This window comes from Vibrio sp. 14G-20 (assembly GCF_026241515.1).
In the GTDB taxonomy this organism is placed as follows: domain Bacteria; phylum Pseudomonadota; class Gammaproteobacteria; order Enterobacterales; family Vibrionaceae; genus Vibrio.
The window spans coordinates 1-41,328 of sequence record NZ_JAPHPW010000034.1 but is presented as its reverse complement, the minus strand read 5'-3'; the positions used below and the strand labels follow the sequence as shown (position 1 = coordinate 41,328).

At 45.1% G+C, this 41,328-nt stretch carries 38 protein-coding genes; 24 read left to right on the top strand and 14 right to left on the bottom strand.

All coding sequences use genetic code 11. The features are described 5' to 3' along the window. The 7 genes from OQJ75_RS20805 to purF all read left to right on the top strand — a co-directional run. A partial coding sequence (locus OQJ75_RS20805) for a FimV/HubP family polar landmark protein (RefSeq protein ID WP_323054607.1) occupies nucleotides 1-1,963 on the top strand: 1,963 nt, incomplete at its 5' end. A gap of 194 nt (nucleotides 1,964-2,157) precedes the next feature. Beyond that, nucleotides 2,158-2,952 carry a tRNA pseudouridine(38-40) synthase TruA gene (gene truA / locus OQJ75_RS20800; RefSeq protein ID WP_004734161.1) on the top strand — a complete coding sequence of 265 codons (795 nt, stop codon included), beginning with the start codon at nucleotides 2,158-2,160 and terminating at the stop codon, nucleotides 2,950-2,952. A gap of 176 nt (nucleotides 2,953-3,128) precedes the next feature. Beyond that, a complete protein-coding gene (gene accD / locus OQJ75_RS20795) occupies nucleotides 3,129-4,055 on the top strand; it encodes an acetyl-CoA carboxylase, carboxyltransferase subunit beta (RefSeq protein WP_017062348.1) in 927 nt (308 codons plus the stop codon). Nucleotides 4,056-4,097: 42 nt separating this feature from the next. Beyond that, nucleotides 4,098-5,360, top strand: a complete 1,263-nt coding sequence (gene folC, locus OQJ75_RS20790; protein ID WP_265974388.1) for a bifunctional tetrahydrofolate synthase/dihydrofolate synthase — start codon at nucleotides 4,098-4,100, stop codon at nucleotides 5,358-5,360. After that, nucleotides 5,361-5,933, top strand: coding sequence for an SPOR domain-containing protein (locus OQJ75_RS20785; RefSeq protein ID WP_260809047.1), 573 nt, complete (start codon nucleotides 5,361-5,363; stop codon nucleotides 5,931-5,933). It begins immediately after the preceding gene. Nucleotides 5,934-5,994: 61 nt separating this feature from the next. Continuing rightward, on the top strand, nucleotides 5,995-6,486 hold the full coding sequence (locus OQJ75_RS20780) for a CvpA family protein (RefSeq protein ID WP_004734165.1): 492 nt from the start codon (nucleotides 5,995-5,997) through the stop codon (nucleotides 6,484-6,486). Nucleotides 6,487-6,520: 34 nt separating this feature from the next. Beyond that, nucleotides 6,521-8,035, top strand: a complete 1,515-nt coding sequence (gene purF / locus OQJ75_RS20775) for an amidophosphoribosyltransferase (RefSeq protein WP_265974387.1) — start codon at nucleotides 6,521-6,523, stop codon at nucleotides 8,033-8,035. 77 nt (nucleotides 8,036-8,112) lie between these two features. On the opposite strand, the gene OQJ75_RS20770 is transcribed toward purF, so the two are convergent. Further along, nucleotides 8,113-8,988: a LysR family transcriptional regulator gene (locus OQJ75_RS20770; RefSeq protein WP_017067604.1), complete on the bottom strand. Its 876-nt coding sequence runs from the start codon at nucleotides 8,986-8,988 to the stop codon at nucleotides 8,113-8,115. Between the two features lie 228 nt (nucleotides 8,989-9,216). On the opposite strand from OQJ75_RS20770, the gene OQJ75_RS20765 reads away from it, so the two are divergent. The 7 genes from OQJ75_RS20765 to recR all read left to right on the top strand — a co-directional run bounded on the left by OQJ75_RS20765 (nucleotide 9,217) and on the right by recR (nucleotide 15,180). Next, on the top strand, nucleotides 9,217-10,320 hold the full coding sequence (locus OQJ75_RS20765) for a response regulator (protein ID WP_265974386.1): 1,104 nt from the start codon (nucleotides 9,217-9,219) through the stop codon (nucleotides 10,318-10,320). A gap of 148 nt (nucleotides 10,321-10,468) precedes the next feature. Next, nucleotides 10,469-10,606 carry a hypothetical protein gene (locus tag OQJ75_RS20760; protein ID WP_017067606.1) on the top strand — a complete coding sequence of 46 codons (138 nt, stop codon included), beginning with the start codon at nucleotides 10,469-10,471 and terminating at the stop codon, nucleotides 10,604-10,606. A 74-nt stretch (nucleotides 10,607-10,680) separates the two neighbouring features. Next, complete coding sequence (locus tag OQJ75_RS20755) at nucleotides 10,681-11,052, top strand: YbaN family protein (RefSeq protein WP_029225617.1); 372 nt, start codon at nucleotides 10,681-10,683, stop codon at nucleotides 11,050-11,052. Nucleotides 11,053-11,213: 161 nt separating this feature from the next. Further along, entirely contained in the window at nucleotides 11,214-11,759 is a 546-nt protein-coding gene (gene apt / locus OQJ75_RS20750) for an adenine phosphoribosyltransferase (protein WP_265974385.1), read from the top strand. Nucleotides 11,760-11,777: 18 nt separating this feature from the next. Then, entirely contained in the window at nucleotides 11,778-14,021 is a 2,244-nt protein-coding gene (gene dnaX, locus OQJ75_RS20745; RefSeq protein WP_265974384.1) for a DNA polymerase III subunit gamma/tau, read from the top strand. Between the two features lie 152 nt (nucleotides 14,022-14,173). Next, on the top strand, nucleotides 14,174-14,503 hold the full coding sequence (locus OQJ75_RS20740; RefSeq protein WP_017062338.1) for a YbaB/EbfC family nucleoid-associated protein: 330 nt from the start codon (nucleotides 14,174-14,176) through the stop codon (nucleotides 14,501-14,503). A 77-nt stretch (nucleotides 14,504-14,580) separates the two neighbouring features. Continuing rightward, a complete protein-coding gene (gene recR / locus OQJ75_RS20735) occupies nucleotides 14,581-15,180 on the top strand; it encodes a recombination mediator RecR (protein WP_019823189.1) in 600 nt (199 codons plus the stop codon). Between the two features lie 67 nt (nucleotides 15,181-15,247). On the opposite strand, the gene aqpZ is transcribed toward recR, so the two are convergent. Together aqpZ and OQJ75_RS20725 are read right to left on the bottom strand one after the other, a co-directional pair. Then, nucleotides 15,248-15,937 (bottom strand): aquaporin Z, encoded by a 690-nt coding sequence (gene aqpZ / locus OQJ75_RS20730; RefSeq protein WP_248397420.1) that lies wholly within the window; start codon nucleotides 15,935-15,937, stop codon nucleotides 15,248-15,250. A 100-nt stretch (nucleotides 15,938-16,037) separates the two neighbouring features. Further along, entirely contained in the window at nucleotides 16,038-16,286 is a 249-nt protein-coding gene (locus OQJ75_RS20725; RefSeq protein WP_017059389.1) for a YkgJ family cysteine cluster protein, read from the bottom strand. A gap of 159 nt (nucleotides 16,287-16,445) precedes the next feature. Here OQJ75_RS20725 and OQJ75_RS20720 point away from each other — a divergent pair, with 159 nt between their 5' ends. Beyond that, on the top strand, nucleotides 16,446-16,883 hold the full coding sequence (locus tag OQJ75_RS20720; protein ID WP_017059388.1) for a YcgN family cysteine cluster protein: 438 nt from the start codon (nucleotides 16,446-16,448) through the stop codon (nucleotides 16,881-16,883). 105 nt (nucleotides 16,884-16,988) lie between these two features. Here the strand turns inward: OQJ75_RS20720 and OQJ75_RS20715 are convergent, their stop codons facing one another. The 4 genes from OQJ75_RS20715 to rlmA all read right to left on the bottom strand — a co-directional run bounded on the left by OQJ75_RS20715 (nucleotide 16,989) and on the right by rlmA (nucleotide 21,490). Next, the gene (locus OQJ75_RS20715; protein ID WP_239828828.1) at nucleotides 16,989-18,875 is read right to left on the bottom strand and encodes a BCCT family transporter; all 1,887 of its coding nucleotides are present in this window, start codon (nucleotides 18,873-18,875) and stop codon (nucleotides 16,989-16,991) included. Nucleotides 18,876-19,047: 172 nt separating this feature from the next. Continuing rightward, the gene (locus OQJ75_RS20710) at nucleotides 19,048-19,401 is read right to left on the bottom strand and encodes a hypothetical protein (protein ID WP_017630993.1); all 354 of its coding nucleotides are present in this window, start codon (nucleotides 19,399-19,401) and stop codon (nucleotides 19,048-19,050) included. Between the two features lie 238 nt (nucleotides 19,402-19,639). After that, nucleotides 19,640-20,599 (bottom strand): ChaN family lipoprotein, encoded by a 960-nt coding sequence (locus OQJ75_RS20705; protein ID WP_265974383.1) that lies wholly within the window; start codon nucleotides 20,597-20,599, stop codon nucleotides 19,640-19,642. Nucleotides 20,600-20,674: 75 nt separating this feature from the next. Further along, a complete protein-coding gene (gene rlmA / locus OQJ75_RS20700) occupies nucleotides 20,675-21,490 on the bottom strand; it encodes a 23S rRNA (guanine(745)-N(1))-methyltransferase (protein ID WP_265974382.1) in 816 nt (271 codons plus the stop codon). 205 nt (nucleotides 21,491-21,695) lie between these two features. On the opposite strand from rlmA, the gene OQJ75_RS20695 reads away from it, so the two are divergent. Then, a complete protein-coding gene (locus tag OQJ75_RS20695; protein ID WP_265974381.1) occupies nucleotides 21,696-22,664 on the top strand; it encodes a nucleoside hydrolase in 969 nt (322 codons plus the stop codon). 135 nt (nucleotides 22,665-22,799) lie between these two features. Here the strand turns inward: OQJ75_RS20695 and OQJ75_RS20690 are convergent, their stop codons facing one another. Continuing rightward, complete coding sequence (locus OQJ75_RS20690) at nucleotides 22,800-23,684, bottom strand: D-hexose-6-phosphate mutarotase (protein ID WP_265974380.1); 885 nt, start codon at nucleotides 23,682-23,684, stop codon at nucleotides 22,800-22,802. Nucleotides 23,685-23,926: 242 nt separating this feature from the next. Beyond that, the gene (gap, locus tag OQJ75_RS20685) at nucleotides 23,927-24,922 is read right to left on the bottom strand and encodes a type I glyceraldehyde-3-phosphate dehydrogenase (protein WP_017630988.1); all 996 of its coding nucleotides are present in this window, start codon (nucleotides 24,920-24,922) and stop codon (nucleotides 23,927-23,929) included. 319 nt (nucleotides 24,923-25,241) lie between these two features. On the opposite strand from gap, the gene msrB reads away from it, so the two are divergent. Together msrB and tnpA are read left to right on the top strand one after the other, a co-directional pair. Next, the gene (gene msrB / locus OQJ75_RS20680) at nucleotides 25,242-25,679 is read left to right on the top strand and encodes a peptide-methionine (R)-S-oxide reductase MsrB (protein WP_019823761.1); all 438 of its coding nucleotides are present in this window, start codon (nucleotides 25,242-25,244) and stop codon (nucleotides 25,677-25,679) included. Nucleotides 25,680-25,921: 242 nt separating this feature from the next. Continuing rightward, nucleotides 25,922-26,335: an IS200/IS605 family transposase gene (gene tnpA / locus OQJ75_RS20675; RefSeq protein WP_265974379.1), complete on the top strand. Its 414-nt coding sequence runs from the start codon at nucleotides 25,922-25,924 to the stop codon at nucleotides 26,333-26,335. Between the two features lie 133 nt (nucleotides 26,336-26,468). Here tnpA and OQJ75_RS20670 read toward each other — a convergent pair whose 3' ends face one another. Beyond that, entirely contained in the window at nucleotides 26,469-27,275 is an 807-nt protein-coding gene (locus tag OQJ75_RS20670) for a DUF2989 domain-containing protein (RefSeq protein ID WP_048615118.1), read from the bottom strand. Nucleotides 27,276-27,388: 113 nt separating this feature from the next. Here OQJ75_RS20670 and OQJ75_RS20665 point away from each other — a divergent pair, with 113 nt between their 5' ends. Beyond that, nucleotides 27,389-27,670: a YeaC family protein gene (locus OQJ75_RS20665; protein WP_010437067.1), complete on the top strand. Its 282-nt coding sequence runs from the start codon at nucleotides 27,389-27,391 to the stop codon at nucleotides 27,668-27,670. Between the two features lie 143 nt (nucleotides 27,671-27,813). Here OQJ75_RS20665 and ansA read toward each other — a convergent pair whose 3' ends face one another. Both ansA and sppA read right to left on the bottom strand, forming a co-directional pair. Then, entirely contained in the window at nucleotides 27,814-28,830 is a 1,017-nt protein-coding gene (gene ansA, locus OQJ75_RS20660; RefSeq protein WP_265974378.1) for an asparaginase, read from the bottom strand. A 118-nt stretch (nucleotides 28,831-28,948) separates the two neighbouring features. After that, complete coding sequence (gene sppA / locus OQJ75_RS20655; protein ID WP_265974377.1) at nucleotides 28,949-30,799, bottom strand: signal peptide peptidase SppA; 1,851 nt, start codon at nucleotides 30,797-30,799, stop codon at nucleotides 28,949-28,951. A gap of 279 nt (nucleotides 30,800-31,078) precedes the next feature. Here sppA and OQJ75_RS20650 point away from each other — a divergent pair, with 279 nt between their 5' ends. From OQJ75_RS20650 to OQJ75_RS20640, 3 genes are all read left to right on the top strand, one after another. Beyond that, nucleotides 31,079-33,088 (top strand): NADPH-dependent 2,4-dienoyl-CoA reductase, encoded by a 2,010-nt coding sequence (locus OQJ75_RS20650; protein WP_265974399.1) that lies wholly within the window; start codon nucleotides 31,079-31,081, stop codon nucleotides 33,086-33,088. A gap of 220 nt (nucleotides 33,089-33,308) precedes the next feature. Beyond that, a complete protein-coding gene (locus OQJ75_RS20645; RefSeq protein WP_265974376.1) occupies nucleotides 33,309-33,857 on the top strand; it encodes an NAD(P)H nitroreductase in 549 nt (182 codons plus the stop codon). Nucleotides 33,858-33,972: 115 nt separating this feature from the next. Beyond that, nucleotides 33,973-35,985 (top strand): DNA topoisomerase III, encoded by a 2,013-nt coding sequence (locus tag OQJ75_RS20640; RefSeq protein ID WP_265974375.1) that lies wholly within the window; start codon nucleotides 33,973-33,975, stop codon nucleotides 35,983-35,985. 18 nt (nucleotides 35,986-36,003) lie between these two features. Here the strand turns inward: OQJ75_RS20640 and OQJ75_RS20635 are convergent, their stop codons facing one another. Both OQJ75_RS20635 and OQJ75_RS20630 read right to left on the bottom strand, forming a co-directional pair. After that, nucleotides 36,004-37,005 carry a DUF3080 domain-containing protein gene (locus OQJ75_RS20635; RefSeq protein ID WP_265974374.1) on the bottom strand — a complete coding sequence of 334 codons (1,002 nt, stop codon included), beginning with the start codon at nucleotides 37,003-37,005 and terminating at the stop codon, nucleotides 36,004-36,006. Nucleotides 37,006-37,012: 7 nt separating this feature from the next. After that, nucleotides 37,013-37,699, bottom strand: coding sequence for an SDR family oxidoreductase (locus OQJ75_RS20630; protein ID WP_265974373.1), 687 nt, complete (start codon nucleotides 37,697-37,699; stop codon nucleotides 37,013-37,015). A gap of 262 nt (nucleotides 37,700-37,961) precedes the next feature. On the opposite strand from OQJ75_RS20630, the gene OQJ75_RS20625 reads away from it, so the two are divergent. After that, the gene (locus OQJ75_RS20625; protein ID WP_265974372.1) at nucleotides 37,962-38,882 is read left to right on the top strand and encodes a histone deacetylase; all 921 of its coding nucleotides are present in this window, start codon (nucleotides 37,962-37,964) and stop codon (nucleotides 38,880-38,882) included. A 193-nt stretch (nucleotides 38,883-39,075) separates the two neighbouring features. Beyond that, nucleotides 39,076-41,202 carry a methyl-accepting chemotaxis protein gene (locus tag OQJ75_RS20620; RefSeq protein WP_265974370.1) on the top strand — a complete coding sequence of 709 codons (2,127 nt, stop codon included), beginning with the start codon at nucleotides 39,076-39,078 and terminating at the stop codon, nucleotides 41,200-41,202. The last annotated feature ends 126 nt before the right edge of the window (nucleotides 41,203-41,328 follow it).

Below are 41,328 nucleotides of genomic sequence, written 5' to 3'. Positions count from 1 at the left end.
AGAGCCAGAGCCAGAGCCAGAGCCAGAGCCAGAGCCAGAGCCAGAGCCAGAGCCAGTTCGTGCAGCAAATATGCCGGAAATCATTCCAAATGAATTCGGCGTACCAGAAGACGACGATTGGCTGATTGAAGATGAGACGTCTGAACCAGAAGCATTAGCAGAGACTGATGCAACACCAGAGCCAGTAGCACCTGTTGTTGAACCTAAATTAGACGTTGAACCGCAAGTTGAAGCTACACCACAAGCGGAAGTAACAGAACAAGCTGAAGTTCTAGGACAAGAAGGCGAAGAAGAATTCTCGTTTGATGACTTCGAATTGCCAGAGTTTAGTGAAGAAGACGCACTGGCGGAAGCAGATGCTGAAGCAACACCTGAACCAATAATACCTGCTGTTGAGCCTCAATTAGATGTTGAACCTCAAGCTGAAGCTAAGGTTCAAGACGACGAAGAGTTTTCGTTTGATGATTTCGAGTTACCTGAGTTTGGCGAAGAAGACGCACTAGCGGAAGCTGATGCTGAATTAACACCAGAACCAGTAACGCCAGCTATTGATGCTCAACCAAGTGTTGAACCTCAAACTGAAGCCCAAGTTAAAGCTCAGGGGCAAGGCGACGAAGAGTTTTCGTTTGATGATTTCGAGTTACCAGAGTTTAGTGAAGAAGACGCACTAGCGGAAGCTGATGCTGAATCAACACCAGAGCCAGCAACGCCTGCTATAGACTCTCAATCAAGTGTTGAATCGCAACCTACCGCTGAGCCTCAACTAGATGCTGCACCACAGGCTGAAACTGCGAAACCAGAAAGCGAAGAAGAGTTCTCGTTTGATGATTTTGAGCTGCCTGAGTTCGGTGAAGAAGATGCACTAGCTGAAGTGGTGAGTGGGCCTGATGAAGCGCAGCTAGAGCAAGACTTAGCACCTGACACCGAGAAGTTCGAGTTCGATGACCTTGACCTTCCGGAGTACGATGAAGAAAGCGCCAAAGCGGACTCTGTTTTAGATGATATTGAGCAAAGCAATGCTGAGCCGGTGGCGGAAGATCAAGGCGTAGAGTTTGATGAGTTTGATTTACCGGAATACGGTGAAGACGAAGCGATCTCCGATGCATTTGCTGAGAAGCCAACACCGCTAACCTCTTTCAGCCCACAAGGCGAAGAGCAAGATGCGTTACACGATTTGTTCTCTAATCCGCAGAGCTTCAGTCATGCTGATGATTTATCGGATGCTGAAGACTCTGAACCGGCTGGTTTTACACAGCCAGAACAATCACTGAGCGCGGTTTCAGAGCCAAACTCAGCGCCTGCAGCGATTCAAGACGAGCCATTAGAAGGCTTTGATGACTTTGATGAGACAGCACTAGCTGAGTTACTTTCTGAAGATGTTCAAGACTCTGTCGACAACATGTTCGATAAGCCACTGGATGCAACATCGATTGATAGTGCAGGGCTAGATATTGATGCCATGCTTGAAGTTGGCGGTGAAGACTGGAAAGGCTTTAACCTAGCGCCAGAGCAACAATCGAGCATGCATAATGATGTGCCTGATGATCAACAAGAGATTTGGGCGTCGGCTGAACAGCAAGCTGAACCGAAGATCAAAGAAGAGAATTGGGGGCAGCAAGACAACCTAACCGAATCAGGCAACGGTCGTGACAAGCAATACATGACGATTGATGAACTGATGGCTCAAGTCGAGCAAGAAGGTGAAGAAGTCATTAATCCAGACGATGAAGAGCTTAAACTGGATGTTGGTCTAAACGAATTCCCTGATGTTATCGGTGATATTGGCAATTATGATGTCGACAGCAATGCAGAAGCTGCGGGTAAGCTTGATTTGGCCAAAATCTACATCGAGATGAGTGACTCGCAAGGGGCAATTAAGCTTCTAGAAGAGGCAATTGTTGACGGCAGCGATGATATTCGTCGAGAGGCAAAAAATCTTATCGATACGTTAAACGGTCGATAAATTTAAAAATCAGAAAGGGTAGCGTTGGCTACCCTTTTTTTTAAGGCAATACAGAGCGCTATCGTTTGATTTGGTTTTTCAACAGCATCGTCTCGGTCGATGCTGATTGTTTATTGAAGTTTTAGCCCCATCCTATTTGGGCTAGCACTGATTTCCGTATATACTTCTCGCCCATTTTCAAAGAGAACAAGAACATGAAAATTGCTTTAGGTATTGAATATAACGGTACCCACTACTTTGGTTGGCAGCGCCAACGAGACGTGAAAAGTGTCCAAGAAGAATTGGAAAAGGCTCTTTCAGTTGTCGCGAATCACCCTGTAGAAGTTATGTGCGCAGGTCGTACAGATGCCGGTGTTCACGGTACGGGACAAGTCGTTCACTTTGAAACTAATGTCGATCGTAAAATGGTGGCATGGACAATGGGCGCGAATGCCAACATGCCAAAAGATATTGCGGTTCGTTGGGCGACAGAAGTGAATGAAGATTTCCATGCTCGTTTCTCAGCGACTGCACGCCGTTACCGCTACATTATCTTTAACCATGCTCTACGCCCAGGTATTCTGAATTCAGGTGTGAGCCATTACCATGGTCATCTGGATGAGAAAAAAATGCATGAAGCGGGTCAGTACTTGTTAGGCGAGAACGACTTCACTTCATTCAGAGCAACACACTGTCAATCTCGTAGCCCATGGAGAAACATGATTCACTTGAACGTGACTCGTCATGGACACTACATTGTGATCGATATTAAAGCGAATGCGTTTGTTCACCACATGGTGAGGAATATTACTGGTAGCCTTATTGCCGTAGGTAAAGGTGAGCAGAAACCAGAGTGGATCCAGTGGCTTTTAGAAGCTAAAGATCGAAAAGTAGCCGGCGCAACTGCAAAAGCGGAAGGTTTGTATCTGGTGGATGTTGATTATCCTGAACATTTTGAGCTACCACGAGAGCCAATTGGTCCTCTATTTTTGCCGGATAATTTGAACTAAATGTGAGACTTAGGTTCAAAAATTATTACGGTTTAGTGCGTAAGATAGTCCCAGAAAATAGGTACAACCAGTTTTTTATCTACAGTCGCTGTTTTATGTGCTTTAATTCCCACGCATAATTCCCAAATTTATTTCTTTCGCAATCAAGCGGAAGAATCGAAACAAAAAGGTCTTCCATGAGTTGGCTTGAAAAGATTTTAGAAAAAAGCAACATCGTAACATCTCGTAAAGCGTCTATCCCTGAGGGTGTTTGGACTAAATGTACTTCTTGTGAGCAGGTTCTGTACCATGCTGAACTAGAGCGTAACCTAGAAGTATGTCCAAAATGTGACCATCACATGCGCATGAAAGCACGTCGTCGTCTGGATACATTCCTAGACAAAGGTGAGCGTGTTGAACTAGGTGCTGATCTTGAGCCACAAGACAAGCTGAAGTTTAAAGACTCTAAGCGTTACAAAGAACGTATCTCTGCTGCTCAAAAGAACAGTGGTGAAACTGACGCATTAGTTGCAATGAAAGGCGAACTATTGGGTTTACCTATCGTAGCGTGTGCTTTTGAATTCTCATTCATGGGCGGCTCAATGGGTTCTGTTGTTGGTGCTCGTTTCGTGAAAGCGGTAGATGCTGCTATCGAGAACAACTGTGGTTTAGTGTGTTTCTCTGCAAGTGGTGGTGCTCGTATGCAAGAGGCGTTGATGTCTCTAATGCAAATGGCGAAAACCAGTGCTGCGCTTGAGCGTTTATCTGCGAAAGGCCTACCGTTTGTTTCAGTCATGACTGATCCAACAATGGGTGGTGTTTCTGCAAGTTTGGCAATGCTTGGCGATATCAACATTGGTGAACCAAAAGCACTGATCGGTTTTGCTGGACGTCGTGTAATCGAACAAACGGTACGTGAAGACCTTCCTGAAGGTTTCCAACGCAGTGAGTTCCTACTAGACCACGGTGCTATCGACATGATCGTTGACCGTCGTGAGATGCGTCAGCGCGTTGCAAGCCTTGTTGCTAAAATGACCAACCAGCCTTCACCATTAGTAGTTTCTGTGAACGATTCACCGAATGAAGCTACTTATGAAGTACCAGAAGCGCCAGAAAAAGGGTAAAGTACCTTCTAACAAACCAACTTTATTATGGTTATGAGTTAGATGAGTCAACAACCTATTCCTCAAGCCACATCCTCTTTGGAGATGTGGCTTGATTATTTATCAAACATCCACACAAGCGCTATTGATCTTGGATTAGACCGAGTTCAGGCCGTCGCCTCTAAGGCAAACCTCACCAAACCTGCTCAACATGTTATTACTGTTGCCGGAACCAATGGCAAAGGCTCAACATGTGCACTGATGGAAGCGATTCTATTGGACGCTGGTTACTCAGTTGGTGTCTACAGCTCTCCTCACTTAATTCGCTATAACGAACGTGTTCGCATCAACAGCAAAGATCTATCTGATGAAAAGATGGTTCAGTCTTTCGATTTCATTGAGAAAGAGCGTGGCGAAGTCAGCCTGAGTTTTTTCGAATATGGCACTTTAGCGGCATTACGTGCATTTCAAACTGAAGCGGTTGATGTTGTGCTTTTAGAAGTGGGTTTGGGCGGGCGTTTAGACGCGACCAATATCGTTGAGCATGATGTTTCTGTAATTACGAGCTTGGCTGTCGACCATGTTGACTGGCTAGGTGATGACATCAATGTGATTGGCTTTGAGAAAGCGGGCATTTATCGTAGCGGTAAACCAGCTATCTGTGGTCAACCCAAGCCACCGGCTACGGTTGCAGCGCACGCTGATGACATTAAGGCTGAGTTCTACCAAGTCGGTATTCAATACACTTATGATGTTGACGGTGATACGTGGAACTGGCGCAGTGGTGCATTCCAACTAGAGTCGCTGCCTATTCCAAGCCTACCGCTACCAAACGCAGCAACTGCGTTGATGGCATTGGGCACTTCAGAACTTAGCATCAGTGATGTGAATGTCGTTAATGGTATGAAGAATGCGCAGCTTCCAGGACGTATGCAGCAAATTAGCGATCAACCTGTGATTGTTCTTGATGTGGCACACAACCCACATTCAGCCGAGTACTTTGCGCAGCAAGTAACGAAGCAATACGCAGGCAAAAATTTACACGTTGTAGTCGCTATGCTTCATGACAAAGATATTCCAGCGACATTGGAAGTATTAGCCCCTATCACAACACATTGGTATCCAGCTTCGTTGCAAGGCCCTCGCGCAGCAACAGCGGCTGAATTGTGTCAAAGCCTACCTCAAGGCGTAGAGCAGTATTCAAACCCTGTCGCAGCGTTTGAAGCGGCTTTGGCCTCTGTTCAAGGCGACGATGTTGTGTTGGTGGTCGGCTCTTTCCATACCGTAGGCGAAGTCTTGGAGCATTGGCAGAAAAAAGGAAACTAAATGGCAAGTAAATTCCAAAGCCGATTAGTCGGCACCATCATTTTAGTGGCCATTGGCGTGATTGTATTACCCGATGTGTTAGATGGTAAGAAGCTCCACTATAAAGAAGAGTTTGCAAGCATTCCGATTAAGCCTGAGCTTGATAGTAATGTTGAAGTGTTTGAAGTACTCGATCCCGTTGAAGATCAGATAGCGCTACCGGACTCTCCGGTTGAGCGAGTGGTCGAAAGCGGTGTTGATGATAATTCAGATACGCAAACGGCGTCGGTTTCTGAAAAAGAAGCAGACAAAGTGGCAGTGGTGGTTAAGCCGGTACCGGAAAAAAATGAATACCAAGACAGCGCTTGGATCATTCAATTGATGGCTTTAAAGAATGCTGACAACGCAAAAAACGTTGTTAAGGATTTACAGAAGCGTGGTTATCAAGCTCACACCAAGCAAGAAAAAACTTTTACGCGAGTAATTATTGGCCCGGATGTGTCTAAATCCAAACTTGAGCGACAAATTAAGGAATTAGAAAAAATTACGGGTTCAAAAGGCCAATTGCTCAAGTTTAAACCGTTAAATCCATAAGAAAACGTTTGCGTCAGCATTTTTTCTGTTAAAATGCGCGCCAACTTAAGATGAAGAATTCATGAATTGGTTAGATTTTGTCATTTTAGGCGTGATCGGCTTCTCTGCCGTGATCAGTTTAGTTCGTGGTTTCGCTAAAGAAGCCTTGTCACTCGTAATTTGGTTTGGAGCATTTTTCATTGCTAGCCAGTACTACGCTAAATTAGCGATGTACTTCACCAATATCGAAGATGAGATGTTTCGAAACGGAACTGCGATAGCAGCATTGTTTGTTGCAACGTTAGTTGTTGGTGCCTTAGTTAACTATGTCATCGGTCAACTAGTTCAGAAAACAGGCCTGTCAGGTACAGACAGAATCCTCGGTGTCGTCTTTGGCGGCTTACGTGGTGTTTTGATTGTTTCTGCAGTGTTGTTTTTCATGGATGCGTTTACTGCATTCCCAAGTTCTGAGTGGTGGGAGAATTCGCAGTTGGTTCCGGAGTTTAGCCGAATCATTGCGCCATTCTTCGAGCATTTACAAGCAACATCTAGTTTCTTATCTGGCGCGCTCTAGCGCCAGTTAATGTCGAAAAATCGAGGATTAGGACATGTGTGGTATTGTTGGAATCGTGGGTTCAACACCTGTAAACCAGTCTATTTATGACGCTTTAACGGTATTGCAGCATCGTGGCCAAGATGCCGCTGGTATTTGTACCATAGAAAGCAATCGTTTCCGTCTACGTAAGGCGAACGGTTTAGTAAAAGATGTTTTTGAAGCAAAACACATGCAACGCCTCCAAGGTAACGTTGGTATTGGCCATGTTCGTTACCCGACAGCAGGTAGCTCAAGCGCGTCGGAAGCTCAGCCTTTCTACGTAAACTCGCCTTTTGGCATCACATTGGCTCACAACGGCAACCTAACGAACGCAAACGAAGTTCGTGAGAAGTTGTTCGAAAAAGACCGTCGTCATGTAAACACAACGTCTGACTCTGAAGTTCTACTGAACGTATTGGCTCATGAGATCGATACCGTTAAAGGTAACGTGACTTCTGATGATGTTTTCCGTGCTGTATCTAATGTACACCGCACGATTCGTGGTGCTTACGCAGTAACGGCAATGATCATCGGCCACGGTATGATCGCATTCCGTGACCCGTATGGCATTCGTCCACTGTGTCTTGGTAAGCGTGAAGTTGAAGGTAAAACAGAGTACATGGTTGCGTCTGAGTCAGTAGCGTTAGACGCTGTTGGTTTTGATTTTATGCGCGATGTTGCTCCTGGTGAAGCTATCTACGCAACATTCGATGGTGAGCTTTTCACTAAACAATGTGCAGACAACCCACAACTAAACCCATGTATTTTTGAATTTGTTTATTTTGCTCGTCCTGATTCATTCATCGACAAAATCTCGGTTTACAGCGCTCGCGTTGAGATGGGTGAGATGCTAGGTAAGCGTATTAAAGAAGAGTACGCAGACCTAGACATTGACGTGGTTATTCCAATTCCTGAAACATCAAATGATATCGCGCTACGAATTGCTCAAGCGATCGATAAGCCATATCGTCAAGGTTTCGTGAAAAACCGCTACGTTGGTCGCACGTTTATTATGCCTGGTCAGCAACAACGTAAGAAGTCGGTTCGCCGTAAACTAAACGCGATTCGTTCTGAGTTTAAAGGTAAGAACGTTCTATTGGTTGATGACTCGATTGTTCGTGGTACAACATCAGAGCAGATCATTGAGATGGCTCGTGATTCTGGTGCAAACAAAGTCTTCATGGTTTCAGCTGCTCCAGAGGTTCGTTTCCCGAACGTTTACGGTATCGATATGCCAAGCGCTACTGAGCTTATTGCTCATGGCCGTGACAACGAAACGATTTGTAAACAGATTGGCGCAGATGCTTTGATCTTCCAAACGCTACCAGACTTAATCTCTGCTGTAGGTATGGGTAATCAAGACATCTCTCGTTTTGATACTTCAGTATTCAACGGCGAGTATGTAACGGGCGATATCGACCAAGCGTACCTAGATTTCCTAGATTCTTTACGTAATGACGATTCAAAGGTTGAGCGTGAGATTCAACAAGATCTTGCTAACCTAGAGTTACATAACGAAGGCGCTTAGCGTACTCATAAAAAATGAGTAATAAAAAACCAGAGCATCGGCTCTGGTTTTTTGTTTGCGGGGAAGGGGATTGAACCTTAGTGAATGTGGTATGCGATCACAAAATCGATAAACAATCTAACTTTCTCTGGCAGGTGGTCTTTGTGGTTATAAAGCATATAAATATCACGAGGGTTAGCACTCCAGTCTTCTAAGACTTGTACCAAGCTGCCATCTTCAATGTATTCACGGATCATCACATCAGGCATTAGGGTGATACCTAGGCCTTCTGAGCACGCTTGCCTCACGACATTAAGCGCATTGGCGTTAAAACGACCTTTCTCGCTATTTACCACAGTCTCTTCATTCGAATTACTCAGCTGCCACTTAATCAGCGGGTAGCCTTTGAGTAGTGAATGGTTTGCTAGTTCTTCAGCATGGCTTGGAGCTGGGTTCTTCGCTAAGTACTCAGGGCTCGCGATCAGAATATCTTTGACTTCACTGATTTTGCGAGCGATTAGGCTTGAATCACGTTGTGGACCGACTCTGAAAATGACGTCCCACTCAGTTGGATCCAGCTGATCCGCTTGGTTGTTCATCATCAGCTCAATATTGATATCAGGGTATTGAGTCATGAATTCACTGAACATTGGCATCATCATGCGCTTGGTCAGGTTTGAGGGTGCCGTAATACGAATCTTACCGGAAGCGCCTTTGCACACGTCAGTTAACTCTTCTGCAGTAGAAGAGAGACGTTGCAACAGCGGAGAGCATTCATTGAAGAAACGTTCGCCTGCCTCTGTTAAAGAAAGTTTACGCGCGTGTCTATTGAGAAGCCTAAGGTTCAAAGAATCTTCTAAGGCTTGGATGCGTCGTGTGATGGTCGCAACCGGAATCATAGTCTTGCGCGATGTTGCGGTGTAGCTCCCATTTTCAACGACGAGTCGAAAGAGGTTTAAATCATCTAATTTCATAAATCCAGACACATTTGTTTACAATCTCATCTAATTTATACGTAACAGTGAGATCAATGTTTGCGTTACGTCAACTCGTTGCACTATTTACCAGTATTCCAACCCTCGTCACGAATTACCAGTAAAGAGTGCAAATTTGTGTATTTAGCATTTTATTACTAAGTTTTATATTAGTTCTTAGAACAGATAACAATAATAATTCGACTTAGTTTTGTGAGGTTATAGATTATGTACAAAACTCACAGTCAGCCAGTAATGACCTCGGCTCAGGAAGTAATTAACCAAAAATGCGTGATGTTGGTTGATGATGATCCTATTTTTCGCCGTATAACCAGCGCGTATTTAGACAAGATTGGTTATAAAGTGGTTGAGGCTGAAAATGGACTGGACGCTCTGCAGAAGCTTAGAGACTCAGCGCCAGATTTAATTGTGTGTGACTTATCAATGCCGATACTTGATGGCATCGAGCTTGTGGAAGAGCTCAGTTTAGAGTACCCGTCACTGCCTATGATCGTTGTGTCTGGCACTGATGACATGTCTGATGTGGCGAAAGCCTTGCGATTTGGCATTAAAGACTTTTTAGCGAAACCGTTAGAGGATCATGGTCACCTAGGAAGTGCGATTGCAAATACATTGACAGATTCGTTCGATAACATTTCAGACCAACGAGATTTTTCGAGCCAGTGGTTCTGTGTGGATGATGGGGGAGAGATCCCTGAAGACCAAGAACTGCATTGGCACCTGAATTACCTTCAAGATAACCCAAGCGCAGCAAAAGACTTACTGCATGCGCTGCTTCCAGAGAAAGATACGCGACAAGGCTCATGGCGTTGCAGTTACCGTTTACTGCAATCAACAGAGATGATGCCACTTGTGTTTGACTATGCGTGGATGATGAATGGACAGTTTGCTTTTTACCTCGTCGATTCATCGTCTTCCGATAATGGCGGCTCTGCGACAACATTGTTGGTGAGAGCGCTGTTCCACGATTACATAAGAAACAGAAAAGATTTTAATGTTGATCTCAAAGATATTGCTGAGATCTTAGAGAAGGGGATTCGTTGCTCTAAATGTTCCACCCCAGTGAATGCCTTGTTTGGTGTTGCCGACCTTGCTGAGGGAACCATATCCATTTTGCCTGCGGGTTTAGATGGGCAATGGTCGAATGGTGAATTGAATCAACATATTGCAGCGGGTGAGCGCTTGGGCGAGAACTGTAAGAAGAACTTTATTACGCGGGACCTTCCGATCGAACAGGGCTGCCAACTTTCGTTAAGCTTACTTGGGTCGGCAAATTTTAGTTTAGACATACACCAAGGGTCTACTGATTAACCCTATATTTCCTCGGTTTTTGTGAATAATTGATTAAGGTATAGTTGCGCAAATGGTGTGGCTATGCCTTTTTTGTTAAATGTCGATTTAGCAAAGCGGGTTTGGTTCGCCAGATACTTACCTTTACTAACAAAAACAAGAAGCAATCATGGCAGATAACAAAGACTTTCAAGACCCGTTTAATGTATTCTACTTTTTAGGATTTTTAGCCGCATTTTTAATGATTCCATTGCTACCAGCAACACTTACGTTGATCCGTGTATTCAATGGTTACGCAACATTCTAGTTAAGCTGTCGTCGCCGACTGGTGATAGCTAACTCAAGGAGGCCACAATTAGCGTTCGAGTTTTAAGCCTCAATATTGCTGGTGGCCTCTGTATATTTCTCGCAGTTCTAGGGATAGTTTTGCCCGTTCTGCCAACCACTCCTTTTCTCCTTCTTGCCAGCGCATGCTTCATGCGAAGCAATCCGAAAGTTCATAAATGGATGCATGAGCACAAAACGCTGGGTCCTTTGCTGAATAATTGGTATCAACACGGTGCCGTCACCAAACAAGTTAAAACGCGTGGTGTATTCTTTATCTTGTTGAGTTTTGCGTTATCTATCTACTTTGCCCCTATCATTTGGGTCAAGGCTTTCCTAATTTGCGTACTTGTTATTCTTCTCACATGGTTTATGCGACTTCCAACCCATGAGTTGGTTGCTGACAGCAAAGAAAATCACTACCATTAAGCCAGTGTGCCTGCTTGTATAGCGGGCGTTTATTATTTCAGCAATCAGAGTTATGACTCTCGTTGCAATGAATACCAATCGTACCTTTCCTTAATTCCGAGCGTTGATGTTTGATTCGTTAACGAGAGTTTGGAAAGCGGCCTAATGAAGTGCATAAGATTATGAACACAGAAAAAATCTCTCTGATCAAAGCAAGCATCAAAAGCATTCCTGATTACCCTAAAGCGGGTATTTTGTTCCGTGACGTAACAAGCTTGATGGAAGATCCAGTAGCTTACAAAGCGACTATCGACCTGCTAGCGGAAACCTACAAGGACATGGGCTTTACTAAGATCGTTGGTACTGAAGCTCGTGGTTTCCTATTTGGTGCGCCTTTGGCACTAGAGCTAGGTGTTGGTTTTATCCCTGTTCGTAAACCGGGCAAGCTGCCTCGTGAAACTGTGGCACAATCTTATGAACTTGAGTACGGCACAGATACGCTAGAAATCCATACTGACGCTATCGTTGAAGGGGATAAAGTGTTGATGGTTGATGATTTGCTAGCAACGGGCGGTACGATTGAAGCAACAACAAAGTTGATTCGTCAGCTAGGTGGTGTGGTAGAACACGCTGCATTTGTTATTAACCTTCCAGAAATCGGTGGTGATAAGCGCTTACAAGGCTTAGGTCTAGAAGTGTTTAGCATCTGCGAATTCGACGGTCACTAATCCTTTTCGGAATTATTCATGAGCTATCTTGCGTTAGCGCGAAAATGGCGACCAACCAAATTTAAAGAAGTGGTTGGTCAAGCCCATGTTTTAACAGCATTAGAGAATGCCCTTAGTCAGAATAGGTTGCACCATGCATACCTGTTCAGCGGTACACGAGGTGTCGGTAAAACGACCATCGGCCGTTTGTTTGCTAAGGGACTCAACTGTGAAACAGGCATTACCTCAACCCCTTGTGGTGAATGTGCAACCTGTAAAGAGATCGATGAAGGTCGCTTTGTTGACCTGCTAGAGATCGATGCGGCATCACGTACAAAGGTAGAAGATACCCGCGAGCTTCTGGACAATGTTCAGTACAAGCCTGCACGTGGTCGCTTCAAGGTTTACCTTATCGATGAAGTACACATGCTTTCTAGGCACAGTTTCAACGCGCTTCTAAAGACGTTAGAAGAGCCGCCTGAGTATGTGAAATTCTTGCTCGCAACAACGGATCCACAGAAGCTTCCAGTGACTATCTTGTCGCGTTGTTTGCAGTTCCACCTTAAGCCGATCAGCGTTGATAATATTCACGAGCAGCTCGATCATATTCTTGATCAAGAAGATGTGACATCTGAGTCTCGTGCACTTGGAATGATTGCTCATGCTGCTGATGGCAGTATGCGTGATGCGCTAAGCCTTACTGACCAAGCGATCGCATTGGGTAATGGCAATGTCGTAACAGACACTGTTGCTCATATGCTCGGAACTCTGGATACCGACCAAGCTATCCACTTGCTTGAAGCGATTAGCAGTAAGCAGCCACAGCAAGCGATGGCTTGTATTCAAGCTCTTGCTGAAAATGGCGTTGAGTGGGATGGATTGCTGAGTCAACTTGCGACTCAATTACACCGTTTGGCGATGTATCAAGCTCTGCCGTCTACTTTAGACAAGGCCCAGCCTGATGCTGAAAGGTTGGAACTGCTGAGCAAAGCGTTAAGTCCTCAAGACATTCAGCTTTACTACCAAATCGTGTTGAAAGGTCGCGAAGACTTACCGTTGTCGCCAACCGCTCGTGTTGGTATTGAGATGGTAGTTTTACGCATGTTGGCATTCAGACCTGCGGAGCAAAACGTAGCAACGGCAATCTCGACTCAGTCGACAAGCCCAGCGCTAGCTCCTACAGCTCAGAATCAGGCTCAGAGCGTTGCTCAACCCGTGAGTCAACCTGCGCCAATGGCAGCTCCTAGACAGCCTCAGATGCAACAACAGGCGTCTCAACAGCAAGCTATGCAGCAGCAACCCGTACAACAGGCTCCGCAGCAGAATCCGACACAGTATTCAGATTCGCAAGGTTATGCTGAACACTCAGGCAACCAAGGTTATCCAGAACAGGATTACCCGCATAGCCAGTATGATGCACCACCTGCTTATGATGAGCGTCCAAGCTACGGTGCAGAGCAGCCTCAGCAGCAACAACCGAATTATCAGAACCAGAGTCCGGTTCAACAGCCAAGCGCTGCACCTTCTGCTCCTCCCGTTTCGCAAGAGCAGTCTGCGCGTGCAACTTCGCCTGTAAGTGGTTTACGCCACCAATTGCGCTCTCAACGCAGAGGCAGTGCGGCACCGGAAAACAAAGGGTCAGCGCCAAAAAAGGCTAAAGCGACACCAGCTAAAACTTCAGTTCTTGACCGAGTTGCTCAGCAACACGGTGGCTCTGAGCGGGTGTCGCCAGCTTCTTTATCTGCCTCTTCTGCAGAAAAGGTAACCAATGATAATGAACCTTATCGCTGGAAACCGTCTAAACCTGTAGTGAAAGAGGTGAGCAAAGAGCTTACACCTACTCAGATCAAGCGTGCGTTAGAGCATATTAAGACACCAGAAATGGTCGATAAATTGCTTCAAGAGTCGATTGCTCAAGATGACTGGTCCGCCACGATTCAAAAACTAGAGACAGCCAAGCTTGTTGAACAGTTAGCATTGAACTCAGTGTTTGCTAAAAACGATACGTCAATCACTTTAACGTTAAGAGCGAGCCAAGCTCACTTGAATACGGACCGCGCACAGAGTGAACTATTACAGTCGCTCAATACTGTGCTCGGAGAAGAGTGTCATTTGAGTGTTGAAATCGGTGATGGTGGAGAAACGCCACTAGAATTACGAGAAAGATTGTATCAAGGTAAGTTGAAAGACGCGTTTACCGCTTTAGAAAACGATGCCAACGTACAGTTCATTGAAAGACGTTTTGCCGCTGAACTCGACAGAGACAGCGTTCGTCCTATCTAGAACGTTTTCTCGTTTAGTGATCGGCATATCATCCCAGATAAGCAAATCTGAGAACTGAGCATCGAGGGGTTGAATCACACTGCTTTAACCCCCATTTAAGCTCGTATAGCTTAATTAATTTTAATAAACCAATTAGACCAGAGAGTATTAACATGTTTGGTAAAGGCGGTATGGGCAACATGATGAAGCAAGCCCAGCAAATGCAAGAGCGCATGCAAAAGCTTCAAGAAGAAATCGCAAATATGGAAGTTACAGGTGAGTCAGGTGCTGGCCTTGTAAAAGTAACGATCACTGGTAGCCACAGCGTTCGCCGTGTTGATATCGATGAAAGCCTAATGGAAGACGATAAAGAGATGCTTGAAGATCTTATCGCTGCTGCTTTCAACGATGCGGCTCGTCGCGTTGAAGAAACTCAAAAAGAGAAAATGGCTAGCGTAACTGGCGGAATGCAACTTCCACCAGGTATGAAGATGCCTTTCTAAGAAACTATTTCTAAAGGTTTATTCAAGCTGCGGTTTATCTTGAGTAGATCGTTACTTGAAAATTAGAACGGTTAAATATGCGTACCAGTCATATGCTGGAGCATTTGATGGAGGCCTTACGTTGTCTACCTGGGGTTGGCCCCAAGTCGGCGCAGCGTATGGCCTTTCATTTGTTACAGCGCGATAGAAAAGGCGGCCTACAGTTGGCTGAAGCTCTTAGCCAAGCAATGACCGAAATTGGTCACTGTAATGAGTGCCGTACTTTTACTGAAGAAGATACTTGCCACATTTGTACCAATCCTAAACGTCAGGAAAATGGTCAAATCTGTGTAGTAGAGAGCCCTGCAGACATTGCAGCTATCGAAGCAACTGGCCAATATTCTGGTCGTTACTTTGTTCTTATGGGTCACCTTTCACCACTTGATGGTATTGGTCCAAGTGATATCGGTCTCGATGTGCTGGACTACCGCTTACGACGTGGTGATATCTCTGAAGTAATCCTAGCGACCAACCCGACAGTTGAAGGGGAAGCAACAGCGCACTACATTGCTGAGCTATGTAATGCCCATGAAGTGAACGCAAGCCGTATTGCTCATGGTGTTCCCGTTGGTGGTGAGCTAGAGCTGGTGGATGGCACCACGCTTTCGCACTCATTACTCGGTCGTCATAAGATCTAAAAAAGCCGCTTGGTGATGATTCACCAAGCGGCTTTTTCTTTTATTGCTTTAGACGTTTTTTTCGAGCTTAATCTGACCCTCTCACTGCTTTGTATATCATCGCGCCAATCACGGCACCAATGATTGGAGCAACCCAGAATAGCCATAGTTGCGAAACAGCCCAATCACCGACAAATACAGCCACGCCGGTACTTCGAGCGGGGTTCACAGAAGTATTCGTTACAGGGATACTGATAAGGTGGATTAAGGTTAAACAAAGACCAATTGCGATAGGTGCAAACCCAGCAGGTGCTTTTGAATCAGTCGCGCCCATAATCACGAATAGGAACACCATGGTCATGACCACTTCACAAACGAGAGCCGCTGTGAGCGAGTAGCCGCCCGGTGAGTGTTCACCATAACCATTGGAAGCAAATCCTGACGCCGTAGCATCAAAGCCAGCTTGGCCTGAAGCAATCACAAATAACACGCCACCTGCGATAATACCGCCAATCACTTGGGCAATAATATAAGGTGCGACATCTTTGGCATCAAAGCGTCCGCCACTCCAAAGGCCGATAGTAACAGCAGGGTTGAGGTGACAACCGGATATATGACCGATAGCGAAAGCCATGGTCAGCACTGTTAAACCAAAGGCAAGAGAGACTCCGAGCAAGCCAATTCCCACATCGGGAAAAGCAGCGGCTAAGACGGCACTACCACAACCACCCAACACCAACCAAAACGTACCAAACATTTCTGCGATATACCTATTCATAACGATCCTTATTAATCTGTACCAGTATCAACAAGATAGTTTAGATTTCGCAACTTTGTGAAATCTTGGGCATATAGGAGGTAGAAAAGGGTAAATACGCTTAGGTAATTGCTTCTAATTCGATCAGGTTATCAAGAGCTTCTTGGTCGGTCTTACCACAAATGACAGGGCAGGCTTTGAACTGATGGCACACTTTCGGGCGTGAAGGTTGACCGAATAATTTACACAGATCTTGTTCATTTAATTGAATGCAGCGCACGCCTGCAGGCTTGCCATTAGGCATTCCAGGAATAGCAGATGTAATACTTGGAGCGATACAACAAGCTCCACAACCTAAACGACATTCCATCAAATTAAACTCACTAAATAACAGGGTGCGCGATAGTAGCAAAAAATAATGGGAGTGACAGCTATTGATTGGATCAAAGAATGAACAATTATTATCCTTGAACTTTTTATGGGCTAGCGGTATAACACGCACCCCAGTAAAAGAGTAAGAAGTAATCCTATGACGAATCCATTTTGGCAAGAAAAAACACTAGAGCAGATGACCGAGAATGAGTGGGAATCACTGTGTGACGGCTGTGGTAAGTGTTGCCTGCATAAGCTAATGGATGAAGATAGCGATGAAGTGTACTACACCAATGTCGCGTGTAGCTGGTTAAACGACAAAACATGTTCATGTAAAGATTACCCAAACCGCTTCACTTCAGGTGAAGAGTGTTTGAAGCTAACTCGTGACAAGATCGATGAGTTTCATTGGTTACCAGACACTTGTGCTTACCGTCTTCTATCAGAATCTAAGCCGATCCCAGAATGGCACCCATTGATCACTGGATCAAAAACAGAGATGCATGCAGCTGGTGAAAGCGTACGCAACAAAGTGGTATATGAAATTGATGTTGTCGATTGGGAGGACCACATCCTGAACCACCCGAACCGTTAGTTGCTGATTAGTAGCAAATGACCCGAATAAAAAAAGGCTCACATTTCTGTGAGCCTTTGTCGTATTTAGGAGGGTCCAAATCAATGGACTGCGTCATGGCTAATGTCAAGCAAGCGGTAAGTCTGCAACCACCTGATTGAACGTGATACGAGCATTCTGAGCTTGCTCAGATAACTCGATCTTTTTCGCTTGTGCGGCACTAAGATTACTCTCGGCCTGCTCAAGTGCTTGTTGTAGGTTCTCTGGTAACTCGTGAGTCTCCATTTGTGAACCTTGCTCTAACACATAAGCGCGAATTTCTTTCTTCACTGCGGCAAGTTCTGTATAAGCAACACGCTCAAGTTCTGCGGCTTCTTGCGCAGCGTCTCTTTCTTTCTCAAATTGAGCCAACGCCATACCTTCTGCAGACCATGGATCCATGTCTGGCAGTTCTTCGATGTTAATCGTTGGTTCGATGTATGCGTCTTGATGGCGTAGGTCGAGGTTAGTTGCACGAACTGCAGAGATCATCAGCATCACAGAGATAGCCAATAGCGGTAAACCACCAACAATTGCTGCGGTTTGTAGTGTACTTAGGCCACCCAAGAACATCAGAATCGTTGGTAAGAACGACAGAGTGAATGCCCAGAACATACGGTTCCAACGCATTGGTTCTTCAGTCACATTATTCTGAACTACAGACGCAAGGATGTATGAGATAGAGTCAAATGTCGTTGCTGTAAAGATGATACAAAGCAAAGTGAATACTGCGATAACTAGAGTGCTCATCGGCAACTGCGCTAGCATCGAGAAGATTGCTTTGGTTGCGCCTTCTGCATTCAGGATAGCAACCACATCTAGCTCACCAGAAAGCTGAAGTGATAAGCCGTAGTTACCTAGAATCATGAAGAACAAGAAACAACCCAGTGAACCAAAGAAGATAGAACCTGACACCATTTGTTTAATGGTTCTGCCGCGAGAAATACGCGCAACAAACAGACCCATACTCGGTGCAAATACTAGCCACCATGCCCAGTAGAAAATCGTCCAGTCTTGTGGGAAGTGGGTGTTTTCAAATGTACCGTAGCCACCAAATGGTTCCGCCCATGTCGCCATCACGAAGAAGTTAGACAGTAGACGACCAATTGAATCTAGGCCGGTTTCAAGCATGAAAATAGTTGGACCCGCAATCAGTACGAAAACCAACAGACCCATCGCACCCCAGAAGTTGATATTACTTAGAATCTTGATGCCTTTTTCCAATCCAGCATAAGAAGAGTAAGCAAAAATCGCAGTACAAACTAAAAGTACCATCACTTGCGTTAGGTTGTTTTTAGGTAGACCGAATAGGTGATTCAGACCTTCAGTAATAAGAGGAGCGGCTAAACCTAATGTTGTCGCTGCGCCGCCAAGTAGACCGAAAATGAATAGGATATCGACGATTTTTCCAGGTACGCCTTTACTGCGGTGCTCACCAAGAACCGGCATTAACGCGCTAGAGATCTTTAGAACAGGCTGTTTACGCACATAGAAAAAGTAAGCAATAGGAATTGCAGGGATTAGGTAGATAGACCAAGCAATTGGTCCCCAGTGGAACAAGCCGTAAGTTGCTGCCCAACGAACCGCTTCTTCACTGCCCGGCTCTAGTTGGAAAGGAGGTGATTGGTAGTAGTAAGCCCACTCAATACAGCCCCAGTACAGGATACTTGCCCCGATACCACCACAAAATAGCATTGCTGCCCATGATGCCGTTTTGAATTCAGGCTCTTCATCAGCTTCGCCCAGTTTAATCTGTCCCATATCACTGAACACAACGTAAACCATAAATGCACAAGCCGCGAGACCTAGCGCAAGATATAGAAATCCTAGTTGATCAGTCATGAATGTTTTCGCAACCGCAATCCAGTCTGCGCCCTGAGTTGGGAACAAAATGAGCGGGAAAACTATCGTGAGTAGGAGTGCAATAGCACCAAAGAAGGTTGGCTTATCAATAAGCTCAAAAGTGTTTTTCACGAGTATTATTCCATTAAAATGAGAGAGGAATTATGAAGTGAACTCGTTTTTTAGAACAAATCGGGTCTATTGTCGTGACGACAAATTGCTTTTGGCAAAAAGTAATAGGCAAGGCGTGAAGTGCCAATGCAAAAGAGGGCAGTGGAAGGGATAGTATAGAGCGAGCGGAATGTTATATCAGAGCGAGAAGAATGCCACCAACGGTTGCCGCTGCGGACAGGTATTGCCCTGCTGAATAAGAACCATCGTCTTCTTCTTCGATCTTGTCTGGGTGATCCATACCTAGAGCGCCATGAGCAAATGACTCAACCTTATCGGTCACGGTTTCGTTTTCTGCTTCGATTTTCTTCGCTTCTTTATCGATTTCTTTAAGAGCAGATAATAGGGCTTTGCCCTCATCAGAGAGCTTAACGGTATTTTGCTCAACCTTAAGAGGGGCGGGCTTTTCAGCTTCGGTACTCTTGGTTTGTGTGTTCATTTGCGAAGGTGAATACAGCTGAGTGTTACTCGTTCCTACTGGCGTCATATCGCTCTCCTTACCTATCCTTAAATATAGTATCGGCAGAGGTGTGAAAAACTTGTGCAATTAATCATCGATAGTGATGTTTTTTTATTCGCACATTATATTTTCTTCTGCTTAATCAAAACTGCTTGGTATTTAAGCAATTCCTATGCCGATATTTATATTTGTCTTGGAGCGTTTTTGAGCAAACTCTTAAGGTGTCAGACTTAAACTTAAATACGCTTAAGTCTGACTCGCGAGTTTAATCGCACTTAAGATCGGCGCCACGCTTAGATAGGTGCTTGTATGCTTTCATTCGATTCTCTTTCTGAACAAAGCGCGCCGGTGGAGAAAGTACTTTTAGTTGGTAATCCGTAGTATCCGGTGAGAACTCAGCAACCGGGCTGATAACTGCCACTTTTAGATCAGGGTTACGACGTAGAATCGAAGCCGCCGTGCCTAAACCACCTTCTGTGTGGAACTTACCCGCTACATGAATTACTTGCTTATCTGGGTTCGATGCCAGGTAATCAACGATTGATTCAGCCATGGTCTCGTCCCACGTAACCTGAGCGGCAAACTGCTTTTCTGTTTGCTCTGGCGTACCGTGATGCATGGAAGCCATGAACTTTTCTTTGTAAGGGCTATCGCCAATATTAACCTCAGTCGCAACCCACTCTCGCTGTTCTGAAGAAAGCTGCTCTAGGTAAGGCAATCCCTTACGGCCAATACACTGAACGAAAGGCTTTGGAGCGTTTGCTGCGATAACATCTAAATCATTCGCTTTTGCGAACTCAACTAATGCACGGTAATCACTTTCGTAATTTGGCCATGCAGCAGCTTGAGAGATAAGAACCTGTTCACCAATCTCATCATTTAGATATTGATTCAGGGTACCTTGATGTTCTCGAGTGAATTGTTCCATTGAAAGCGCAATGTTTGATGTTGCGTTGCGGCGAGCTTTTAAGAAGTCGGTTTGGAAACGGTGAATTGCCGAGTGAGTGTGCCATTCGCCAATAAGAACCACATCAGCGTCAATCAGCTGCTCGGGTAAAGCATTGAGAGAAAGCGTTTCACCTTGTGGAGAAGCAAACTGGTAATCATAGAATGTGGAAACGGTTTCCGCTTGCGTGTTAGCCACTTGTTGAGAAGTGCTGTTTGAAGGTTGATTAGCACAAGCTGTAAGCAGGGTAGCTAATCCGATAAGAATAATACGTTGCATGAAATGCCTCCTTGAAGAACACGCATATTAAAGGAGGCAAGATGACATTTCAATGCAAACGATAATCAATATCAGTTAAATCTGTTTGCGATACACTCTCAGCATAAAGTCCGCTTCACAGTTGAATTGCTCAGCTTCGGTGAGTTGTTGTTTAAACTCCTCTGTCGCTTTCCAAGCAAACGGCGTCATCTGTAGCAGGTCGAATGCATCTGACCCCGATAGTTCCATCATATAGTTTAGTTGCTCTTGGTGCTCAAGCGTAAAACCTTCGATCACTTCTGGATCTTCGTCATGCAAGCGAACGCCGTCATAAATAGCATCACGCAGTTGGTATAGGTGTCGACTGGCTGGTGTCACGGTGATCACGACGCCATTATCTTTGATGGTGCGTTGCAGCTCTTCAGCCTTACATGGCGCGTAAATGCGCAGAATGCCATCTAAGCTGCTTTCAGCAAAGGGTAGGCGATGGCTAGAGGCAACTGAGAAGTCGACAGCAGGGTAGCGCTTAGCGGCGTATTTGATAGCAATCTTAGAAATATCTAAGCCAAAAATCGCACCGTTATTATTTTGAAGATTCAACGCGATTTCGTTGGTGTAATACCCTTCGCCACAGCCAATATCCAACAGGCTAGGATCCGTGTCTGGCAGGTAGCTTGAGCATAAACCGACGACTGATTGGCGCATTGGATCGTAATGGTTACCTTCAAGGAAGCGACGACGTGCCTGCATCATCTCTTTGTTGTCACCAGGATCTTTTGAGCGTTTGTGGTGTGCTGGCATCAAATTGACATAGCCTTCTTTCGCTAGGTCGAACTGATGGTTCTTTTCACACTTAAACGTACGATCGTGTTGAGATAAAGGTTGGTGACACAAAGGGCATTGGTAAGTCATGACGATCTCAGAGGCATATAGTTGGGCGCAGATTCTATCAAAAAGGTCAGCATCAGGCTAAATAAAAAAGCCAAGAAGACCAGTCATTAGAGTGGTGATTTTACGGCTTATCATAATAAAAATCATAGCTTAGGTTTAGGTCACGTTTATCTCCGTTTTTTCTGGGTATCGTCTACCTTTCCCTACTGTTTAATTAGAAGCTGATATGACAAAGAAAATCATCCTAGATACAGATCCGGGCATCGATGATGCAATGGCCATCCTATTTGCAGAGGCTCACCCTGAGATTGAGCTAATGGGCATTACTACGGTTTATGGTAATGCGACGATAGACAACGGTACTCAGAATGCACTCTATTTGAAGCAGAAATTTGGTATGGAGGCACTTGTAGCAAAGGGTACTGATAAGCCCTTGGTTAGAGATCCCGTTGGAGCTACGGTTGTGGTGCATGGCGAAGCAGGGTTTGGTGATGTGAAAGCGCCAAGTTCGCTAGAGTTTACAGCGATTGAAAAGCCGGCTTATCAGTTCATTATCGACAGTGTTCGAGCTGAACCGGGAGAGATCACTCTTGTGGCTGTAGGCCCTCTTACTAACCTTGCGCTTGCTCTGGAAGCGGACCCTGAAATCGTCGACTTAGTAAAGGAAGTGGTCATTATGGGCGGTGCATTTGGTGAAAATGACCACAGAGGTAATGTGACTCCATTTGCTGAAGCTAATATTCACGATGACCCTCATGCTGCCGACAAGGTATTTACTGCCTCATGGCCTGTTGTAATTATCGGTCTTGATGTTACTGAGGAGAGCTTTTTTACTCGCCAATACCTTGATGATTTAAGGGATAATGCTGGAGAGGTCGGGCAGTTCGTCTGGGATGTTAGCCGTTACTATTTAAAGTTCTATTCCGAAAAAGTGGGAATGGAAGGGTGTCATGTTCATGATCCATCAGCGATTGCTTATGTTATCCAACCTTCTTTGTTTGAATGTCGAAGTGGTGCCGTTAGGGTTGTCACGGATGGCCCTGCGGAAGGTATGACGATTCAAAAAAGCGACCAACGTAGTTATATGAACGATGAATGGAGTTCGTTCCCTGCACAAAAAGTAGGTGTCAAAGTAGACGACACGGCGCTGTTGGCACTCTATAGAAAAACGTTAGTTCAATATTCACAGAGCTAAGCCTTGCCATTTAGTACTCGATAGTTCTAATCCTATGGTACTGGGTACTCAACAGCTATAAAAAAGGCCGGGGTTAACCGGCCTTTAATGTGTATTACTGTACTTAATTCGTTACTGAACTACTTACCAAACTGGTTACTGAGCAGCAATCACCGTAATCAACTGGTGGCTTTCGCCTGGCTGTAACGTTTTGCCTGCTTCTAGGCTTGGTGCGTGCAGTGTTGATTCAACACATAGCATGGTTAGGTAACCGTCGTCTTGCATGTCGCCCATACTGGTTGCGCCTTCCGCCCACGGGTTCCACAGTACTGCAGAGTTATGGCCGTGGTTTTCAACTGTTAGAGTGCGATCCAGCTTCTTGTCAGCAACAAAGATTTGCGCTTCTGGCTGAGTGTAAACACGGTCAATCGTATCCGTTAGCACAAGTTCAGAACCACCTTGGCAGATTTTGCCACCTTGTAGGCTATCAATGTACTCAGCGCCCATACCTGTGGTCGTTGTATTGTAGATATCGCCAACGTTTAGGTAAGTGTGCAGCGCACCAGAGAAAGTCCATGGTTGAGAATCTGTATTCTTCACATCTAATGTTACTTTTAGCTCATCGCCAATCTCAACATTTAAACGCGCATCGAACTGATGAGGCCATACTGCCAGCGTCTCTTCACTAGGCTTTAGGACTAAGCTTACAATCACACCAGCTTCGCTTTCGCGGTGCTCAACTAATTGCCATTCGCTTGAGCGAGCAAAGCCATGTGCAGGAGCTGCAATGCGGCCAAACCAAGGCCAACATACTGGAATACCACCGCGCAGTGCTGTTTTTCCATCGAATTTAGCTTGTTGGCTCATCCAAATCAGGTCTTCTTGGCCTTGTGGTTGGAACGACACAACATGGCCGCCAAACAGTGAAATCGCTGCGTTTGCTTTATCGTGGATAACACGAACCAGTTTTACACCTTCGTGTTCAACGATAGTGACGTTGTCAGAAAGTACAGCCAGTGCAGGTAGAGTTGATAAATCCATTACATGATCCTTCTAAGGAAATTGAATTCAAATGCTGACTAGAGCGGTGCTTGTACTCTCATGATTAACAAGCAAGAGTCAGTATTAGAATTGAATTTTGCGTTTGGCTATCTCGGTAAACTTAGATAGACGCGGTTTAAAAGATAGCAGGTATTAAAAAGGCGACACTAAGGTCGCCTTTTTCAAAGTCTGCTCAAAACAGTCTTCGCTAATGCTTATCTAAAGCTATTTCTAAAAAGAGATTACTTAGAGATGTGAGCGATTAGGTCTAGAACTTTGTTTGAGTAACCGATTTCGTTGTCGTACCAAGATACAACTTTAACGAATTTGTCAGTTAGAGCAACACCAGCTTTAGCATCGAATACTGAAGTTTGAGTTTCGCCGATGAAGTCTTGAGAAACAACTTGGTCTTCTGTGTAACCTAGAACGCCAGCCATTTCGCCTTCAGAAGCTTCTTTCATTGCAGCACAAATTTCTTCGTAAGATGCAGCTTCTTTTAGGTTAACTGTTAGGTCAACTACAGATACGTTAGCAGTTGGTACACGGAAAGCCATACCAGTTAGAAGGCCGTTTAGTTCTGGAAGAACAACGCCTACAGCTTTAGCAGCACCAGTTGAAGATGGGATGATGTTTTGAGAAGCACCACGGCCACCGCGCCAGTCTTTAGCAGAAGGGCCATCTACAGTTTTTTGAGTTGCTGTAGTAGCGTGAACTGTAGTCATAAGACCAGACTCAATGCCCCACTTATCGTTAAGTACTTTAGCGATAGGTGCAAGACAGTTAGTAGTACAAGAAGCGTTAGAAACGATGTCTTGACCAGCGTAAGATGCTTGGTTAACGCCCATTACGAACATTGGAGTTGCATCTTTAGAAGGACCAGTAAGAACAACTTTCTTAGCACCAGCAGTGATGTGCTTACGTGCAGTCTCGTCAGTTAGGAAAAGACCAGTAGCTTCAGCAACAACGTCTACGTTGATTGCGTCCCACTTAAGTTCTTCTGGGTTACGCTCAGCTGTAACACGTACAGTTTTACCGTTAACGATTAGGTTACCGCCTTCAACTTCAACAGTACCGTTGAAACGGCCGTGAGTTGAGTCGTACTTAAGCATGTATGCCATGTATTCAACGTCGATAAGGTCGTTGATACCAACAACTTCGATGTCATTGCGCTCTTGCGCTGCACGGAATACGAAACGACCGATACGGCCAAAACCATTAATACCTACTTTGATAGTCATTGTAGTTGCTCCACAACTTAATTTCTGATTAAAGATAACTGGTAGTAAAATTACAGAATCCAGTATACATCTGCAATAGATAATCCGACTTAACTTGTTTAATGTCAAAAAAAAGCGACGCTTTTCTTAACAATTGGGTGTAAGTGGTTGAAAATTGACCATTGCAAGTGGCTCTGTACCCTTCCAGTTGGGTAAAATACCCCTAAATGATGATTCACTTATGAGTGTATATGTACAATGTTTCCTGGTGAGAAAGTATGTGCTACAAAACGACTGATATGCAAGCCTTTATAGAAAAAAGTAAATATAATAACTGAGAATGTGGAGAGATATTAACGTGATTCAAAAGGGAGGAAATATGATAAAGCCTGATGAATACTGGCGTGAACGCTTAACAGACGACGAATTTGCAGTGTGTCGTGAACGTGGTACTGAAGCCCCATATAGCGGTAAGTTACTGCACAACCATAAGACTGGCGTCTATAGCTGCACATGCTGTGAAAGCCCTTTGTTTCTGTCGGATAACAAATATGACTCTGGGTGTGGTTGGCCAAGCTTTGATGCCCCAGTGAATGATGAAGCAGTACGCTATATAGAAGATCTAAGTCACGGAATGAAGCGTGTAGAGATCCGTTGTACCGCCTGTGATAGCCATTTAGGTCACGTTTTTCCTGATGGTCCGAAGACCACAGGTGAACGGTTCTGTGTTAATTCAGTGTCGTTAATTTTCAACAAAAATGACGAAAGTACGAAATAACTTGTAACTATTGTCTAATCCTTACAGGTCGCATTTGTCGATTTAGGAATGCTGAAACGCCCAAGATTTCAGATTTAACTCTAGTACAAATAAAAACAGCTACCAAAAAGGTAACTGTTTTTATTTTCAGCCCTAAACCACCTACTTCAGTAGGTGGTTATCATTCAGTTTGGCTTTGCCTGTAGTTCTACCCATGTTAAATGCTCCCTTGATTTTTAGCGAAGTCAAAGAGGACAAATAACATGAGCAGATATAATCAAGCTTCCCACGTATTTTGGAGATGTCAATATCACATAGTGTGGACACCAAAGTATCGATTTAGGATTTTGAAAAACAATGTAGGTAAAGAAGTTTATCGATGTATAAACGTTTACTGTAATCAACTTGGATGTGAAGTCGTTGAATTAAACGTTCAAGTTGACCACGTGCACTTGGTAGTAAAAGTTCCGCCTAAGTTATCGATATCCAAGTTGATGGGCGTATTGAAAGGCAAAATAGCTTTAAAACTCTTTAGTAAATTTCCATATTTAAGGAGAAACAAACTCTGGGGTAACCACTTTTGGCAAAGGGGCTATTTTGTCGATAGCGTAGGGGTTAATGAAGAAATCATTCGACGCTATGTAAGACATCAAGAGAAAAAAGAGCGCGTGGAGTAGCAGCAACTGGCGTTGGACTAAACAAAGGCCCCCTTTTAGGGGGCTCACACAAAGCCACCTTCTTTAGAAGGTGGTAATTTACTTGAAAGCAGGTGAATAAGAAGCTTAAGTAAGAACACTATAAATGAAGCGATCAGTAACTCGGGACGATTGAAGGGCTGTAAATTCCATCCTCAATCGCTTCGACGATGTTGTCTGCGTCTTTATTTAGCTTCTTATAGGTTGCCTTGTCGAAATGGTACAACACCGTGAGCTCGGCTTCAGAAGCAATCGGTACATCAAAGTCTTTGGCAACCATCGCCCAAACGTACGCTTTTTCCATATGCCCTAAGCTGTGGTTGATACTGGCCATTGACTTGAAGATTTCAGTGTTGGCTACCGAGCCATTAGAAAGCGTTAACGCATTATTGAGTAGCTTAAGTGTCTTTATATGATTGCGGGTAGTATAGAAGGTTGCCAAGGCATATTGCATCTCGGCTGTGTTTAACGCTTCAGTGCCTTCTAGTTGTAGGAAGCTGCGTCTGGCATTGGTGTCCCCAGTTTGCGACCACAAGAAGTAAAGCGTTTCCGGTGTATCAGATTTCGATAGCTCATCAACAATGCGCTCAGACTCTTCGATACTGTGCATTAAAGAGGTAAAGCGACGCTCTTGCAGCTTAGATTGATCGATCGTTTCGATCTGCGCCGCGAGTTCTAGGCACTTTTTGTAGGCAGTGACTAATTCGAATTCTTTGATTTTGTTGATTTCGGTGGGTTGCTTCTGAACTTCAAATCGATGCCAGATGAGGTCGGTACGTGCGACACGACATTGCCCATCGTTCATGTTCAATTGTTCACACTGAAGACCCGGATTGCTTTGGCACAGTTGATCGGTATTTTTGTTCCCTTCAAGACACCCAACCAGAGTGAAAGGCAATAGGCTAATCGCCAACCATTTCATAATTTTCATATTCCTTCACTTGTGATCAGATGCACTTATTATTGGTCAGGTTCTTGACTCAATTCTGTTACGGGTTATTTTCTGGTGAAAATTGTTAAAACTAAGGCTTTACCATGGATGCAGAACAACTTCTTAGCGCAATGACACCCGAGGTCTACGAACGTTTAACCTACGCAGTTGAAACGGGTAAATGGCCAGAAGGTACGGCGCTCTCAAAAGAACAGCGCGACTCGTGTATGCAAGCGGTTATGTTATACCAATCTAAACATAACTCTGAAGCTCAACATATGACAATTGCAGCTGGTGGTGAGATTAGCTTTAAATCTAAGTCTGAACTAAAGAAACAGTTTAAGTCAGATCAAGAAGACATTGTTAGGGTTAACCCGAATCATTAAGCTTAAATTACAACAAAGGGGTGGCAATGTGCCACCCCTTTTAGTTTAACTCGTTTATTTATAAGCAATAAAACGATTTAGTTCACGTTAAGCCGCCGTTATTATCATCGAATAACTGGGGTTAACGTGAAACCTTGAATGGGTTATAAGCTCATCTCACCGCGCAACACTTGTTGCATCTGAGCCTTCACTTCTTCGTAGCCTAGGTTTTGGCTTAACAGATAATGCAACTTCGCCAATGCCGCTTCTGGTGTCATATCGTAACCACTCACCACGCCCGCTTCTGCCAGTGCACAACCTGTCGCGTAACCACCCATGTTGACTTTACCTGCCAAACACTGAGTTAGGTTCACCACAATAACACCGCGCTCTGAGGCATCTTTCAGGTGCTGAAGCAGCTCTGGGTTTTGTGGTGCGTTACCCACACCAAAAGTAAGCAGAATCATCGCGTTAACAGGTTGTAATAGCGTGTTGCGGATCACTTCGTGTGAGATGCCTGGGTACATAGTGATTACGCCGATAGGTTGCGGAGTAATGTTATGAACCTTGAAAGCACCTTCAGGTTGTTCGTTTACCTTGACGTTATTGCTAAGTTGGATATTGATACCCGCTTCTAGCAATGGATTCAGGTTTGGAGACGTGAACGCATTGAAGCCATCTGCGTGTGATTTTGTGCTGCGGTTACCACGCATCAACTTGTTGTTGAAGAACAGTGTCACTTCGTTGATTGGGTAGTTTGCTGCAATGTGTAGCGCATTCAGCAGGTTTGCTTGTCCGTCTGAACGAAGCTCTGCTAATGGAATCTGAGAGCCCGTAACAATCACAGGTTTGTCGAGGTTTTCAAGCATGAAAGACAGTGCTGAGGCAGTGTAAGCCATAGTGTCTGTACCATGCAGGATAACGAAACCATCGTACTTATCGTAATTCGCGCGAATGTCATCAGCGATAGTCTGCCAATCAAGTGGCGTCATATCTGAAGAGTCCATTAATGGAGAGTATTCGTGAATGGTGTACTCAGGCATCTCTGGGCGATGGAATTCAGGCATGCCAGCTAGCTGCTTATCCATGAAACCTGCGACAGGAACATAGCCGTGGTCAATAGACTTCTGCATGCCAATTGTGCCGCCGGTGTACGCGATATAGATGTGTTTTCTTTCCATGGCGATTAATACTTAGTGTGATGTAGGGAACAGGGGGGCGATTATAGCGAATTATCATGCAATAAAAAGAGGCACCTCACACAGAGGCACCCCTTAGTTATTGAGTTATTGGCTCAACTTATTGAACTTGGCAATTTAAGCAGAAAGCGTATCGGCCTTGTGGGTCGTTAAAGTTGCCTAACAGCTGGCTATCTTGAGCTAACTGCTGAGTAACCGGCTGTAAACTGCTTGGTATCATCGATTGAATATCTAGGCCTATCGACATCTGAACTTGGTTCATAAATTCTTGAATAAATTGTTCAGTGGCCGAAAGTGGCTCTTCTACCCAGTAGATGTTGTAACTTTCAAGCTCTGCAAGTGAAGCTGCTGCTGCAACCGCATCATCGAAATCACCAATCTCATCGACTAAGCCTTTCTGAATCGCATCTTGACCTGTCCAAACTCGACCTTGAGCAATCTTGTCGACAGCATCGACTTCTAGGCCGCGATTTTCTCCAACTAGGCTGATGAATCGGCGGTATCCGTTTTCAATGCCCATTTGGAACGCGTCTTTCGCGCCATCGCTAAGCCCAGTCGTAATACCAAGACCAGAGAAAGGTGAGGTGCCAACGCCATCAGTGTAAACACCAATATCGTTCAACCCTTTTTCGAAGGTGGTGATAACACTGAAGATACCAATTGAACCCGTTAGTGTGGTTGGCTGAGCTAGGATCTTGTCCGCGCCCATCGAAATCCAGTAACCACCAGAAGCCGCAAGGCTAGACATCGACACAACAACCGGTTTACCCGCTTGCTTGATCGCTTCTATTTCATTACGGATAACTTCAGAAGCAAAGGCACTGCCACCTGGGCTATCGACACGAAGTACAACTGCTTTCACTTTATCGTCGTTACGTGCTTGGCGCAGTAGGGCTGCTGTGGTGTCTCCGCCAACGGTGCCACGCGGTTGCTTGCCATCCATAATTGCGCCGCTCGCTACAATCACGGCAACGTCGTGTGATTCACTGGTCATATCTGGAAGCATGGTTGTACGGTATTCGTAGTAACCAAACGCGTTGTAGCTGTCTTGGCCGTCACTGCCGAAAACATCGGCAAGCTCTAGTCGAACTTGCTGGCGTGTCGCTAGCTCATCCACTAAGCCAAGTTTCTCGGCCAGTTTTGCAATGTCACCGTCTACAGACTCAAGTTCTTTCAAGAAGGTGTCCATGCTTGGATTTAGTGTTTTAGCGTCGATCTGACGGTTGTGGCTGACGTCATCAACGTACGCACCCCATAGTTGGCTTAACCAACGAGAAGCGGACTCTTTCGCTGCGTCTGACATGTCATCACGAATGAAAGGCTCAATAGCTGACTTATAAGTACCCACACGGAACACGTGCGTGTTTACGTCTAGTTTCTCTAACAACGTTTTGTAGTAAAGCGAGTAAGCGCTATAGCCTTTAAGAAGAACCCCACCATCTGGTGATAGGAAGACCTTAGTTGCGTAGCTGGCTAGGTAGTATTGGCTTTGATTGTAAAAGTCACCCACCGCATAAATTGGTTTGCCTGTTGCTTTGAACTCATTCAATGCTTTAGCAATGTAGCGTAGCTTGGTCAGGTTGGTTTCTGGCAACTCTTTGAGTGCTAAAACGATACCTGTAACCTTGTCATCGTCTTTTGCGTAGCGAATCGTTTCAACGATATCAAACAGGATGTTCTCTTTTGGAAGGTCTTTGCCAAGCAGTGAACCTGTGACCGAATCCATCGGATTGATATAACGGCTTTGTTCCACAATAGGACCAGACAGGTTAAGCACCAGAGCTGAATCCTGTGGAACCGTCGGTTGAGCCGTATCTGAATGGAAGTACACAAAGTAGATGATGGCGATACTGAGTAAAAAGAATAGGTTAACCAGCGCAAGACGTACAAACGTAATGAGCTTCCAAATCCCTTTAAAGATCATGCCTATAAATTTGAATATTTTTTTCATTCTGTCTCCGCAGTGAGATCACGTCGCTTTAACAAGCCGTAGTACCATTAATCTCAATAATATGAACTGCTTAGTATCCTACGATAATTCCCAAGCTCAAACTACACCAAGAATTGTTAATCGATATATATTCTCATTAAGTGTAGACAGATTAAGGGTTTCTGAACGATTAATACCTTCAGCATTATGATCGGTGTTACAAAAATGTAAACGGTTGTTTGAACTTTTGGTGATTGAGTTATATTGTGGTCAGACCACAAGGATATAATAATAGAAGTGATGTCTGCCATGTACCCACATTTACTCGAACCACTCGATCTTGGATTTACTCAGTTACGTAACCGTGTATTGATGGGATCAATGCACACGGGTTTAGAAGAAAATAAAGAAGGCCTCCACAAGCTTGCCGCGTTTTATGAAGAGCGAGCAAAAGGAGGCGTTGGCCTTATTGTTACCGGTGGTTTCTCTCCTAATTTACGTGGCAGATTGACCCCATTTAGTGCTGAGTTCAGTAAAGTTAAGCACGCAAAAGCTCACCAAGTTGTTACCGAGGCCGTGCATAAGCATGGCGGTAAAATTGCCCTTCAGTTGCTGCATGCTGGCCGCTATGCAATGCACCCATTCGCGCAAAGTGCTTCGGGCATCAAAGCGCCAATCGCCAAGTTTGCACCGAGTGAAATGAGCCCTCGTCAAATTAAAAAGACCATAGGTGCTTTTGCCAACAGTGCAGAGCTAGCTCAGGTTGCTGGTTATGACGGCATTGAAATCATGGGCTCTGAAGGTTACTTGATTAACCAATTTATCTGTAAACGTACCAACATGCGTTATGACGAATGGGGCGGTTCTTATGAGAAGCGCATGCGTTTCCCATTAGAGATCGTTAAATCGATTCGCGAAGCGGTGGGTAAAGATTTCATCATTATTTTCCGCTTATCGATGCTGGATTTGGTTGAGCAAGGCAGCACGTTCGAAGATGTTGTACTTTTGGCTCAGAAGCTAGAAGAAGCGGGCGTGACCATTATCAATACTGGTATTGGTTGGCATGAAGCTCGTGTCCCGACTATTGCGACACAAGTTCCAAGAGGAGCATTCTCTTGGGTGACGGAAAAAGTTAAACCATACGTGTCGATCCCAGTGGTGACATGTAACCGTATCAACACGCCAGAAGAGGCCGAACGTATCCTCAGTTCAGGACAGGCCGACATGGTATCAATGGCTCGTCCATTCTTGGCTGACCCTGATTTCGTTAATAAAGCGGCTCAAGACCAAGCTCAGTTCATTAACACCTGTATCGGTTGTAACCAAGCTTGTCTTGATAACGTATTCAAAGGCAAAAGAGCGAGTTGTTTGGTTAACCCTCGAGCTTGTTACGAGACTGAAATTGTTGTGCAACCTGCCGAAGCGACCAAAACTATTGCCGTCGTCGGTGCTGGGCCAGCAGGTTTAGCTTGTGCAACAACGTTGGCACAGCGTGGGCATAAGGTTGATCTGATAGAGAAAAATGACCGTATCGGTGGACAATTTAGATTGGCAATGCAGATTCCGGGTAAAGAAGAGTTCAGAGAAACCATTCGTTACTTTGCTAACCAAATAGATGCATCAGGCGTGAACTTAAAACTGGATACTGAAGCGACGTTTGAGATGTTGTTGAAGTACGATGAAGTCGTAATGGCGGCCGGTGTTGAACCTCGAAAGCTTGATATTGAAGGGATAGATCAAGAAAACGTAGTCGACTATCAAACCTTGATTCGCGAAAAGACACCAGTAGGCGAAAAAGTCGCGATTGTTGGTGCGGGTGGTATTGGTATTGATGTGGCAACTATGCTGACAGAGCCGACTTCTCACAGCTTGGATGACTGGCTGCATGAATGGGGCATTGATAAGAATATGGAACACCCAGGGGGACTTTATCCTTACCCTGATTCGTTCAGTGATAAAACGGTTTGGGTGATGCAACGTAAAGTCGGGCGTGTCGGTAAAGGCCCAGGTAAAACCACAGGTTGGATTCATAAACGCACATTAGAAAAACGTGGTGTGAACTTACTTGGTGGCGTGAGCTACAACAAGATTGACGACCAAGGTCTGCATATCAGCGTTGGTAAGAAAGATCAGGTACTCGATGCCGATTCCGTTATCGTGTGCGCGGGTCAGGTTTCTGTTCGTCCATTCGAAGACATGTGGCAAGAGTTTGGTGGCAAACTACACGTGATAGGCGGCGCCGACTACGCGGGTGAACTGGATGCGGTACGTGCGATTCGCCAAGGTGTTGAGCTGGCGATTAAGTTATAGAATCAGCGATTAAACTGTAATTATATCGATAGACACGCTCGTTCAATCCGTTGAACTAGACTATTAAACAAGGCTCCTAAGTCATAGATTTAGGAGCCTTTATTGTTTCTAGTGTCGTTTCAAATATGGCTTCAAATGGACAGCTGTTGAGATTTATTATCGTTTGTGTTTTGTGCTACAGTTCAATTATACAAACAATAAAAATTAGTAAGGACTTCAAATGGATGCTTTGGATCTATTGCTCAACAGACGCTCAATCGCAAAACTCTCTGATCCAGCACCTGAAGGTGTGGCGTTAGAAAACATCATCAAAGCGGGCTTACGAGCTCCAGACCACGGCGCCCTAACACCATGGCGCTTTGTTATCGCGCAAGGTTCTGGTCTACAAAAGCTTTCAGATATCTTGGTTCGTGCCGCACAAGCTGACGAAAGTGAAGAAGCGGTTATCGAGAAAGTAAAAAAAGCTCCGTTCCGAGCTCCAATGGTGATTACCGTGATTGCAAAAGTGACCGAGCACGAAAAAGTGCCAGCGTTCGAACAACACCTGTCTGCGGGTTGTGCTGCGCAAGCAATGCAAATGGCAGCCGTCGCTCAAGGTTTCCAAGGTTTTTGGCGTTCAGGTAAGTGGATGTTCCACCCAGAAGTACACCAAGCATTTGGCCTAGAAGGCGACGATGAAATTGTTGGTTTCCTATACCTAGGCACTCCGGGCTGTACGCCAATGAAAGCGCCAGAACGTGACTTCTCAAAGTTCGTCGAGTTCTTATAAAGAAAGGCGAAGCTTGAATAGTGGAATGCTAACTGTATAAACAACCAGTTTTTCTTGATTTATTAGGGCCACATTAGATAATGTGGCCTTAATTGTTTGTAGCATCTGGAAAAACATGTCTCGCCTTATTATTGCTGAAAAACCAAGCCTCGGCCGCGCGATCGCCGCTGCACTACCGAATCCACAGAAGAAAGACCAAGGGTTTATCAAATGTGGCAATGGGGATGTGGTGACTTGGTGTATTGGACACTTATTGGAGCAGGTTGAGCCGGACGCTTATGATGACCGTTATAAGAAATGGAACTTAGCAGATCTTCCCATCGTGCCGGAGCAATGGCAGTTGAGGCCTCGTAAGACGTCAAGCAAACAGCTCACGGTGATCCGAAAGCTATTGAAGGACGCGACACAAATTGTCCATGCGGGTGACCCGGATAGAGAAGGGCAGTTGCTAGTTGACGAAGTGATTGATTACTGCAAGGTTTCCAAGGCCAAGAAAGAGTCGATGGACAGGCTGCTGATCAGCGACTTGAACTTACCAGCCGTGAAGCGTGCGCTCTCTCAAATGCGCAGCAATCGCGATTTTATCCCACTGTCTATTTCCGCTTTAGCACGCTCTAGAGCTGATTGGCTGTATGGTATGAACATGACTCGTGCTTACACCTTGCTTGGTCAAAAAGCCGGTTACCAAGGCGTGTTGTCAGTAGGGCGAGTGCAAACCCCTGTACTTGGTTTGGTGGTGAGACGTGATGAAGAAATCGAAAACTTCATTCCGAAAGATTACTTTACTCTGCATGCTTTGATCCCTTATCAAAATAACGGCCAGAGCTTTGATATTCGCGCACGTTGGAAACCAAGCGAAGCATGTAAACCATGGCAAGATGAAGAAGGCCGAGTGCTCAATCGAAAGCTGGTTGAGAACGTGGCTAACCGAATTGCGAATCAACCCGCGACGGTAACGGAATCAGAGCAAAAGCAAAGTAAACAAGCTGCGCCACTGCCTTACTCGCTGTCAGCTTTGCAGATTGATGCGTCTAAGCGTTTTGGTATGAGTGCTCAACAGGTACTCGACACTTGTCAGTCGTTGTACGAGAAGCACAAACTCATCACTTACCCACGTTCTGACAGCCGCTATCTACCTAAAGATCACTACTCACAAAGAGAGTCGGTCGTGGATGCTATCGCTAACAATGCGAAAGAGCTACAAAGTGGTGTTCAAGGTGCGGATCTTTCTCTTAAATCAAAAGCATGGAACGACAGCAAGGTTGATGCTCACCACGCGATAATCCCAACACCGAAGAAATCATCGGTGAATGGTTTGTCTGCCAACGAGATGAAAATCTATCAGCAAATCGCTCGTCAGTATTTGATGCAATTCTACCCACCTGCGGTTTTTGCTGATGCTAAGCTGGTCTTTGATATCGCTGGTGGTGTGTTCATCGCAAAAGGGCGTCAGCTTATCAACCCGGGCTGGAAAGTGTTGATGGGCAAAACAGACACCGAAGAGAAAGGTGATGGCACGGATACGGTTCCCCCGTTGGAGAAAGGAACCGTATTGACGTGTCGTGAAGGCGTGATTGGTGATAAGAAAACCGAACCACCAAAGCACTTCACGGAAGCGACGTTGCTCCAAGCGATGACAGGTATCGCACGTTTTGTTGCGAACAAAGATCTCAAAGCCATTTTGAAAGAGACCGATGGCCTTGGCACAGAAGCAACCCGCGCGGGTATTCTCGATACTCTATTCAAAAGGCAGCTGCTAACGCGCCAAGGTAAGAGTATTCACAGTAGCCCTGCGGGCAGAGGCTTGATTCATGCCTTACCTGAGGATTCTACCTTCCCAGACATGACGGCACATTGGGAGCACCAGCTGCAAGGCATGGCAGAACGAAATCAAGCTTATCAGCCTTTCATGCAAGCGTTAGAAAGCAAGATTGATGGTTTGATGGGCAAGGTAAAAACCGGAGAAGTTCCTGAATCACTCCGCCATCTTCCTAAAGTCGAAAGACCGGCTTTTAAACGCCGTAAAGGCGGTGGTGCGAAGAAGTCTTATGCCAAAAACGGTTCGTATGCTAAGAATGGTTCCTATGCTAAGAAAAGTACTTCCGCTAAGAAGGGCACTAAAAGCTAAGACTTATTGAGGTTGGGATTAACGTCCGACTTTGCGCCCACAACGTTTAAACAGTTGCTGCCAATAGTCGACATGGCGACGAGTTGATGCTCGAAAAACTTGATGTGCATCTTGGATGGGAAAGTAATAACTGTGCAGTTCAGGTTGCGCGTCAAACATTCCTAGTTGCGGGGCTAACTGTTGATAGTAGCCATCCAGCTGCGCCATGTAAGGCTGAACCTTGCCAATGTATTGTTGCTCAAACACATTGTTGAGATAACGAAACTTAGTGGTGTCTCGTTGTTTACCACAGATGATATTGTCATCAAAAGTTGTCAGCTGTTTGGTGATGGTATCAAGTTCGGCCGAAGCTCGCGTGAGCGAGTAGTATAAATCTCCGAGCGTAGAGCTCTTCTCTAATACCTCTTGAACCTCAATGGTTTTGCCGGCAACGAGCGGGATGTTTAACGCTTGATTGATATGTTGTAAGGCATCACTGGTTTGTCGTACCTGCTCGCCAATATCAGCGCGTAACCACTGACTACCACGCATCTGAGACTGCATAGCATCGCTGGCATAGATGAGATTCCATTGGTGCAGCGGAAACTGTGCGAGTTTCTGTTGCTCAATTTCTCTTAGCAATTCTACGATCTCTGGGTCTAATTCATTACTGGATAAACACTTGCCCACGCCTTCAAGTAGCGCGACTTGATAATCGTAGTTACGAAACTCATCCGCCACCTTGCCTAGAACCGAATTTCTTTCTGCAATCAGATTGAACAATCCACACTGACGAAGCTGGTAGCTGTCGATGAGGCCGATAGAGAGTGAGGGCACGTCAAGCAGCAGTTCTCGTTTTCTCGGTAGGCTTTCAAATTCCCATTCCTCTTTTATCTCGTCAGCATCTTGTACTCTGGCTATCTTGGTTTGATAGTCGTCGAACAAGTCGCCGGGGCCATCACTGAAACAGCCAGTTAGCATCACTGTTAGACAAAACAGCGTTGAGTGCTTAACTAGGTTTGAGAGATGCCCTGCATTCATCTGTGGATTACCAGTCTATTTCGCTGCCATCGAAATTGAAGAAGTGACCACTCACTTCGGTATTCGCTGACTCGATGACTTTAATAAGGCCGGAAGCTGAAGTGTCGGTGTCGATCAGAGCGTTTGGTCCGCCCATTTCAGTCTGTACCCAACCTGGATGCAGTGCTAACACCGTAAAGCCACTCTCGGTTAAGTCGTTGCTTAGGCTCTTTACCACGGAGTTTAGAGCTGCTTTAGAGGAGCGATAGATGTAACCACCGCCTGAGGTGTTTTCGGTCATGCTGCCGACTCTAGAGGATAGACAAGCGACCTTTTTGATATCGCTGTCTTCTAATAAAGGCAATAGCGTTTCGACAAGCTTCAGTGGAGCGATGGTGTTGACTTCGAATACACGACGCCACTCTTCAACATCGGTATTACCCAGCCCATAGCCTTTAGGACCATAGTAGCCAGCGTTGTTGATCAAGATATCAATCGACTCTATTTGCGAAGAGAGCTGGCCAACTGCTTGGTAATCGGTTATCTCTAATTGAATGCAGGTCAGGTTGGTGTTGTGGTCTGCGAGTGAGAGCAGTTCTTTTGCTGAATGGGTATCACGATAAGTCGCGTACACCTTGTGATTACCTTCCAAGTATTGTTGAGTCAGGCTTAAGCCAATGCCGCGGTTCGCTCCAGTAATAAAAATAACGCTCATGGTGATTCCTTTTCAGTTCAATTAGTTAAGTTTGATGGCTTAACACGAGAAAATCAACGCTCCACCAACTGGCCATTAGCATTCCTACAAAAATCATTACTGCTGCCGCTGAGCCGCAGATCACCCCAAAGATGAGTATTACGTTTTTCATTGTTGTCCCTACTTTATAATTAATGCCAATGATAACCATTATCTTTAATTCAGGTTGTCGCCAAGCCTGAGACTGTTATGATTTTGAGAAAGATACGCAATTAACCTGATTATGATTCCTTTAATTTACCACCCAATCTATTCACAGTTACCTTTACCAGAAGGCCATCGCTACCCAATCAACAAATATCAGTTGTTGCATAGTGCTGTTGAGGCGCTGATGGATCGTGAACCTCGATGGAAGAGCAAGTTTGAAGTGTGCCAACCAACGCCAGTTTCAGTTGAGCAAGTAAAACAAGTACATGATAGCGAATATGTCGATTTGCTCGTGTCTGGTAATTTGCCTGCAGCAAAGATGAGACGTATCGGATTCCCGTGGAGCGAGCAACTTATCGAAAGAACACTCTACTCAAGTGGTGGAACCTGCTTGGCCGCTGAAATGGCAATAGAGAGTGGGTTAGCGATTCATTTGAGTGGTGGTTATCATCACGCGCATCATGATTTTGGCAGTGGCTTTTGTTTGTTGAACGATTTGGTTTTAGCGGCAAAACACGCGCTGACCTTTGAACATATCGATAAAGTACTTATCGTCGACAGCGATGTTCATCATGGTGATGGCACAGCAACTCTTTGCCAAGAGAACGACGACATCATTACTCTGTCGTTCCACTGCGATAAAAACTTCCCTGCACGAAAGCCGCTATCAGATTTAGATGTGCCATTAAGTCGTGAAACTGAAGATGAAGAATTTCTGCGTTGTTTTGAACAAGTCACTAAGTTAGCGATTGCTCACCATCAACCTGATCTGATTATTTATGATGCGGGGATCGATATCCATCAAGACGATGAACTGGGTTATTTGAATGTCTCGACACAAGGGGTATTTGAGCGCGACTGTTTCATGATTGAATTAGCGAGATCAGAGTCTATTCCGATGGCCTGCGTAGTCGGTGGCGGGTACCGCACTCAACATCAAGATCTGGTGCCGATTCATATGCAGCTGTTAAAAGCGGCTTATCATGTTTACGGTTAACCTCTCAAATTAGCGACTGATAGTTCATTGAAATGATGGTGTGAAATAAGCGCCTTTTGCACCATAAAAGACACGCTTGCACCATTGTGATTCATATAAAGTGCTTTTTTATTAATTAGTTACGTATTTGTGTGATTAATTATGGTCTGTAAATTGCTTTACCCATGTGTCTATAAAAACACAAGGGATAAAAATGAACCTGACGGACAAGGAACGTAGTTGGCTTAATTGGTTTGGCGCAACAGGAAAACTGGCTATGCGCAGAGCTTGTTTCCTCAATCGAAGTAGGACGGAGGAGCTTGAACAAGCTTTTGAAAGTATTGCTCACACGCGAGTTCAACTTCTGCATAACTGGGTCAAGAATCAATGGGATTTTTTAGAAGACTCTGCTGTTTATTTGGCAAGTCGAACGGAAGAGCAAGCACAGGGGACGTTAGCTAGCCTTCTTAAACGCAGTACGGATTTTTCTGAGTTGGCGATCGTCGATGCCAAGGGGATCGCACAAGCATCGAGTTATCATGAGCATATTGGGGTTACTCTTGGAGATAAGAAGGCTTTAGTTGAAGGAGCTTCAAAGCGTTATCTTCATGGGCCGTATATGGATCCACGCACGTTGAACGTGGGAGCGTCGAGTTCATCGTTTCATGATCAAGTAACGCTGATGTTTTATGTCCCCTTTTCTCGGGATGAAGGTGCCCAGCAATTCCTATGTGGTCGTGTTCCTAATGATGTTATTGGTGACATTATTCAGAGAGAAGCGGGGCATATTTATAGCGAGTCGGGTGATAACTATATCTTTATGGTCGACTCCATTCATGATCCTCATACTCAGCCGGGGGTTGCGCTCTCTCGTTCTCGCTTTGAAGATAATACTTTTTCACACGGCGAGAACTTAAAGCAAGGGATTCATACTGATTGGGGAACGGTTAAGATCCAGCAGCACACCGAATTTGAGATTCGCTTTACGGACCCAGCCACTAATCAGCTTCACCCAGGCGTAAGAGAAACCATTAAAAATGGCAGTAACCTGTTTATAGATTATCCCGGGTATTCCGACTATCGCCACATACCCGTTATTGGCAAAGGTATCACCTTTCAATTGGATGGTTCACCAGATACCTTTGGCATGATGTGTGAGTCCGATTTAGAAGAGGTCTACAGAGACCGAAGCCTAAGTTATACCTTATCTAAGCACTTCATCAGCTGCATGCTACTGCCTCTATTTGTTCCATTACTGTTTGCCAACCTTTATACACTCACACCTGTTATGCAGAGCGGCATTATGTTCGCTTGCGCGTTGCTCTCATTGGGCTTATTCCGTTTAGTTAGCGCCAAACCATTAGCGAAGAAGATTCACGAAATGACCGGGGTAATGCAGACCTTAGCCGAAGGTGATGGCAACTTAAGTCGGAGACTTGATCCCACCACATTCAGTCATAATGAACTTGGCAACTTAGGGCGCTGGACTAACAGTTTTATCGACAATTTAGATAACACGGTGAGTGAGTTGATCCATGCGAGTCACGAAGTTAGAGAGGTTTCGGAGTCGATGTTTCGTCGCAGCGTCGTAATGAAACAAACCAGTGATGATGCATCACAAGCGTTAAGAAATATGCTTCAGTTGAGTCAGTATCAACAGAGTGAAATTACTCATGCGAGTGTCTCAGCTACGCAAATGGACACGGTGATGAAACAAGCAGTTCTGAGTGCGGAGAAGGAATACAATCAGTCCGTCGAAGGCATGGAGATTGTTCGTAATATCGTAGAGAGCTCGGCGCATAGTGTGAATGAGGTGAATAATGAAATGACCAAGGTGTCTGACATTATAGATATCATTACTGACATCACCGCGCAGACTAACCTTTTGGCCTTGAATGCGGCCATCGAGTCGGCAAGAGCAGGTGAACACGGGAGAGGGTTCTCTGTCGTCGCTTCTGAAGTAAGAACACTGGCTGACCGCACCTCACAAGCTGCGAACCATATTAGTGACCTAATGAAAGAGCTGCATAGTAAGTCTCGCAGTGCTGTTGAGTCTATGGAGCGAGGCGTGGAGAATGTGAGTAAAGGAAACTTAACAGTCGACTCAAACGCCCGCAGTGAGCAAATTCAAGCAGCGGTGAGTGATCTCTTTACCACGATGTCTAACTTAGATGAAAACAGTCAGAAGAACGGACAAACGGCAGATAAAGCCCAACGTTCAATATCTGACTTACAACTGTCTACTAAGCAACTCGCACGTCGAGTTTCTTTGATGGGCAATGCATTGAGCCGCTTAGACCAATTGATTGGACGCTTTGAAGTGAGCCGAAAGGTGGCGTAGTAGAAACTGCGTAAGTTCGTTGCGCAAACGGCAGAGACAAAAAAGCCGCTGATTTCTCAGCGGCTTTCTTCAATGTGGTGGAGGGATAGGGATTTGAACCCTAGAACCGCTATTAACGGTTGCCGG

What these genes read in the sequence shown, in the direction of transcription:
- sppA (WP_265974377.1), bottom strand. Translation starts at nt 30,799, where the DNA reads ATGAAAAAAATATTCAAATTTATAGGCATGATCTTTAAAGGGATTTGG.
- gap (WP_017630988.1), bottom strand. Translation starts at nt 24,922, where the DNA reads ATGACTATCAAAGTAGGTATTAATGGTTTTGGCCGTATCGGTCGTTTC.
- OQJ75_RS20640 (WP_265974375.1), top strand. Translation starts at nt 33,973, where the DNA reads ATGTCTCGCCTTATTATTGCTGAAAAACCAAGCCTCGGCCGCGCGATC.
- OQJ75_RS20710 (WP_017630993.1), bottom strand. Translation starts at nt 19,401, where the DNA reads ATGACGCCAGTAGGAACGAGTAACACTCAGCTGTATTCACCTTCGCAA.
- OQJ75_RS20690 (WP_265974380.1), bottom strand. Translation starts at nt 23,684, where the DNA reads ATGGATTTATCAACTCTACCTGCACTGGCTGTACTTTCTGACAACGTC.
- dnaX (WP_265974384.1), top strand. Translation starts at nt 11,778, where the DNA reads ATGAGCTATCTTGCGTTAGCGCGAAAATGGCGACCAACCAAATTTAAA.
- OQJ75_RS20760 (WP_017067606.1), top strand. Translation starts at nt 10,469, where the DNA reads ATGGCAGATAACAAAGACTTTCAAGACCCGTTTAATGTATTCTACTTT.
- OQJ75_RS20650 (WP_265974399.1), top strand. Translation starts at nt 31,079, where the DNA reads ATGTCTGCCATGTACCCACATTTACTCGAACCACTCGATCTTGGATTT.
- OQJ75_RS20620 (WP_265974370.1), top strand. Translation starts at nt 39,076, where the DNA reads ATGAACCTGACGGACAAGGAACGTAGTTGGCTTAATTGGTTTGGCGCA.
- rlmA (WP_265974382.1), bottom strand. Translation starts at nt 21,490, where the DNA reads ATGACTTACCAATGCCCTTTGTGTCACCAACCTTTATCTCAACACGAT.
- OQJ75_RS20720 (WP_017059388.1), top strand. Translation starts at nt 16,446, where the DNA reads ATGACGAATCCATTTTGGCAAGAAAAAACACTAGAGCAGATGACCGAG.
- OQJ75_RS20765 (WP_265974386.1), top strand. Translation starts at nt 9,217, where the DNA reads ATGTACAAAACTCACAGTCAGCCAGTAATGACCTCGGCTCAGGAAGTA.
- folC (WP_265974388.1), top strand. Translation starts at nt 4,098, where the DNA reads ATGAGTCAACAACCTATTCCTCAAGCCACATCCTCTTTGGAGATGTGG.
- apt (WP_265974385.1), top strand. Translation starts at nt 11,214, where the DNA reads ATGAACACAGAAAAAATCTCTCTGATCAAAGCAAGCATCAAAAGCATT.
- aqpZ (WP_248397420.1), bottom strand. Translation starts at nt 15,937, where the DNA reads ATGAATAGGTATATCGCAGAAATGTTTGGTACGTTTTGGTTGGTGTTG.
- truA (WP_004734161.1), top strand. Translation starts at nt 2,158, where the DNA reads ATGAAAATTGCTTTAGGTATTGAATATAACGGTACCCACTACTTTGGT.
- OQJ75_RS20630 (WP_265974373.1), bottom strand. Translation starts at nt 37,699, where the DNA reads ATGAGCGTTATTTTTATTACTGGAGCGAACCGCGGCATTGGCTTAAGC.
- OQJ75_RS20725 (WP_017059389.1), bottom strand. Translation starts at nt 16,286, where the DNA reads ATGGAATGTCGTTTAGGTTGTGGAGCTTGTTGTATCGCTCCAAGTATT.
- OQJ75_RS20740 (WP_017062338.1), top strand. Translation starts at nt 14,174, where the DNA reads ATGTTTGGTAAAGGCGGTATGGGCAACATGATGAAGCAAGCCCAGCAA.
- accD (WP_017062348.1), top strand. Translation starts at nt 3,129, where the DNA reads ATGAGTTGGCTTGAAAAGATTTTAGAAAAAAGCAACATCGTAACATCT.
- recR (WP_019823189.1), top strand. Translation starts at nt 14,581, where the DNA reads ATGCGTACCAGTCATATGCTGGAGCATTTGATGGAGGCCTTACGTTGT.
- purF (WP_265974387.1), top strand. Translation starts at nt 6,521, where the DNA reads ATGTGTGGTATTGTTGGAATCGTGGGTTCAACACCTGTAAACCAGTCT.
- OQJ75_RS20670 (WP_048615118.1), bottom strand. Translation starts at nt 27,275, where the DNA reads ATGAAATGGTTGGCGATTAGCCTATTGCCTTTCACTCTGGTTGGGTGT.
- OQJ75_RS20645 (WP_265974376.1), top strand. Translation starts at nt 33,309, where the DNA reads ATGGATGCTTTGGATCTATTGCTCAACAGACGCTCAATCGCAAAACTC.
- OQJ75_RS20770 (WP_017067604.1), bottom strand. Translation starts at nt 8,988, where the DNA reads ATGAAATTAGATGATTTAAACCTCTTTCGACTCGTCGTTGAAAATGGG.
- ansA (WP_265974378.1), bottom strand. Translation starts at nt 28,830, where the DNA reads ATGGAAAGAAAACACATCTATATCGCGTACACCGGCGGCACAATTGGC.
- msrB (WP_019823761.1), top strand. Translation starts at nt 25,242, where the DNA reads ATGTGGAGAGATATTAACGTGATTCAAAAGGGAGGAAATATGATAAAG.
- tnpA (WP_265974379.1), top strand. Translation starts at nt 25,922, where the DNA reads ATGAGCAGATATAATCAAGCTTCCCACGTATTTTGGAGATGTCAATAT.
- OQJ75_RS20625 (WP_265974372.1), top strand. Translation starts at nt 37,962, where the DNA reads ATGATTCCTTTAATTTACCACCCAATCTATTCACAGTTACCTTTACCA.
- OQJ75_RS20780 (WP_004734165.1), top strand. Translation starts at nt 5,995, where the DNA reads ATGAATTGGTTAGATTTTGTCATTTTAGGCGTGATCGGCTTCTCTGCC.
- OQJ75_RS20705 (WP_265974383.1), bottom strand. Translation starts at nt 20,599, where the DNA reads ATGCAACGTATTATTCTTATCGGATTAGCTACCCTGCTTACAGCTTGT.
- OQJ75_RS20695 (WP_265974381.1), top strand. Translation starts at nt 21,696, where the DNA reads ATGACAAAGAAAATCATCCTAGATACAGATCCGGGCATCGATGATGCA.
- OQJ75_RS20635 (WP_265974374.1), bottom strand. Translation starts at nt 37,005, where the DNA reads ATGAATGCAGGGCATCTCTCAAACCTAGTTAAGCACTCAACGCTGTTT.
- OQJ75_RS20665 (WP_010437067.1), top strand. Translation starts at nt 27,389, where the DNA reads ATGGATGCAGAACAACTTCTTAGCGCAATGACACCCGAGGTCTACGAA.
- OQJ75_RS20785 (WP_260809047.1), top strand. Translation starts at nt 5,361, where the DNA reads ATGGCAAGTAAATTCCAAAGCCGATTAGTCGGCACCATCATTTTAGTG.